The following is a 57,671-nucleotide window of genomic DNA, read 5'->3' on the forward strand; positions in this document are numbered from 1 at the left end:
CGGCTACTCCGGCCACCCGAGGAACCCGAAAACAGCAGTCCGGCAGCCGAACCCGGTGGCCCCGCACCACCCGAAGACCACGCGGCCTGACCGCCGGCTGCTCGCCGGACCCAGAAACCACAAAACCCGCCCCGACCGATGGTCGACGCGGGTTCTGGATGGTGGAGCTAAGGGGAATCGAACCCCTGACCTACTCGATGCGAACGAGTCGCGCTACCAACTGCGCCATAGCCCCTGGTGCCGGTACAGGTTATCAGTCCCCGGCCACCGGCAGAAATCGGTGTCTGGCTACTGGCCCGCCGCCCGCGGCAGGTCGTAATGACGCGAGAACGGCACGTAGTCGAGGTGCTCGAACGCCGGATCCTCGTCGTCGATCTCCAGCACCGCGGCACCGGGCCTACGCAGGCGTGACGGCGCTACGTCCGACTCCCGGTCGAAGGTGTTCTCGACCCCGAGGCGCGACCGGGCCATCCGCTGCGCGCGACGACGGCGCACCTGCTCCTCGATCCGGGTCTGCCTGCGCAGGTAGGCGAGATACAGCAGCGTGACAGCGGCGACGGCCACGGTCGCGTACCACATCGTCGACGACCAGGTGAACGCCGCGACGGCGCTGGTGAGCATCAGGACCGACATCACCGTGATCGTGCGGGCGCGGAACCGGTACTTGCGCGCCTGCACCGCAGCCGCGGTTGTCGACTCCCGGCGACGGCGCCGCGACTCGCTCAGCGAGCCGGCGATCCGCGGATCGGTCTCAGACGCCTCGTCGTCCTGCGATGACTCGTCGGCGTCGTCGACGTGCTCGGCGGCAGGCTCCTCGCCCGTCTCGTCGTCCTCGCCGCCATCTTCGTACTCGTCGTCGATCACCGAGTAGACGCCGGTGTCCTCGCCGGTGTCCTGCGGAACGTCCTCGGCGACCACCTGCGACTGATCGACCTCGTCGTGATCGGCCTCGTCATCGAAATCCAAAGTCAGTTCGTCGTTCTCGACGGGCGCGGGGGGCTCTTCGGCACGGACTTCCGCGACCGGCAACGCTCCGGAATCCTCGACCACGTCGACATCGAGGTAGTCGGGTTCGTCGTCGGCATTGCTCGCTTCAGCGGCGACCATCACCACCGAGCGGCTCGGCGCCTCGGCGTAGTCGTCGGCGTCCTCCTCCGACGGCTGCCAGTCCGGGTCACTGCGATGACCGGCGGCCGGCCCTCGGCGGCGCAGCCGGGTGCGCGCACCACTGTTGAGCACGCGGGTGGCCAGCGCGACATCGCTGGTGCGGCGAACCGCGTCCCGCTTGCTGATCAACATCGGAACAAGCACGAAGAGCCAAAGCACGACGAGCGAGATCCAGAGAAGAGATTGGGGGATGCTTGGCATGGCGCCTGCTCCTTTCCCCATCAGGCTAGGTCTGTGACCAGCGCATCCGTGAGCGGCGCGCCGAGACAATTACACACCTGTAATTCGCAGGAGACAAGCACCAAACGTCACACGTGTCACATTAGTAACAGCGGAGGACGCGTGTCAGGTCCAGGAGGCCCGCCCGGCACGCACCAGCGTGGACGCGACCGAGCCGTTGATCTCCTCGACCGTGATCGCCACCAGCAGGTGATCGCGCCACGCCCCATCGACGTCGAGATAGCGCTTCAGCAGTCCTTCCTCCCGCAGCCCCGCCTTTGCCAGCACCGCTCGGCTCGCCGCGTTCTCGGGACGGACGGTGGCCTCGACGCGGTGCAGCATCACCGGCCCGAAGCTGTGGTCGAGGCCCAGTGCGAGCGCCGCGGTCGCGACCCCACCGCCGGTCGATCCACTCGCCACCCAGTACCCGATCCACGCCGACCGCAGCGCCCCGTGGGTGACGTTCCCGATCGTCAGCTGACCGGCGAACTCGCCGTTGAGCTCGATCGCATACGGCAGCATGCGCCCCTTGCGGGCTTCGGCCCGCAAGCCCGAGCACACCGAAGGCCATGCCGAAACCGAGTGCCGCAGTTCCCAGTTCATGTCCGTCGACGGTTCCCAGGGTTCCAGATGGTTACGGTCGGCCAGGCGGATCCTGCTCCATTGCGCCGCATCCCGAAGTCGCACCGGGCGCAGCCGCACCAGCCCCGCGGGTACCCGCAGCGGGCCCACCGGCAGCGGCCACCCGGGGTGCTGCGACCGGGAACTGAAGAAGTTCATCACCGCTGGGCCGTGCGCTCAGCCGCGCTGCGCCAGGAAGGCGACGTCGACGATCTCGCCGGTTCTGATCTGCTCGGCCTCGCTGGGAACGATCACCAGACAGTTTGCTTCGGCGAGCGTGGCCAGCAGATGCGACGAGGCGCCGGGCGCGCCGCCGAGCGCCTGCACGAGGTACTCCCCCGTGTCCTGGTCGCGCATCAGCTGCCCCCGCAGATAGCCCTTGCGGCCGGCGACGGAACTGATCGGGGACAACGCGCGCGCCGACACGATCCGCCGCATCGCCTGGCGCTTGCCGAGCGACAGCCGGATCAGCGGCCGCACCATTACCTCGAATACGACCAACGCGCTGACCGGATTGGCGGGCAACAGGAACACCGGCACACCGTCGGGACCGAGCTGGCCGAACCCCTGGACCGATCCGGGATGCATCGCGATCCGGGTGACCTCCATGTCCCCGAGTTGCGACAGCACCGTCCGCACCCCTTCCGCGGCGGCGCCTCCGACCGCACCGGCGATCACGACGATCTCGGCACGGCTGAGCTGTCCCTCGACGACCTCGCGCAACTGATGAGGATCGGTGGGCACGATGCCGACCCGGTTCACCTCGGCGCCGGCGTCGCGTCCCGCGGCCGCCAGCGCATAGGAGTTGACGTCGTAGACCTGCCCGTTGCCCGGAGTACGCGAGATGTCGACGAGCTCGCCACCGACGCACATCACCGTCAGCCGCGGTCGCGGATGCACCAACACCCGCTCGCGGCCGACCGCGGCGAGCAGACCGACCTGGGCCGGGCCGATGATCGCGCCTGCGCGCACCGCGACGTCGCCGGGCTGCACGTCGTCGCCGGTGCGCCGCACGTAGGCACCGGACCGAACGCCGCGCAGGACCCGGACACGTGATTCGCCGCCGTCGGTCCAGCGCAACGGAAGCACGGCGTCGGCGAGGGTCGGCATCGGGGCGCCGGTCTGCACTCGGGCCGCCTGCCGGGGCTGAAGCCTGCTGGGCGTCCGGGCACCGGCCTCGATCAGCCCCATCACCGGCAGGCTGATCTCACGCGGCCGTCCGCCGTCGCCGGCCTCATCGTCGTCGTCCTCGCCGTTGGCGGCGCCGCCGAGCCCGAGCACGTCGACGCTGCGCACCGCATAACCGTCGATCGCGGCCTGGTCGAATCCCGGCAGCGGACGCTCGGTGACCACTTCCTCCGCGCACATCAACCCCTGGGCCTCGGCAATCGCGACCCGAACCGGTCGCGGCGCAACCGCGGCAGCTGCCACCCGAGCCTGCTGCTCCTCCACCGAACGCACAGTGCGCCTTTCTTCCGTCGAACCGGCGGGCGTCGACCGGCTCGCTCGGCGGTGCAGTTGCTCGCTAGTCCTCGGTCGTGCCCGGAGCGAGGCCGAGTCGCTCGACCAACCACCGGCGCAGTTCCGGCCCGTAGTCGTCCCGCTCCAACGCAAAGTCAACCGCAGCCTTGAGGTAGCCCCCGGGATTTCCAAGATCGTGTCGAGATCCGCGGTGGACGACGACGTGGACGGGATGGCCCTCGTCGATCAGCAGCGCGATCGCATCGGTGAGCTGTAGCTCGCCGCCCGCGCCGCGCGGAATCCGCCGCAGCGCGTCGAAGACCGCCCGGTCCAGGATGTAGCGGCCCGCCGCGGCGAACAGCGACGGCGCATCCTCGGCCTTGGGCTTTTCCACCATGCCCTTGACCTTGAGCACATTCGGGTTGGCGGCATCGGGCACGACCTCGACGTCGAAGACGCCGTAGGCGCTGATGTCCTCGCGGTCGACCTCGATCGCGCACAACACGGTGCCACCGCGCTTGGCGCGAACCTTCGCCATGGTCTCCAGCACTCCGGTCGGGAGCACCAGATCGTCGGGCAGCAGCACCGCGACGGCGTCCTCACCGGGCGCGAGGCTGGCCTCGACGCAGCCGACGGCGTGGCCGAGACCCAGCGGCTCGGCCTGAACCACGGATTCCACCTTGATCAGGGCGGGCGCGCGCCGCACCTTCTCGAGCATGGTCTTCTTCCCGCGGGCTTCGAGCGTGCCCTCCAGGACGAGGTCTTCGACGAAGTGCGCGACGACGCCGTCTTTCCCTTCGGAGGTGATGATGATCAGGCGCTGGGCGCCCGCCTCGGCGGCCTCCGCGGCGACGAGCTCGATCCCTGGGGTGTCGACGACGGGAAGCAGCTCCTTGGGCACCGTTTTGGTGGCAGGCAGGAAGCGCGTTCCGAGGCCGGCCGCAGGTACCACCGCGGTGTACGGCACAGGAACATCAGGCCGATTCATCGTTCACACACTAACCTCTCTGCGTCGGTTGTTCTCCCCATACCCGAGCTTGGAAGGACTACCCGGTGGCACTGGCCAAATCACAAGCACGGGCGGCCATTTTGGCTGCTCGGCGCTCATTGAGTCGGCAAGTACGCGACCGCGAGGCCGCGCAGCTGGCGGCCCACCTGGTAGCCCTGCTCTCGCCGGGCACAATAGCCTGCGCCTATATCCCGGTCGGTTCGGAGCCTGGGTCTGTCGCCCTCGTCGAGGACGCCGCCGCTCGCGACGTCACGGTGCTGCTGCCCGTCGCCCGCAACGACGACCAGGGCACTCCGCTCCCGCTGCGGTGGGGCCGCTACGAACCCGGCCGGCTGGTGCGCGCGCCGTTCGGTCTACGCGAACCCTCGCCGCCGTGGCTACCGCCCGAGGCGATCGCGGACGCCGCCGTCGTGCTGGTCCCCGCGCTGGCGGTCGACCGCGACGGCGCGCGACTGGGCCGCGGCGCCGGATTCTACGACCGGACGTTGCCGCTGGCCGATCCGGCCGCGTTGCTGGTGGCGGTGGTTCGCGACGAGGAACTGGTCGAGCGGTTGCCCGCGGAGCCGCACGATGTCGCGATGACGCACGCACTGACCCCGCAGCGGGGTCTCGTCGCGCTGCGACGGCGCACGCAGTCGGCGACACCGTGGGAATGACCACAGCCAGCTGGCGGTTCTAGCACTTGAGCCGGTAGAGTGCTAACAAGTTTGACCACCTCGGAGGTTTGTGTGCCCACCTATTCCTATGCGTGCACCGAGTGCAACAACAAGTTCGACGTGGTGCAGGCGTTCACCGACGACTCTCTGACCGAATGCCCGAAGTGCGCGGGACGACTGCGCAAGATTTTCGGCAAGGTCGGCGTGGTGTTCAAAGGCAGCGGTTTCTACCGCACCGACAGCCGCGAAGCCGGGAAGAACACCGGCTCGACCACCTCGAGCGGCAGCGAGTCGTCGTCATCCTCGTCCTCGGACAGCTCGTCGAGCTCCAGCAGCTCGTCCTCGAGCAGCTCGAGCTCGAGCAGCTCGTCGTCAACCAGCTCGCCCGCGCCCGCCGCCGCCTCCAGCTGACCGTCGAGTTATCCACAGCCGCCTGATCGGCGGCAGACGGACGCTGCGCCGACGACCTAACGTGACCCCATGGGGGATTCGCTGGACCCGACCGCGATCGACCGGCTGGCGCGCATGCTGCGTCCAGACTGGTCCCGCACTCCCGCCGCACGTCGAATCCTCGCCGGTTTCCTGGTCATCCTGGCCGCGGTCGCCGCGTGGCGCGGTGATCCGGACGCCGATCGCGCCGAGGTCGTCGTCGCGGTGCGCGACCTCTCCCCCGGTGTCGAACTCACCGCCGACGACGTCCGGGTGGAGTCACGTACGGCGCCCGCGATTCCCGATGGCGCGCAGTCCGACGTCGGTACCGTCGTCGGCGCCACACTCGCCGGTCCGACTCGTCGCGGCGAGGTGCTGACCGACGTGCGCCTGCTCGGCCCGCGGCTGGCCGAATCCACGGCGGGCCCCGATGCGCGGATCGTCCCGATACCGCTGGCCGACGCCGCGCTGACGGATCTGGTCCGGCCCGGCGACGTCGTCGACATCGTCGCCGCACCCGCGGACGAGACCGCGGAGGCACGCCTGGTGGCCGGCGATGCAGTCGTTGTGCTGGTGTCCGCCAAGGAAAGTGGCGTCGGAGCCCGGGGCGCCGGGCGGGTGGTGCTGGTCGCGCTGCCCTCAGCTGCGGCCAAGACGGTGGCCGGAGCGGCTCTCGTGCAGGCGATCACGCTCACGCTGCATTGACCCGCATCGAGCGGCAGCGAAAAGCAAAGTGCCCCCGGGATTCCCGGGGGCACTTTGGAAGTTCAGATCACCAATCGCCGATCGCCGGACCGACCGGGTAGGCACCCGCGAACGCGGAGGCCTTCGTGCCGACGACTGCCTTGATGTTGTCGCGCACCTCGGTCGAACCCGTGCCGACGGCGTGGATCTCGCCGGCGTCCGCAAGGCGGGCTTCCGAGATTCCGCGGGCGACGCCGAGATCGTTGATCCGGATCACGGAGTTCTCCGAGGCCTGGCGGCTGGTCACCACGGGAGTGGGAGCGACCTCGTCCGCGTTGGCCGTACCAGCGCTCAGACCGGAGAAAGCTGCGGCGATAAAGAACGAGCCCAGGCCGACGGCGCCGAGCTTCTTCGCACTCCGAGCGGGCGCCTTGGCATGTCGTGCCATGAGCATTCCCCTTTGAATAGAAGGACACAGGTGTCCTTGTTTACGTTTTCAGGCCTTCACAGACTAGCAGTCGCGGCGGCATTGCGCGTGCCCAGTGACAAATTCTTATTCGGGCCTCCGGGTCCATTCCCAGCTTTTTCCCAGGATTCCGAAATGACTTGCGCCACTTGCTGTTACGCAGACGAAATGACCCCGGTCACACATTATCGCCGGACGTAAATAAAGCCCGCATATTTGCCTTGCCGGACCCGCGGTGGACACTGAGTTCGGTGCGCCGACTCGCGCCCCTGAAACGAAAGGGTCATCGCCATGCTGAAAGGCTTCAAAGAGTTCATCTCGCGGGGCAACGTCATCGATCTGGCGGTCGCGGTCGTCGTCGGTGCCGCGTTCACCGGACTGGTCACCGCGTTCACCGAAAACGTGGTCCAGCCGTTGGTCGACCGGATCGGCGCGGGCCCGGACACCGAGTACGGAATCCTGAAGATCCCGCTGGGCGCGGACCAGTTCGTCGACCTGAACGCCGTGCTGTCGGCGGCGATCAACTTCCTGATCGTCGCCGCGGTCATCTACTTCGTGATCGTGGCTCCGTTCAAGAAGCTCAAGGAACGGGACGCCAAGGTGGAGTCGAGCGAAACCGAACTGACACTGCTGACCGAGATCCGCGATCTGCTGCAGGCCCAGTCCGACGGAACCGTCACCACGAAGAACCACACCGAGCAGGACGCGCCACCCACCGACAGGTGACGCTGCATCGCTCCCCGAAGACGGAAACAGCCCCCGGCCGAAGCCGGGGGCTGTTTCGTAGAGCGAGGCTCTGTGTCAGTTCATGTTCCACGGCTCGCCGTAGGTGCTGACGCTGTCGCCGGTCGAGGAGATCAACCGGGCGAACGGACGCAGCAGCACACCACCGGCGGCGCCGGTCACGGTGCCGTGAGCGTTCGAGACGACAACCGAACCACCGGGGCCGGCGACGTCGACCGAGAAGGTCGCGACTTCCTGGATACCGGGGCCGTTACCGAGGTCGGCCGAGATCGAGACACCGGGGAACAGCGGCGGGGTCACGATGGAGTCCAGCGTGCCGAAGTCGGGGTCACCGGTCGGCGCGAAGGCCCAGCCGTCGTACGCGATGTTCGGGGTGGTGTAGCTGAAGTTGATGCCGACGCCCAGCGACCAGGGGAAGCCGACCTGGTAGCCCAGCTCCAGCGTGCCCTCGAAGTCGTCGGCGCCTTCACCGGCCACGATGTAGCTGGCCTTGCCGGAGTGGAACCACTCGCGGGTCAGGCGGTTGCGGTCGAGGGGGAAAACACCGTTGAGGAACGTGTCCCACTGCTGAACTGTCAGCGTGCGGCCCTGGCCGTCGACGACACTCAGCTCATTGTCCAGACCGGCGTTGGAGGTGCCAGTGCTCACGAACAATGCCGCGATGGACGCCACCATCGCGATCAGCACCCGAGTGATTGCCTTCATGATCTCCCTAGCTATGCGTAACGAAGCCCCGGTCGGGGCTCCGAGATGTCCGTGCCTGGCTGTACTTCTTCACCACACACCTCGCAAGAGCTTGATGTGAGGAGAATTAAAAACCTCACATGTCGTTCTTACGATTAGCTCATCGTTGACACGAGGAACATAACGGGGAGGCATCTGACCGGCAACGCGTGGCCCCGGTGGTGATGTTCGGGACGCAAAGCCGCGCGTCGTTTGCTGGAGTTCCCCTGGTGTTCCCTAACCCCCTCCGTGCGGCGGCGGGGGTTGGTCGAGAAAAGCGCCGCGGATCGTGACCCCGCATCGACGTATTCGTCAATGAGAGTGAATGTGTTACGCCAGGGGCAGCTGGGAGCCCGGCGAGTAATCACAGGTCACTCGTGGTGCGGCGGGATGTTGTCCCGCAACCATCGCTCGCGCGCATCGATGTCTTCGGGGGCCACCGGTTCCCGCTCGGTATCCGGTACCTCGGGGAACGCCTTCTTCAGCAGCTCGTTAACTGAATCGCGGCGGTTCTTCGGTGTCTGTGTCACGACAATTTCTCCGTGTGATCAAGATCACAAACTTACGGGGGCGTCTGTTCACCTGTACTTAACATTGCAGATGAGACGGGTGTCAAAAAAGACGAAATCCGCACGAGGTGGAGGTGCCCACCCCGGCGGATTCCGGACTAACCGCTGACAGCGCAACGCGCTTAGATCTCCAAACTGGATAGCTGCGCGATGATCTGGCCGGCCAGGGGCCCAAGTGTCGCCATCCCGTCCCGGACCGCGGCCCGGGATCCGGCGAGATTGACGACGAGTGTGCTGCCCGAGATCCCGGCGAGGCCGCGCGACACTCCGGCGTCGATGATGCCCGCGCTCAGGCCCGAGGAACGCAACGCTTCGGAGATTCCCAGCAACTCCCGGTCGAGGAGGTCCAGCGTGGCTTCCGGGGTCACGTCACGCGGTGTGACACCCGTGCCGCCCACCGACACCACCAGATCCACGCCGCCGATCACCGCGGTGTTCAATGCGTTGCGAATCTCGACCTCGTCGGAGGAGACCACCACCACCCCGTCGACGACGAATCCGGCCTCACCGAGCAGCTCGGTGACCAACGGACCGCTGTGGTCCTCTTCGTCGCCGTGAGCTGTGCGGTCGTCGACGACGACGACGAGGGCACGACCGACCAACGCGTGTGGCTGCTCCATGAGCTCAACCGTATATCTCGGGGCGGACAACGGTGCAGCCACACGGAGGTCGGGCCGCGACTCCGCCCGATTCCGGCCGAGGGTCGCACTCACTGCTTGGCCTTGCCGAGCGTGACGTCGACGGTCTGCGGCTTGCCCGACGAATCCAGGAACGTCAGCTTCACCTTGTCTCCCGGCGCCTTGGAGCGCACCGCGGCGACGAGCGCGTCGGCGCTGCTGATCACCCGGTCGTCGAGTTTGGTGATGAGCACTCCGCTGGGCAGGCCCGCCGCGGCCGCGGCACCGCCGTCGGTCACCTCGACGATCTTGGCGCCGTCCACCCCGGCGTCGTTGCCGACCTGCACGCCGAGCGAGGCCCGCGACGCGCTACCGGTCTGGACGATCTCGTCGGCGATGCGCTTGGCCTGGTCCACCGGGATCGCGAAGCCCAGCCCGATCGAGCCGCCGCGGGGGCCACCGGCGTCGGCGCCCATGGTCGCGATGGCGGAGTTGATGCCGACCAGTTCACCGTTCATGTTCACCAGCGCGCCGCCGGAGTTGCCCGGGTTGATCGCCGCGTCGGTCTGGATCGCGTCGAGCACCGTGTTCTGGTTCTTGGCGTCACCGCTGGCGGCCACCGGCCGGTTCAGCGCGCTGATGATGCCGGTGGTGACCGTGCCTTCCAGGCCGAGGGGCGAACCGATCGCGACCACGTCCTGACCCACCCGCAGGTCCGCCGACGAGCCGACCTCGATCGGGGTCAGGTCCGACACGTTCTTGGCGCGCACCACCGCGATGTCGCTGCTGGGGTCGGCGCCGACGACGGAGAACGTGGTGGCGCTGCCGTCGGCGAACGTGACCTTGGTCTGCGCGGGCGGGCCGGCGTCACCGGCCGCGGCGGCCACGACGTGATTGTTGGTCAGAATCAGACCGTCCGAGGACAGGATCACGCCGGAGCCCTCTTCGGTCGCCCTGCCCTGGTTCACCTCGAGCTTGACCACGCTGGGCACGACCTTGGCGGCCACCGCCTCCACCGAGCCACCCGGCACGCTGGCCGCGGGCATCGACGGCGCGGCCCCGCTGGCGCTGATCCCGCCGACGCTGTGGTCCGGGTGCACCAGCATCGCGACGCCACCGCCGACACCTGCCGACAGCAGCGACAGGGCCAGCGCGCCTGCGATCAAACCCGATGCGCGCGAACGCTTCCGGGGTCCGGGCGGTGGGGTCGGCGCACCGGGACGCGGGTACTGGCCCGGGCCCGTCGGCATCTGCGCGCCGGGATAGGGGTCGTAGGGGCCCCGAAAGGCTTGCCGCTGTTGCTCTGTCGCGTAGCGCCAGTCCCAGTTGCCGGTGCCCTGCGGCTCATAGGAGCCCGACCGCGGCGACCCTGCGGGGCCTTGGGGCGCCTGTCCGGGGTAGCCGGTCGGACGACCCGGTTGCGGAGTCGGCGAGTACCTCGGGTGGTTGGTCATATCGCTGCAGTGCTCTCCCTCGAATTGATCGTGTCCGGTACGACAACGACCGTTGCTAGCTCAGCGTGCCCAAACGTACTGAGAAACGGCTTAGAGTTCGATTGCCTTTCCGACAACTTTTGAGCCCATGCCCCGAGTACGCCCGTCTCAACCATTCTGGTCGGTGAGCCAGGTCACCCGCACGACCGGATTCCGCGTGTCGCGGGGCTACTCGTCGTCGGCGGTCCCGATCGAGGGACGGCCGGGCAGGACCACGCGCATCGACGTTCCGGGGGGCTGCCCACCCGGCACGGTGTCCTCGATCCGCAGTGTTCCACCGTGTTTGAGCACCACCTGCTTCACGATCGCCAGGCCGAGACCCGAGCCCGGCATCGCCCGCGCGGTGGTCGAACGGTAGAACCGCTCGAAGACGAGATCGCGCTCCTGGGGCGGGATTCCGGGCCCGTGATCGGCCACCACCAGTTCGGCGGCCAGCGGGTCGACCTGGGTCAGACTCACCGCGACGACACCGCCGGGCGGGCTCCACTTCGCGGCATTGTCGAGCAGGTTGAGCACTGCCCGTCCCAGTCCCGCCGCGTCGCCGAACACCTGCCACGGGGTCACCGACACGGTGAACTCGATGTCGTTGCGGCGCCTGCGGACCCGCTCCAGCGACCGCTCGATCACCTCGGACAGCTCGACCGTCTCGTGCACCGCGTTGCCGGCTTCCTCGCGGGTGAGGTCCACCAGGTCGCCGACCAACGTCGACAGTTCCTCGATCTGCCCGATCACGTCGCTGCGCAGCTCCGCCATGTCCTCCTCGGGGATCTGCGGCGCACCCGGTTTCATCGAGCTCATCAACAACTCGACGTTGGTGCGCAGCGACGTCAGCGGGGTCCGCAGTTCGTGCCCGGCGTCGGCGACCAGTCGGGCCTGCCGTTCCCTGGACTCGGCCAGCGCGCGCAGCATCATGTTGAAAGCCTCGGTGAGGCGGGCGAGTTCGTCGTTACCCACCACCGGGATCGGATGGAGGTCGTCGGTGCGCGCGACCCGTTCGGCGGCCTGCGTCAGCCGGCCCACCGGTCTGAGTCCTGCGCTGGCGACGATCCCGCCGGCGATCGCGGCCACCGCGACCCCGATGCCGCCGACGATGAGCAGGACGGTGCCGAGCCGTTTGAGCACCTGGCCCGTCGGGGCCAGGCTCTTGGACAACAGCAGCGAGTTGCCGCTGGCCAGGTGCACGGCGAGCACCCGCTGATGTTCGACGGTGCGCAGCGACATCCACAGCGTGCCGTCCATGACGTCCTGCTCGGGACGGCCGACCGGCAGCGTCTGGCCCTGCTGGTTGGCGGTGTACTTGCTGCGGCCGGGGATGTAGAACATCGCGTTCATGTCCGAGTACGCGGTGCCCTCGATGGCCTTGGCCGGGTTGGCGTCCAGCGAACCGCTCTCGATGAGCATCTGGGCGCGGGTGCGCAGTTGGTTGTCGATGTCGTCGTAGAGGGCCCGCGTCACCACCGCGTAGCCCGCGACACCCATCATCACGACCGGGATCACCGCCATCGCCATCGCCAGCAGCATCACCCGCCAGCGCAGCGAGATCGAACTCGCCGGCGGGGGCGGTGGAGCAGGCGGGGCGTGTCCCGTCCACGATCCGGCTCGGTCGTCCACCACGATCAAGGCGGCGTCTCGCGGAGTACGTAACCCACTCCGCGCACGGTGTGGATCAGCCGCGGTTCACCTTCGGCCTCGGTCTTGCGGCGCAGATATCCGACGTAGACCTCGAGGGCGTTGCCGGAGGTCGGGAAGTCGAAGCCCCAGACCTCCTCGAGGATGCGGCTTCGGGTCAGCACCCGGCGCGGGTTGGCGATCAGCATCTCCAGCAGGGAGAACTCGGTGCGGGTCAGGCTGATCGGACGGTCGCCCCGGGTCACCTCGCGGGTCACCGGGTCCAGGGTCAGATCCGAGAACGTCATCGCCGCCGAGTCGGCGTCGCCGTCCACCGGGCTGGTGCGGCGCAGCAGCGCCCGCATACGCGCGAGCAACTCCTCGAGCGCGAATGGCTTCGGCAGATAGTCGTCGGCGCCCGCGTCGAGCCCGGCCACCCGCTCGGAGACCGAGTCGCGGGCGGTGAGGACCAGGATGGGGAGGTCGTCGCCGGTGCTTCGCAGCTGCCGGCACACCTCAAGGCCGTCCAGTCGCGGCATCATCACATCCAGCACCACCGCATCAGGGCGATCACTGGCGATCAGATCGAGGGCTTCCCGGCCATCCTGGGCGAGTTCGACGGAGTATCCGTTGAACGACAGAGACCGGCGCAGGGATTCGCGCACGGCGCGATCGTCATCAACGACAAGTATGCGCACTGCCACAGTTTCAACCCAGTGTCTGAGAGTGACCTGAGAGGCGCGCCGTCAATCCGAAGGTTTGCCTGAGAGTTAGCGGCGGTCGAGGTCGACCAGGCCCAGACGGGCGGCCTTGAGCAGGCGACGGGGCACCTTGCGCGGCTGACCTGCGACAGTCACGGTCACCAGGTTGGCGGCCTCCGCTTTCCACTGCGCGCGCCGGCTACGGGTGTTCGCGCGCGACATCCTGCGCTTCGGCACAGCCATGATCGAGCTCCATCTGTTCGGGGTGAGGATGCCTGCGCGAGTCTTGGACACAACTCTGGCACTGGCAATTGCCGTTCAGGATAACCGGTGGGCTCGGTGCGCTCCAAACTCCGCGGCCCGCTCCGACGCCGTAAGGGTCAAAACCTTGACTTGATACCGGCGGTACCTATTAACCTACCGGTTGGTTGGTTGCTGTGACCGGATTCACGGGCGAGGAGCGGGTGTGACGACTGCGGTGGACTCCGGGCATTCCGGTGTCGCGGGCCGCACCCCCGCGCGCATCGGGAACTGCTCGGGCTTCTACGGGGACCGGTTGGCCGCCATGCGGGAGATGCTCACCGACGGCGGACTCGACTACCTGACCGGCGACTACCTCGCCGAGCTCACCATGCTCATCCTCGGCCGCGACCGGATGAAGAATGCGGACCGCGGCTACGCCAGGACGTTCCTGCGCCAGCTCGAGGACTGCCTCGGCCCGGCCAAGGACCGCGGGGTCCGCATCGTCACCAACGCCGGCGGGCTGAACCCGGCCGGCTTGGCCGACGCCGTCCGCGCGCTGGCCGACCGGCTGGGCATCGCGGTGGCGGTCGCCCACGTCGAGGGCGACGATCTGTTGCCGAGGGCTGACGCACTCGGCCTGGGGGCACCTCTGACCGCGAACGCCTACCTCGGCGCGTGGGGCATCGTCGAATGCCTCGCCGCCGGCGCCGACGTCGTCGTCACCGGTCGGGTCACCGACGCGTCCGTGACCGTCGGCGCGGCGGCCGCGCACTTCGGCTGGTGCAGAACCGATTACGACCGCATCGCCGGTGCGGTGGCGGCCGGTCACGTGATCGAGTGCGGTACGCAGGCCACCGGCGGCAACTACTCCTTCTTCGCGCGCGACTTCCCCGACCTCGCCGCGCTGGCCCACCCCGGCTTCCCGATCGCCGAGATCCACCGCGACGGGTCCTCGGTGATCACCAAGCACGACGGCACCGGCGGGGCGGTCACCCGCGACACCGTCACCGCCCAGCTGCTCTACGAGATCGCGGGCGCCCGCTACGCGAACCCGGACGCGACACTTCGCGTCGACAGCATCACCCTGTCGGCCGACGGTGCCGACCGCGTCCGGATCAGCGGGGCCAAGGGCGAGCCGCCGCCCCCGGCGCTGAAGGTGTCGCTGAACAGCCTCGGCGGCTTCCGCAACGAGATGACGTTCGTGCTGACCGGGCTCGACATCGACGCGAAGGCCGATCTGGTGCGTCACCAGCTGGAATCCAGTCTGACGGTGCGGCCGGCCGAGCTCGACTGGGCCTTGGCGCGCACCGACCACCCCGACGCCGACACCGAACAGACCGCGAGCGCGCTGCTGCGCTGCGTGGTGCGCGATCCCGACCCGAACACCGTGGGACGACAGTTCTCGTCCGCCGCCGTCGAACTCGCGCTGGCCAGCTATCCCGGGTTCACGACGACCGCTCCCCCGGGCGACGGACAGGTCTACGGCGTGTTCACCGCCGCGTACGTACCGGCCCACGAGGTCCCGCACCTCGCGGTCCTGCCGGACGGCACCCGCGTCACCGTCGACGCCGCGTCGGAGACCTTGGAGCTCGCGCCGGTACCGGAGCCGGACGTCGCGCTCCGCAGCGACTCGGGGCCGACGCGCCGGGTCCCGCTCGGCACCATCGCCGGAGCCCGCAGCGGCGACAAGGGCGGCAGCGCGAACGTCGGGGTCTGGGTGCGTGAACCCGCGCAGTGGTCATGGCTGGCCCACACGCTGACCGTGGACAAGCTGCGGGAGCTGTTACCCGAAGCCGCGGACCTGCCGGTCACCCGCCACGTGCTGCCGAACCTGCGGGCGGTGAACTTCGTGATCGACGGGATCCTCGGTCAGGGCGTGGCCTACCAGGCACGGTTCGACCCGCAGGCCAAGGGGCTCGGCGAATGGCTGCGGAGCCGGTATGTCGACATTCCCGAGGAGCTGCTCGAATGAGCATCTGGACCACCCCCGAGCGGGACGCACTGCGAGAAACGGTGCGGGCCTTCGCAGAACGCGAAGTGCTACCGCACGTCGACGAATGGGAACGCTCCGGTGAACTGCCCCGTGCCCTGCACCGCGCCGCGGCGCGGGCCGGACTGCTCGGGGCCGGCTTCCCGGAAGCCGTCGGGGGTGAGGGCGGTGACGGCGCCGACGCGGTGGTCATCTGCGAGGAGATGCACCAGTCCGGCGCTCCGGGCGGGGTTTTCGCATCACTGTTCACCTCAGGGATCGCGGTGCCGCACATGATCGCCTCCGGTGACCAACACCTCATCGACACCTATGTCCGCCCGACGCTGCGCGGCGAGAAGATCGGTTCGCTGGCCATCACCGAACCCGGCGGCGGCTCCGACGTCGGCCATCTGATCACCCGAGCCCAGCGGGACGGGCCGGACTTCATCCTCAACGGCGCGAAGACCTACATCACCTCCGGTGTGCGCGCCGACTACGTCGTCACCGCCGTACGCACGGGCGGACCTGGGGCCGCGGGTATCTCGCTGATCGTCGTGGACAAGGGCACACCCGGCTTCGAGGTGACGCGCAAGCTCGACAAGATGGGCTGGCGGTCCTCGGATACCGCCGAACTGTCCTACACGGACGTGCGGGTTCCGGCCCATAACCTGGTGGGCGCCGAGAACACCGGCTTCCTGCAGATCGCGGCCGCGTTCGTCTCCGAGCGTGTCGGCCTCGCCGCCCAGGCGTATTCGAGCGCTCAACGGTGCCTGGACCTGACCGTCGACTGGTGCCGCAACCGTGAGACCTTCGGCAGGCCGCTGCTCAGCAGGCAGTCGGTGCAGAACACGCTCGCCGAGATGGCGCGCCGCATCGACGTGGCCCGGGTCTACACCAGGCACGTCGTCGAACGGGAGCTCGCCGGAGCCGCCCCGGCGGCGACATCAGGCCCCGGTGAGACAAACCTGATCGCCGAGGTCTGCTTCGCCAAGAACACCGCCGTCGAGGCCGGTGAGTGGGTCGCCCACCAGGCGGTGCAGCTGTTCGGCGGTATGGGCTACATGGCCGAGTCCGAGGTCGAGCGCCAGTACCGCGATATGCGCATCCTGGGAATCGGCGGCGGAACCACCGAAATCCTCACCTCGCTGGCCGCCAAGACGTTGGGATATCAGGCATGAGGCTCACGTCGGCTGTCGACCTCCGCTCCCCCGCCTATATCGAGGCGGCCGATGCGATGGCGGTCAAACTCGCCGAACTGGACTCCGAGCACGCGAAGGCGTTGGCCGGCGGCGGTGAGAAGTACGTCGCCCGACACCATGCCCGCGGCAAGATGACCGCCAGGGAGCGGATCGAGGCGCTGCTCGACCCCGATTCGCCGTTCCTGGAGCTCAGCCCGCTCGCGGCGTGGGGCACCGACTTCACCGTCGGCGCCAGCGTGGTGACCGGCATCGGCGTCGTCGAAGGCGTCGAATGCCTGCTCGTCGCCAACGACCCGACCGTCAAGGGCGGTACCAGCAACCCGTGGACACTGCGGAAGATCCTGCGCGCGAACCAGATCGCGTTCCAGAACCGGCTGCCGGTGATCTCTCTGGTGGAATCGGGCGGGGCCGACCTGCCGACACAGAAGGAGATCTTCATCCCGGGCGGGCAGATGTTCCGCGATCTGACCCGACTCTCGGCGGCGGGCATCCCGACCATCGCGCTGGTGTTCGGCAACTCGACCGCGGGCGGCGCCTACATCCCGGGCATGTCCGATCACGTCGTGATGATCAGGGAACGCTCGAAGGTGTTCCTCGCCGGCCCGCCGCTGGTGAAGATGGCCACCGGCGAGGAATCCGACGACGAGTCACTCGGTGGCGCCGAGATGCACTCCCGCACCTCCGGTCTCGGCGATTATCTCGCCGTCGACGAGCTCGACGCGCTGCGTATCGGACGCCGCATCGTGGCCCGGCTCAACTGGCGCAAACAAGGCCCGGCTCCCCGGCCGTTCGCCCCGCCGGTGTTCGACGAAGACGAGTTGATCGGCATCGTGCCACCGGATCTGAGGATTCCCTTCGACCCACGCGAGGTGATCGCGCGGATCGTCGACGGATCGGACTTCGACGAGTTCAAGCCGCTCTACGGCGGCTCGCTGGTGACCGGGTGGGCCAACCTGCACGGCTATCCGCTGGGAATCCTGGCCAACGCGCGCGGGGTGCTGTTCAGCGAGGAGTCGCAGAAGGCCACCCAGTTCATCCAGCTCGCCAACCGCTCCGACACCCCATTGTTGTTCCTGCACAACACCACCGGCTACATGGTGGGCAGGGCCTACGAGGAACGCGGCATGGTCAAGCACGGCTCGATGATGATCAACGCGGTGTCCAACTCGACCGTGCCGCACATCTCGCTACTCATCGGGGCCTCCTACGGCGCCGGGCATTACGGCATGTGCGGGCGCGCCTACGATCCGCGGTTCCTGTTCGCCTGGCCCAGCGCGAAATCCGCGGTGATGGGCGGCACCCAGCTCGCCGGGGTGCTGTCCATCGTGAACCGCGCGGCCACCGAGGCCCGCGGTGGACAGGTCGACGAGGCCGCCGACACCGCCCTGCGGGCCGCGGTCGAGGCGCAGATCGAGGCCGAGTCGCTACCGATGTTCCTGTCCGGGCGGCTCTACGACGACGGCGTGATCGACCCCCGCGACACCCGCACCGTGCTGGGGATGTGCCTGTCCGCCATCGCCAACGGCCCGATCGAGGGGACGTCGAACTTCGGCGTCTTCCGGATGTGAGCGCGATGTCCGCGGAGGAGACGCACATGATCACCCGGGTTCTGGTGGCCAACCGCGGTGAGATCGCCCGCCGGGTGTTCGCGACCTGCCGACGTCTGGGCATCGGCACCGTCGCCGTCTACACAGATCCGGACGCCGGGGCGCTGCACGTCGCCGAGGCCGACGCGCGGGTGCGGCTGGACGGCACGCGCGGCTATCTCGATTCGGCACAGCTCATCGACGCCGCGCTCGCCGCCGGTGCCGACGCGATTCATCCGGGCTACGGGTTCCTCTCGGAGAACCCGGATTTCGCCGCCGCGGTACAGCAGGCGGGCTTGACGTGGATCGGACCACCGGTGGCCGCGGTGGCCGCGATGGGGTCGAAGATCGAGGCCAAGAAGATCATGTCGGCCGCCGGGGTGCCGGTGCTCGACGAGCTCGACCCGGCCGCAGTGACGGCCGAGCTGCTGCCTGTGCTGGTCAAGGCGTCGGCAGGGGGCGGCGGCCGCGGCATGCGGGTGGTCCGTGATCTCACCGAGCTGGACGCTCAGGTCGCCGCGGCCAGCCGGGAGGCGCAGTCGGCGTTCGGCGATCCGACGGTGTTCTGCGAGCGCTATCTCGAGGCGGGCCATCACGTCGAGGTCCAGGTGATGGCCGACGCGCACGGCACGGTGTGGTCGGTCGGCGAGCGGGAATGCTCGATCCAGCGCAGACACCAGAAGATCATCGAGGAGGCGCCGTCCCCGCTCGTCGAGCGTCATCCGGGCATGCGGGACAAGCTGTTCGCCGCGGCGCGGCTGGCCGCGACCGCGATCGGATACACCGGGGCCGGGACGGTCGAGTTCATGGCCTCCGGGACGGGCGACTTCTACTTCCTGGAGATGAACACCCGCCTCCAGGTCGAACATCCGGTCACCGAGCTGACGACCGGACTCGATCTCGTCGAGCTGCAGCTCGCGGTCGCCGAGGGCACCCCGCTTGCCCCGACACCGCCGCCGGCGCGGGGCGCCTCCATCGAGGCACGGCTCTACGCGGAGGATCCGGCCAACAACTGGCAGCCGCAGGCGGGCACGGTGTCGCACTTCGCGGTGCCGGCCGCGGGTACCGAGTTCGGCCTGATCGAGCGGGCCGGGGTGCGGCTGGACTCCGGCGTCACGGACGGCTCGGCCATCTCGGTGTTCTACGACCCGATGATCGCCAAGGTGGTGTCCTACGCCCCGACCCGTCGCCAGGCCGCGGCGCTGCTCGCCGATGCGCTGACCCGCTCCCAGATCCACGGGGTGCGCACCAACCGCGATCTGCTCGTCAACGTGCTGCGCCACCCAGCGTTTCTCGACGGGGCTACCGACACCGCCTTTTTCGACGCACACGGGCTCGATCTGCTGGCGCGTCCGGTTGCCGACGAGCGGACGGCCGCGTTGTCGGCGATCGCTGCCGCGCTGGCCGACGCGGCGCACAACCGCGCCACCGCCGCGGCGCTCGCCTCGGCGCCGAGCGGGTGGCGCAACATCATATCGGGCTTCCAGCGCAAGGACTTTCAGCAACCCGGCGGCGAACTGCACGAGGTCCGGTACCGATTCACCCGCACCGGGGTGGTGATCGACGGTCACGACGACATCGATCTGGTGTCGGCAGCTCCCGGACACGTCGTGCTGACCGTCGCCGGGGTGGACCGGCCGTTCGGCGTGTGCCGGCACGGATCGGACGTCTATGTCGATTCCCCAGGTGGCTCAGTGCATTTCACCGCGGTTCCGCGGTTCCCCGATCCTGACGACGCACTCGCCCACGGGTCGCTGCTGGCGCCGATGCCGGGCTCGGTGCTGCGCGTCGGCGCCGCGCAGGGCGACACGGTGCGGGCGGGACAGCCGCTGGTCTGGTTGGAGGCGATGAAGATGGAGCACACCATCGCCGCGCCGGCCGACGGTGTGCTGGTCGAGTTGAACGTGTCGACGGGACAACAGGTCGAGGTCGGCGCCGTACTGGCGCGGGTGGATTCAGGAGAGGTAAGCCGATGACGGGTTTCGTCGAGACCGAGGAACAGCAGGCGCTGCGCAGCGCGGTGGCCGCCATGGTCGCGGGCTACGGGCAGGAGTACTACCTGGACAAGGCCCGCAGCGGCAGGCACACCGACGAACTCTGGGCCGAGGCAGGAAAACTGGGCTTCATCGGGGTCAACCTGCCGGAGGAGTACGGCGGTGGCGGCGCGGGCATGTACGAGCTGAGCCTGGTGATGGAGGAGTTGGCGGCGGGCGGTTCGTCACTGCTGATGATGGTCGTCTCCCCGGCGATCAACGGCACGATCATCGCGAAGTTCGGCACCGAGGAACAGAAGAAGCGCTGGCTGCCCGGGATCGCCGACGGCACGCTGACGATGGCGTTCGCGATCACCGAACCCGATGCGGGCTCGAACTCACACCGCATCACCACCACGGCGCGCCGCGACGGCAACGACTGGATCCTGTCCGGGCAGAAGGTGTACATATCCGGGGTGGACCAGGCCCAGGCGGTGCTGGTCGTCGGCCGTACCGAAGACCACAAGACCGGCAATCTGAAGCCCGCGTTGTTCGTCGTCCCCACGGATACACCAGGTTTCACGTACACGAAGATCCCGATGGAGATCATCAGCCCGGAGTTCCAGTTCCAGGTGTTCCTCGACGACGTGCGGCTGCCCGCCGACGCGCTGGTCGGCTCCGAGGACGCGGCGATCGCCCAGCTGTTCGCCGGCCTGAACCCCGAGCGCATCATGGGCGCGGCCAGCGCGGTCGGGATGGGCCGGTTCGCGCTGGGCAGGGCCGTCGAATACGTCAAGGTCCGCCAGGTGTGGAAGACACCGATCGGCGCGCATCAGGGGTTGTCACACCCGTTGGCGCAGAACCACATCGAGATCGAGCTCGCGAAACTGATGATGCAGAAGGCCGCGGCACTGTACGACACGGGTGATGACGCGGCCGCCGCCGAGGCGGCGAACATGGCCAAGTACGCCGCGGGTGAGGCGTCGGCGCGGGCGGTCGACCAGGCCGTCCAGTCCCTCGGCGGCAACGGGTTGACGCAGGAGTACGGCGTCGCGGCGATGCTGACGGCGTCGCGGCTGGCCCGCATCGCACCGGTGAGCCGCGAGATGGTGCTGAACTTCGTGGCGCAGACGGCGCTGGGCCTGCCCCGGTCGTACTGATGACGAGCACCCTGGTCCGCTACGAACGCGACGGCGCGGTGGCACGGCTGACACTGGATTCGCCGCACAACCGCAATGCGCTGTCGTCGGCACTTGTCGGGCAACTCCACGACGGCCTGACCCGCGCCGCCGCCGACGACGGAGTACGCGTCGTGGTGCTCGGCCACACCGGCGGCACCTTCTGCGCGGGAGCCGACCTGGGCGAGGCGGCCGGCCGGGACCCGTCGGAGTTGGCGCTCGACCGGGCCCGGGAGATGACCACGCTGCTCCGCCGGATCCTGGAGCTGCCCCTGCCCGTGCTCGGCGCGATCGACGGGCATGTCCGGGCCGGCGGGCTCGGTCTGATCGGCGCGTGCGACATCGTCGTCGCCGGGGCCGCGAGCACGTTCGCGTTGACCGAGGCGCGGATCGGGCTGGCGCCGTCGATCATCTCGCTGACGTTGCTGCCGAAGCTGACCGCCCGGGCGGCGGGGCGTTATTTCGTCACCGGCGAGAAGTTCGGGGCCGCCGAGGCCGCCGCCATCGGGTTGGTCACGATGGCCTGCGACGACGTCCCCGCGGCGGTCGCGGACCTGACGGGCGCAATCGTGCAGGGTTCGCCGCAGGGGCTGGCCGCGTCCAAAGCGTTGACGACGGCGGCGGTAATCGGCGACTTCGAGCGCCGCGCAGAGAAATTGACACAGGAGTCGGCAGCGCTGTTCTGCTCTGCGGAGGCCCGCGAGGGGATGCAGGCGTTCCTGGAGAAGCGGCCGCCGCGCTGGGTGGGCTGACCAGCTCACAGTTTGATCAAGGCACTTGCATGTGCCGACGTTCGTCGTAGGCTCGTGGGCGATGTGCGCAGCGACGAGCTTGAGGTCACGGTGAGCACCCCCGCCTCCCGCAGTGGGTCGATGCGCGCTGCCGACACCGACCGCATCGAGGTTGCCCAGTTACTGACTGACGCCGCCGCCTCCGGAAAGCTCGGTCTGACCGAGTACGAGAGCCGCCTGAACAGGGCTTACGCGGCACAAACCTATGACGAGCTGGACCGGCTGGCGGCCGATCTGCCCGGTGCGGTGACCCGCGGCCGCAGCGGTCCTTGCCGGCCCGCGCCGTCGAGCGTGCTGCTGGCGCTGCTGAGCGGATTCGAACGCCGCGGCCGCTGGAACGTGCCGCGGCGGCTGACCACCATCGCGTTGTGGGGCGGCGGTGTGGTGGATCTGCGCTACGCCGATTTCACCGCCCCCGAGGTGGAGATCCGCTCGTACTCGATCATGGGCGGGCAGACGATCCTGGTGCCGCCGGAGGTCAACGTGGATCTTCGCGGGATCGGCGTGATGGGCAGCTTCGACGACAGTGTCGACGGCGACGGCTCCCCCGGCGCCCCAGTGGTGCGCATCCGGGGACTGTCGGTATGCGGCAGCGTCACCGTCAAGCGCAAGAAGCGCAAGCCCGCGAAGGCCTGACCCGCGCCCGCCCAAACCCTCCCGGCGAACTCCTCAACGCGACTCGTCCCTCGCCGCTTGATCGTCGTCCGCGCAAACCCTCCCGGCGAACTCCTCAACGCGACTCGTCCCTCGCCGCTTGATCGTCGTCCGCGCAAACCCTCCCGGCGAACTCCTCAACGCGACTCGTCCCTCGCCGCTTGATCGTCGTCCGCGCAAACCCTCCCGGCGAACTCCTCAACGCGACTCGTCCCTCGCCGCTTGATCGTCGTCCGCGCAAACCCTCCCGGCGAACTCCTCAACGCGACTCGTCCCTCGCCGCTTGATCGTCGTCCGCCCTGTCACCGCCGGCGCTTCGCGCTCAGGTAGTCGCCGACCACCGCCGCGCCCAGGCCGTCCAGATCCGGCACCACCACCCGGCCGCCGACCCGGCGGGCCACCTGGTCGATGAAACGGGCCAGGCCCGGGTCACTGCCGAGCCGGAAGATCGTCACCTGCGCCCCCAGCCGGGCCACCTCGTCGAAGCCGCGCACGGTGTGCGCGATGGTGCGCGGGTGCGGCGGGTAGTCGAAGAACACTGAAGGACTCCCGTTGCCGTCGAAGTCCTCCAGATGCGCGGTGGGCTCCCCGTCGGTAACGACGAGGATCACCGGCTGCGCATTGGGGTGCCTGCGCAGGTGCCGAGTGGCCAGCGCCAGCGCGTGGTGCAGGTTGGTGCCCTGCTCGTAGACACCCTCAAGCCCGGTCAGTTCGGCGGCGGTGACGGTGCGGGCGTACCGCCCGAACGCGACGATCTGCAGCGCATCCGACCGGAACCGGGTACTGACGAGATGGTTGAGCGCCAACGCCGTCTGCTTCATCGGCAGCCACCGGTTCTCCATCACCATCGAGAACGACGTGTCGACCAGCAGCGCGACCGCGGCTTGGGTGCGGGTCTCGGTCTCGGAGATCTCGACGTCCTCGACGGTGACCCGGATGCGCGGTGCCGGCCGCGCCGCCTCGCCCGTCCCTGCCTCCCGCAGCACGGCATTGGTCAGCGTCCGGGTCACGTTCCACGGTTCGGTGTCGCCGAACTGCCACGGCCGGGTGGCGCCGGTCAGCTCCCCGGCGGCACCGGCGCGGCGGGTGTCGCGTTCGCCGTGCCGGCCCGACAGTTGTTGCGCCACATCCCGTAACGCGGCTTGGCCGAGTTGGCGCATCGCCTTCGGCGACAACCGCCACTGCCCGTCCGAACCGCGGTCGAGGAAGCCCTGGTTCATCAGCGCCCGCTCCAGCTCGGCCAGCGTGCGCGCGTTCACCGCGGCCTCGTCGCCGAGCTGACGGGCCAGCATGTCCAGGTCGACGTCGTCCATCGACGCCCCCGAATAGCTCTGCGACAGTTGCTCGGCGAGCTGCTCGAGCTCGGCGATGTCGGCCAGCGCCTGGGCCCCCTCGCCCATGCCGAGCGGGTCGTCACCGGAGAACCGCTGCGACCCCGACCAGTCCTCACCGGGCCGGGCGGCCTGTAGGTGCGAATCGAGACGGTTCAGCGCGTTCATCAGCGACGGCGAGCCGAAAGCCTGCTGCGCCAACGCATCCAGTTCGGCACGCTGTTGCTCGGACAGGCTGTTGCGGAAGCGCTGGGCCGCCGCGGCGCGCTGGGCCAGCGAATCGAGCAACTGGTCGATGTTCTGCGGGTTCTCCGGGAAGAACTCGCCGTGCTTGGCCATGAACTCGTCGAAATCCTGTTGCGAGTCCTCGCCGCGGGCGTGCTTGTCGAGCAGATCGTTGAGGTCGTCGAGCATCTCGTTGACCCGCTGGCGGTCCTCGTCGGTGGCGTTCTCCAGCGCCTGCTTCATCCCGGCGAAGCGCTGGTCGAGCATCTCCCGACCCATCAGATCCTTGATCTGGTCGTACTTCTCGCGCGCCTCCGCCGACCGCCAGTCGTACTCGGCGAGCTCCTGCACGGCCTTGGCGGGTGACGGCGACAACGATTCCAGTTGCAGCTCACCGAATCTGGCGTCGTCATCGAGGGCCCGGGCCAGTTCCTTGCGCTCGGCGAGCACCGCCTCGTCGAGCAGCTTCTTGATCTCGGCGAGCGTGCCGTCGAGGTTGTTGCGCTGCAACAGTTCCCGTCGTCGGCGGTTGGCCTCGGCGGCGAGTTTGTCGGCACCGGGCATGTTCCGGGTGCCGCGTCGCAGCATCTCCGCGAGCGCACGCCGCGGCGAGGTGCCCTCCATGACGTCCTGACCGATCGCCTCCAGCGCCTCCCGAAGGTCGACGGGAGGCGCCAGCGGGTCCGGGCCGCCGGTGTAGCGCGAGTACCGCGACGTCCTGCTCATGCTCAGCCGTAGACCGTCTCGCCCTGGTCGGACACCTTGTCGATCCGTTTCGCCAAATACAGCGCCTCCAGGGCCAGCTCGATCGCGGCGGCCCGCTGACCCTCGGACTGCGCGCCGAGCCGCTGCTGGATCTCGGCGACGGCGGACACCTCCGGCAGCGCGGCCAGCACCTGGCGGGCCGACACCCGGTCGCCGGTGGTGACCGGCGAACCGCCCTCGACCGCGGTGACGATCGGGCCGACGTCGATCCCGCCGAGCAGACGCTGCGCGGTCTCGGCGGTCGCACGCCGCAACAGATGCTCGAGGATGGCCTGTTCGCGGCCCTCCTCGCCGGACTCGAACTCCAGCTTGCCGCGCAGCACGTCGACGATCGAGCCGAGGTCCACGACGCGCGCGACGGGCTCGTCCTCACCGAGCACCGCGGCGCGGTGGCGTGCGGAGGCGGCGACGGTCTCCGCGGCCGCGATCGCGAAGCGCGCGGACACCCCGGAGCGCTGGTCGATCGAACTGGACTCACGCAGCGCGCGGGCGAACCGGGCCAGGATCTGCAGCAGGTACTCGGGCACCTCGGCGGCCAGGTGCGCCTCCTGGACGATGACGCCGACCTCGGCGTCGAGCTCCTGCGGGTAGTGGGTGCGGATCTCGGCGCCGAACCGGTCCTTCAGCGGGGTGATGATGCGGCCGCGGTTGGTGTAGTCCTCGGGATTGGCGCTGGCGACGACGAGCACGTCGAGCGGCAGCCGCAGCGTGTAGCCGCGCACCTGGATGTCGCGCTCCTCCATCACGTTGAGCATCGAGACCTGGATCCGCTCGGCGAGATCGGGCAGTTCGTTGACCGCGACGATGCCGCGATGCGCGCGCGGGATCAGGCCGTAGGCGATGGTCTCGGGATCGCCGAGGCTGCGGCCCTCGGCCACCTTGATCGGATCGATGTCGCCGACCAGGTCCGCGACGCTGGTGTCGGGGGTGGCCAGCTTCTCGGTGTAGCGCTCGCTGCGGTGCTTCCACGCGACCGGCAGGTCGTCGCCCGAGTCGGCGGCCCGGCGGATCGACTCCGGGGTGATCGGGCTGTACGGGTGCTCGCCGAGCTCGGATCCGGAGATCACCGGCGTCCACTCGTCGAGCATCCCGGTCAGGGCGCGCAGCAGGCGGGTCTTGCCCTGGCCGCGCTCGCCGAGTAGCACGATGTCGTGCCCGGCGATCAGTGCCCGCTCCAGCTGCGGGATGACGGTGTCCTCGAAGCCCAGGATGCCGGGCCACACCTCGTCGACGGGCGCTCCCGAAGCCAGCGCGGCCAGCAGGTTCTCCCTGATCTCGGCCTTGACGCTGCGCTCGCGATGCCCGGACGCCCGCAGTTCACCGACGGTGCGGGGGAGGTCGTTAGGTGAAGTCACCTCTCCAAGCTACGACGGTCGGCGACATCAAGCACGAACTGTCTGCTTTCAGCGCAACGAACCGGCTGCCGGGCACCGTTGGGCCAGAAGGGGGATTCGGCCCAACGGTGCGGTCCGGCGGCCTACTCCGCGGCGGGCGCGGCACCCACCTTCTCGTACTTGCGGACGTCGTTGACGACGTCCAGGCGCTGCTCGGTGGTCCAGTCGAGCTGCGTCTTCGGGGTTTCGGCACCCTCGAAGGCACGCTCGTAGGACAGCAGGTCCCAGCCGTACTCGTGGGGCAGGTAGTCGTTGCGGATGAACCGGGTGCGGATGTCGTCCGGGAAGGTCTGCACCTGGCCGTTGAGGATCACGGTCTCGACCTTGCCGGGCTGGTACAGCACCTTGATGTCGGCCACCGGGTCCCCGTCGACGACGATGATGTCGGCGAGTTTGCCCTCGGCGAGGACGCCGAGATCGCCGGGCAGCCCCATCGCGTTGGCGCCGTGTTTGGTGCCGGCCTGGATGGCCTCCAGCGAGCTCATGCCCGTGTAGAGCATCAGCATCTCCAGCTCGCGGGCGTGCCACTGGCCGTACGGAACCAGCGAGAAACCGCTGTCGGTGCCCATCGCGAACTTCACCCCGGCCGCATACGCGCGGTGCAGGCTGTCCATGGTGGCGTCGTTCATCCGCTTCGTCGCCTCCGAGATCGACGGGCGCACCCGCAGCGTCTCGGCGAACTCCACGATGTGATGCATCAGCAGTTGTGTCGGCGCCAACGGGATCTGGCTCTTGGCCAGCTTCTCGATCGTGGCGTCCGACATGTGGTTGCCGTGCATGATGTGGTCGAAGCCGGCTTCCACCGCCGCGTTCATCTCACCGTCGCCGCGGGCGTGGATGGTGATCTGCATGCCCAACTGGTGGGCCAGATCGGCGCACAGCTTCAGCTCGTCGTTGGTGAACGCCTGGTAGTCACCGAACGGGCTGTCGGCGAGCTTGATCAGGTCGACGCCGGCCTTCTTCTGGCGCCTGATCTCGGCGATCATCTCGTCGGGGGTGTTGGTCAGCTTGCCGGTGCTGGACTCCGGATTGCCGGTGGCATCCGGGAACCAGTCGGTCAGGCCGTTGCTGGTGGTGAGATACCTTCCCGCCGAGGTCATCCGGGGACCGTGCACGATCCCGCGTTTGATGCCCTCCCGCAGCCCGACGCCGATGTAGTACGAACCGCCCGGCTGCGAGATGCTGGTGACGCCTGCGGCGAGCACCTTCTCGATGTTGGCCGCCGCGATCAGCGTCCGGACCTCCGGCGGCGTGTACATCGAGATCTCTTCCTCGGTGCGCGCCAGCCCATAGGTCATGTGGCAGTGGATGTCGATCAGGCCCGGCATCACGGTCTTGCCGCGGGCGTCGATCACCTCAAGGTCGGCACCCCGGGGAATGTCGGTCTCCCGGTCGACGGTGCCCATCTTGACGATCCGCGCATCGCGCACCAGCACCGCGCAATCCGGGATCGGCGGATTGGCGTCGCCGTCGACGACGGTGCCGTTCTCGATCAGCAACCAGCGATCGGTCATCTCAGTCCTCCCACACCGTGTTTGCGGACCAGTTCGACGAACAGGTCCGGGTTCTCGAAGTACGGGGCGTGCCCGCAGCCGGGCATCAGCTCCAGGACCGCCCCGGGCAGGTTCCGGCTCGCCTCCTCCCCCATCGACGGCGGGGTCCACTTGTCGTCGGCACCCCACACCAGCAGCACGGGGAGCTCCGGCAGCAGCTTGGCCAGCTCGGCGTCCTGCCGAAAAGCGTTGCAGTCCTTGTCCAGCCACTCCGACACCTTCAACAGCGCCTGCTTGGCCCCGGTGGAGGAGTTGATCATCGACTCTTCCCGCACCCACGCCTCGGTCACCATGTCCGGATCCGAGACCAGGAACGTCAGCTTGCGCCGCACACCCTCGACGCTGCCGTCGGAGAGCACCTCCGGCGGCGTGTGGAACTCCTGCGGGAAGTCACCGACGCCGACCGATCCGATCAGCACCAGCCCTGCCACGAGATCGGGCCGTTGCACCGCGATCGCCGCGGCGACATGCCCGCCCAGCGACGTCCCGAGGAACGTCACCTTGGTCAGCCCGAGGGAATCCAGCACGCCGGCGATCACGTCGGCGAAACCCTGACCGGTGTAGTCGATGTCCTCGCGCTTCTCGGCCAGGCCGTGGCCCGGGAAGTCGATGGCCAGCACACGGAAGCCCTCGGCGACCAGACCGGGCATCACGGGCACGAACCGGTCGGCACGCGACCCGGCGCCGTGCAGGCACACCAGCACGTGGTCGCCGGAACCCGACTCGACGACCCGGGTGGTGACGCCCGCACCGGTGACGGGGTAGGAGATCACCGTCTCGCGCCCGTGGTGGAACGGGTAGCGGCGGTACTGCTCGGTCACGATGCGGCCGGGCGCACCGCGAGCGCCTCGATCTCGACGCGCGCCGCTTCCTCAACCAGGCCACCAATGATCAGCAGCGTGTTCGGGGGGTACACGCCGGAGGGGTAGATCTCGGGGAACTTCTCCATCCGGCCCTTCATGAAGTCCGGGACCATCTCGCGCCCCACCAGGTAGGTGCGGAAGCCGATGACGTGCTCGAAGCCCAGCCCGGCGGCGGCCAGGGCGACACCGAGGTTGTCGAAGGTGGCCTTCACCTGCTCGACGCCGTCGGAGGTCGGGAAGTTCCCGTCGGCGTCGGCGCCCAGTTGCCCGGACAGCACGACGATCTCGCCGGGCTTTCCGATCCCCAGCGTGGAGTAGTTGCCGAACTTGGGGAGGGGGGCGTCCTGGTAGGTAATCACTGATCTATCTCTTTTCTTCGCTGTGTTTTTCGGTGTTGCTGTGATTTCGGTGTTTCAGGCGGGGTAGCGGACCGCGCCGGTGCCGCAGATCCACGCCGGGGTGGGTTGGTAGGTCAGGACCTCGCACGCGGTCCCGCCCATGGCTCCGGCGACGGCCATCCAGTTGAGGATCTCGTGGCCGCCGTGGCCGCCCTGCTTCTCGATGTCGTCGTAGGTCCAGGTGAACAGCGACTGCATGTCACCGCGGGACAGCAGATCCAGGAATTCCCGGTCCCACTCGGGGTTCACGCACGCGTCCCCCATCTCCTCGGCCATCTTGATCTCGTAGGGACCGATGTCGGTCCACAGATCGGGGTCGCGCTCGAGGTAGCCGCGGCCTTCGTTCTGGAACGTCTTCATCCGGGTCAGGAAGTCGTCCGATCCGCGGCTGGGCTCCCAGATCGGCGGCCAGTGCGACAGACCGCCGGTGCCCCAGAACATGATTCGCTTGTCGCTGTCCTCGACGGCCGCGCGCACCGCGGCACCGACCTCGAAGGCGCGCTGCATCGTGATCAGCGGCGGCGTGAACACGTTGATGTACACCGGGATGATCGGGATGTCGCCTTCGGGCCGCAGCAGTCGCATCGGCACCATCAGGTTGTTGCCGAACTCCGCTGAGCCCATCCGTGCCGCGTCGATACCGGAGGCCACCAGGGTGCGCAGGATCTGCTCGGCGAGATCCTTCTCACCGCCGAAGGTCTGCACCGCGTCGAACTTGAGCAGCTCGAGCAGGTGTTCCCCGGGACCGGTGTGCTCCTCGGCCACCGCGACGCTGACCGACGGCATCAGGTTGCGGAAGTGGTTCTCGAAGTGATCGTCGAGGAACGCGATGATCACGTCGGGGCCCGCCTCGGCGACCGTCTGCCTCAGCGTGTCGTAGGCAGCGAACACCGCCTCGTTCTCAGCCGCGGTGACGTCGTCCGGCCAGCCCAGGATTCCGGGCGCGTGCGAGGCCGAGATCGCTCCGACGACCGGCATATCAGCACTCCGTCCGGACCGTGTTGGAAATCTTTCCGACACCGGCGATCTCGACCTCGACGACGTCGCCCTCGCGGAGGAACTCCGGCGGGTTGCGCTTGAAGCCGACACCCGCCGCGGTGCCGCTGACGATGATGTCGCCGGGCAGAAGCGGTGTCACCTGGGAGATCTCGGAGATCAGCCGCGGGATGTCGAAGATCAGGTCGCGGGTGAACGCGTTCTGTTTGACGACGCCGTTGACCCGGCAGGTGACTTCGATGTCGGGTTTGATGCCGACGGTGTCGCGGTCGACGATCCCCGGCCCGATCGGGGTGGACGCGGGGGCGTTCTTGCCGAGTGTCCACTGCACGTGCCGGACCTGACGGTCCCGGACCGACACGTCGTTGACCACCGTGTAGCCGGCCACCACATCCCAGGAGTCCTCTTCGGAGATGTTGCGGGCCGGTGCGCCGATCACCACGCCGAGCTCTGCCTCCCAGTCGAATTCGACCGACAGCGAGCTGGGCAGGTCGAGCTGGTCGAACGGTCCGGCGATCGAGGACAGATCCTTCATGAAGACCACCGGAGCCTTGGGCACGGTGGCCAGGAAGACATCCATGGACTCCTGCTGGTGATCCAGGTAGTTGATCCCGATGCAGAAGATGCGGCTCGACGGGGTCACCGGAGGCAGCAGGACCACATCGCTGAGCTTCACCCGGCCGTTCCGGGCCTCGGTGATGCGTTCACCCTGTCCCGCGGTCAGCAGAACCAGCGCATCGCGCAGCGACCAGTCCAGTTCGACGACGGTGGCATCGTCGCCGTCCCCCTCGACGAAACCGCACCGTGTCGCACCGTGGTGGACGAATTGAACTAACTGCAACGAACCTCTCCTTCGGTATCCGTGGTTTCGGCGGCAGCCACGAGGGCTTCTTCGGTGCCGCCGAGGAAGATGTGCGAGAAGCTGGGGTCGGCCCGCAGTTGCGCCGCCGAGCCCGACCGGCGCACCCGGCCGGTCGCCAGTACATAGGCCCAATCCGCTGATGCCATCGCGAGATTGGCGCGTTGTTCGACCAGCAGCACCGCGACGCCGTCGGCCTTGAGCTCAGTGAGCTGTTCGTCGAGCAGCCTCGACGCCATCTCCTCGGTCAGCCCGGCGGTGGGCTCGTCGAGCAGGAGCACCGTGGGCTCCAGCATCAGCACCCGCGCCATCGCCAGCATCTTGCGCTCGCCGCCCGAGAGCACTCCGGCGTGCCGCTTGAGCATCGATTTGAGCCGCGGAAACAGCTCCAGGACACGCTCTTTGTTGGCCGCGACCTTGCTCCGCGACAGCGTGTAACCGCCGATGACGATGTTCTCCTCCACCGTCAACGGTTTGAACACGTCGTCGATCTGCGGGACGTACCCCATGCCGTTGACCGCCCGCTCGGCGGTGGACATGCCGGTGATATCACCTCGGCCGACGAGGTCGACGACACCGCCCATCGGCTTGACCAGCCCGGCCAGTCCCTTGAGCAGCGTGCTCTTGCCGCACCCGTTGGGCCCGACCACACAGGCGGTGGTCCCGGCGACCAGTTCCAGGCTGACGTTGTGCACGATCGGTACGCCGTTGTAACCGACCGTGAGATCTCGGACTCCGAGCACCGGTGTGCCGGAGTTCATTCGGGAGCCAACCGGCGATTCATCCGGCGACATATGCGTCCACCACTTCCTTCTCCCGGCGCGCGGCCGCCATCGACCCTTCGAACAGCACCTGACCGCGAGCCATCACCACCACGGCGTCGGTCAGCCGTTCGACCGCGTCGAGTTCGTGGGCGACCATCAGGATGCTGATCCCCCGGTCCCTGAGCTGGACGAGGAAGTCGGAGATGCGCTCGATGATGCTGGCGTGCACTCCGGCGAACGGCTCGTCGAGCAGCAGCATCCGCGGTTCGGTGGTGACCGCGCGCAGCAGCTCCAGGATCCGCCGCTGACCTCCGGAGAGATCGCCCATGTAGTCGTTCTCCTTGGCTTCGAGCCCGAACTCGGCCAACAACTTCCGGGCCCGCGCCACCGCCTCCCGCTGCCCGGGCAACCAGCTGCGCCGCGGCCGGGTGAAGACCTGAGCGAACCCGGTGCCACCCACCGAGCGGTCGGCCAGCAGCAGGTTCTCCAGCACGGTGAGCCTGCCGAAGTCGGCCGGCATCTGGAAGGTCCGCATGATGCCGCGGCGCGACCGCTGGTACGGCGCGAGTCCGACGATGTCCTGTCCGCCGAACAGCACCCGGCCGGCCTGCACCGGGGCGGTTCCGGCCAGCGCGTGCAGTAGTGTCGACTTGCCCGCGCCGTTGGGCCCGACCACTGCGGTGATACGGCCCTCGGGGATGTTCAGCGAGACGTCCTCCAGCACCCGGATACTGCCGTATCCGACCGTGAGTCCTTCGATGGTCAGGATGTGAGCGTCGGTCATCACAAGGCTCCCTGCTTGGCTTGCGTGCGGTCCCAGAACGGCACCGGGTTTCCATCCACGCCGAATGTCCGCTTCCGTTCCGGGAACACGCCCTGCGGACGCCACCAGAGGAAGGCGATGATCACCAGTCCGACCACCACGTACTGCAGCGCGTCCACGGTGCCTGGCGCGCCGAACTGCGGCAGGTAGCGGGTCGCCTCCGTCAGCCCCACCGGAATCAGCAACGCGCCCATCAGGACTCCGAACCGGTTGCCCGCCCCGCCGACGATCACGGCGCCCATCAGGATCAGCGTTTCCTGATAGGACCAGTCCGCCGGGGCGTAGGTCCCGATGAACGCGGCCAGGATCGCGCCGCTGAGCGCGCCCAGCCCGTTGCCGACCGCGAACGCCGTCAACCGCACCGGGGTGACGTTGATGCCGAGTGCATCTGCGGCTTCGGGGTTTTCCCGCACCGCCCGCAGCACCCGCCACACCGGGGCCCGGGAGATCCGCAGCACCACCCATGCCGCCAGTGCCGTCAGCAGCAGCGCGAATCCGGCGTAGAACCAGGAGTATTCGTCGGAGCGCAACCCGAGTTCGGATTTGAGCGGCGCCGGGATCAGGTACAACCCGTGTCCGCCGCCGAGCATCCCGGGCATCGCCACCACCAGGGCCGCGGCGATCAGCGCGATCGACAGCATCGCGACGGCCTGGTAGTCCGACCGCAGGCGCCGCAGGGCGACGAGGCCGATCGGCAGCGAGATCAGCATGCCCGCCAACACCGCGCCGACGAACGGCAGCGGGAAGGGCAGCGCAGTTCCCCAGAAGTACTCCTGAACCACGGTGCCGCTCTTGTCCTCCGGCGGCCCCAGCGACAGGAGCGCGACCGTGTACCCGCCCACGGCGACCGACACGATGTAGCTCAGGTTCAGCAGTCCGGTGTCGGAGTACTGGAGCTCAAGGCCCCAGCAGCCGATGACGGCGACGGTGGCGTACACCACCAGCGTGACGATGTAGAAGCTCAGATCCGCACTCATCGATGACCCGCTCCCGTGCTCATACCTGCAACGCCCTGCCTGTCGAGAACTCCGCCCGGATGCCCTGAGGCCGCACCATCAGCACGCCGATGAGCACCAGCAACGCGATCGCGATCTTGAAGCTGGGATCCAGCCACACCGCGGTCAGTTCGGTCGCCAGACCCAGCACCAATGCGCCGAGCATCGCCCCGTAGGCGTCCCCGATGCCGCCCAGAACCGCCGCTGCGATCACCAGCACGATGAAGGTCCGCCCCGAGGTCGCCGAGAACGACGAGCTGATGGTGAACAGCGCGACCCCGGCCAGTCCGCACAGCGCACCGGAGATCGCCCATGCCGTGGCGACCACGCGTTGGGTGCGGATGCCGCACGACTGGGCCAGCCCGCCGTCCACCGACGCCGCGCGCATCGCCATACCCAACCGGGATCGCTTGAGCAGCAAGTGCATCCCGATCATGGTCACCACCGCCAGCAGGATCACCGTCAACTGCAGGTCGGTGACCGCGGCGCTGGCGACGGTGAACAGCACGGTCGGACTCGCGTCGTAGTGGAACGACAGTGGACCCACCACCGCGAGCAGCGTGTTGGCCAGGACCAGGCTCACCGCCAGGCTGATCACCAGCATCTGGAACACCGACACGCCGCGCCGGGCGAACGGTTGGTAGACGAACTGGTTCAGCAGCAGTGAGACGACGGCACCGGCCGCGACACCCACCAGCGCCGCGCCGGCCAGCGGAATCCCGGCCCGGTTGGCGGCCAGTGCCGCGAAGCCGGATACCACCATCGTCTCGCTGAAGGCGAGGTTGAAAACGTTGGAGACGCTGTACTGCAGGGTGAAACCGACCGCGGCCAAGGCCAGCACCGCGGCGATCACCACCCCGAATACAGTCGCGGAGACGACGAGATTCACTGCTGTCAGCGCTGCCCGCTGGCCAATGCCTCGAGCTCTGCGGCCGGCAGCTGGTTCACCAGGCGCAGCGACTTGGTCGACGGATCCCAGTCGTAGAAGGCGAACGCGCCGATCACGTTGTGGAACTCGTTGAGCCGGTACTCGCCGTTGGCGCCGACGTACTGGACGTCCTTGCCTTCCTTGATCGCATCGACGCCGTCGGCGTAGTTGCTCACCACGGTCTTGCCGTCTCCGGCTGCCAGCAGCTCGGGAATGGCGGCGTTGTAGTCCTCGGGCTCAACGGAATCCGTCTTGGTCGCGGCGAGGCCGGCCAGGATCACCCCGTCGTATGCGGCGCGCGAGTAGGCGCTGTCCTTGAACGACGGGACATCGATGCCGTCCTGCCCGTCGAGCGACTCGAGCGTTTCGACGTAGGTCTCGGTGCCCGCACCGCCCTCCTGGGCGTAGCGCACGACCACCTGCAGCGACTTGGCCAGCGCATCGTCGCCGCCGTAGGCGGTCACCGCCGCCTTCTGCCAGTCGCCGGTGGTGGCCAGCGTGTTGGTGACGACCGGAATGTCCCCGCCGCCGGCCTGATTCAGCTCCGTCAGGAATGTCCCCGCCGAGACGGCGTCCGCCTCGAAGACGATCGCGGCAGGCCGGTTCTGCAGGATGCGGGCCACCTCGGTGCGGTACGAGGGCTGCTCGGGCTGGATGGTGAGCGCCTCGGTGACGGGGATGCCCAACCCGCCGAGCGCCTCTTCGAGCGGCGGAATGTTGGCCTGCGCGGACGCGCCGCCGACGAACACCAGCGCGACGTTGCCGAAGCCCTGCTGCTTGGCATGCAACGCCATAGCTTGGGCCCCAACGGAATCCGAGGTGATCAGGCGGTAGTAGTAGTCGAGCTCGGTGCGGTCGAAGCGTCCGTCGCCCGCCGGGGAGAACATCACCTGGGTGGCCTCTTCGAGGACCGGTGCGGCCGCGACCGCCTCGGCGGTGCTGGGACCGAGCACTGCGAAGAGATTCGAGGTGGTGCTCAGCATCTGCCGTGCGGCGGGCACGGAATCGCTGGCGGTGCCCTTGGTGTCGAAGGCCTCACACTCGATGGTGCGTCCGAGCACACCACCCGCGTCGTTGATCTCGGTCGCCGCGGGGAGGCACCCGTTGACGACCTCGGCCCCCTCGACCGCGGTGGGCCCGCTGAAGGCCATCAGCATCCCCACCACCAGTGGGTCGTCCTCGCCGCCCTGCGAGCAGGCGGGGACTGCGAGCAACACCGCAGCAGCCGCAGCGCTGGACCAGACCTTCGTCGCTTTGTTCATGTCTCTCCCACAGAGTGTGTTCGCAACCAATGTGTAACCATTCCGCGCCCAATCAGCGTAAGTGGTTGGGGTCGTGCCGTGAACACAATCACGCAAAGTCAGCGCGCGCCACCGATAGTTGCAATTGATTTAAGGCGGTGTCAGGGTCGCGGAACCTGAGCCGTATCGCGCAGCGCCACCTCCGCCGCCAGTTCGACGCACGCCCGCGCCAGCACGTCCTGCCGCCACACCTCCGGGGTGCGCGCCCGCACCCGCGAAAAGAGCGCGCCGCCGGATTCCGCCCCACCGCCGGCGGACTCCACGGTGACAACCGCGGGGGCGACGGCGCGGGCCAGTGCCGCGGCATCGACGTCCGCCGCGGACACCACGACGTGGGCGGCCCCGCTCGCACGCACGAGGTCGACCGCGGCCCCGAAAGCGTCACCACCGACGTCGCACCCACGCAGCTGCCCCGTCTCACGATCGGTGATCCACCAGCACTCCGGCAGCCCTCTCGTCATATATCGGTGCAGCTCAACGGCCCGTATGGAGGAATCACCCAGGGTCGCGCGCGCGGTCCTGCGCGCGAGCGCCGCCAATGGCTCGGCGCCTAGTCGCGCTCTCGCCCGGGTGACGGCCCCACTGGTCGGCTTCGGATGCGCCAGCCCGCGCCCGGTCGCCGCGGGCAGGGTCGTCCACAACAGATCGGTGACGTCGTCGTAGGTCATCGCCGGGCGCATCGCCGACGCCAGCACGTGATAGGTCGTGACCCACGGCGGCAGGGCCCGCACCCGACGCGCCGCCAGTCCGCAGTCCCGCAGGACATCCTCGACGGCGACGACTGGCAGTGCCCGCACCAGCGCGGCGAGCGCCAGCCTGTCTGCCGCGTCCGGACCGGACGAACCGGACATACACCTCCTTAAATCAATTTGATTACGCACATCCCGCGGCAAAGTTTACGCACGCGTTACTCGTCCAGATTGGTCACGATTGGTTGCACTGCGTAGGGTCTTCCATGACACACCCCAGATTCGGTCGCATTGGTTACAGTTGTTCACGCACGTTCGGAAGGGGGCCTCGGATGGTGTTCGACACCAGACCGCTCAGCGATCGCGACATCCGTCGCATGATCGACGAGCAGGTGCTGACCGGCCCGTTGCCGCCCGACGGACGGATCCCGGCCGAGCGCAACATCGCCGAGCAGCTCGGATGTTCCAGGGCCCAAGTCCGCCGGGTGATGGCCGACCTCGAGCGTGAGGGTCGCGTCGTCCGCGAAGTCGGTCGCGGCACCTTTCTCGCTCCCGAGGGCGGCGCCGCATCGTCCGGGCCGGGCGCGTCGTTCGCGCCGGCGGCGATCATGACGGCCTCGCTGCTGTTCGAGCCCGAGGTGGTCTCGCTCGCGGCGCTGGCGGCGACCGAGGAGGACTTCGCCGAGTTGCATCGTTGCCTCGAACGGGGTTCTGCCGCCACCGATTACGAATCCTTCGAGCAGTGGGACATCTCGCTGCACCACGCGTTCGCCGTGGCCACCCACAACACGCAGATCGTGGCGATGGTCGACGTACTGAACTCGACACGCAACAACCCTGTGTGGGGGCGACTCAAGCGCGACAGTTTCACCCCGCAGAATCGCGAGGCGATCGAGCGTGAGCACCGCGAGATCGTCGAGGCGCTGCTGCAGCGCGACCGGCGCCGCGCCGCCAGCGCGATGACCGAGCACCTCCGGTTCGTCAGTTCGGTGGTCACCGGACAATGACACTCGCTCCCGGGGATCGCGAGGCCGATCCGAACGCGGTCGCCCGATATCTCGACGACCAGTTGCTCTCCGGTGAACTCAAACCCGGCGGCCGCGTGCCCACCGAGCGTGCGCTGGCCGGCCTTCTCGGCTGCAGTCGCCATGACGTACGCCGACAACTGGATGTACTGGAACGCCAGGGCCGGATCACCCGGGAGGTGGGCCGCGGTACCTTTCTCACCGAGGACGGCACCGCCTCCCCCGACGCCGTCAAGACCCCGGTGCAGCTCAGCCCGCTGGATCTGATCGACGCCCGCGCGGCGTGGGAACCCAACCTGATGACACTGGTGGCGGTGGCCGCGACCGCGGAGGACTTCGCGGAGATCCGGCGGTGCCTGGAACGTGGCGAAGCGGCGCAGAGCCCAGCGGAATTCATGATGTGGGACATGGCTTTTCACCGAGCGCTGGCCTTGGCCACCCACAACACCGTGGTGGTCGCACTGCACGAGATGGTCGAGGCCGGGCGCCGCCACCTGGCCGGCAGCGCACTGGACAACCGCCCGTACACCGAAGAGAACAGCACCGTGTGCCAGCGCGAACACCGCGAGATCGCCGACGCCATCTTCGACCGCGACGCCCACCGCAGCCAGGCGGCGATGCGCAACCACCTCAGGACGGTGCGCCGGCAGCTGCTGTCCGGACTGCCCTGACGGATCAGCCCGCGCCCGGCGGCAACATCTGGAAGCCGTCCAGGATCTGCGCGGCGTCGCGCTGATACTCCGGATCGTTCTCGTCGGCGCTCTGCACCGTGACCGCGACACCGAAGGTGCGGCCCTTGGCGTACATCACCGCGCTGAGCAGTTCCGCGCGGCGCGAACCCGCGGCGCCGATCGTCGGCGACATGTAGTGGCCGCGCACCGCGGGCAAGCCGCAGAGCGTGGTGTCGTTCAGCACCAGATCGGTCACCCCGAGCCGGGTCACCTGGCGGCGCTGCTCGTCGAAGAACGACCGTGCCGAGAGCTCACCGCGGTGCGATTCGAGCGTGACGACCGCCGTCGGCGCGAGCCCGCGTGAGGCGAGCTTCTCCGCGCGGATCACGAACCGGATCATCGGCGAGTCCAGCGCCGAGATCCGCTTCCACCCGTCGGGCACCGGGATCCGCAGCACCGGGTCCCTGCCCGCCGCGACACCCGCCGGGGTGGGCACATCGACGAGGTCGGCGTCCACCGGTGTGCAGTCCTGCTCGGATGCGTACGACCCGAACACCTGACCCGGCTGGGCGGCCACGCCCCGCGCGTCGTCGACGACGCGCGTGCAGGACGGCACCAGAAACGTGCACAGGACGGTCAGCACCGCGATCGCGGTGCGGCGCGACGTCGTCAGCCGGGTCATCGGTTCAGTGCGCGAAATGTCGTGCGCCGGTGAGGTACAGCGTGATCCCGGCGGCCTCGGCGGCCGCCGTCACCTCGTCGTCGCGAACCGAGCCGCCCGGGTGCGCGACAGCCTTGACGCCGGCATCGATGAGGGTCTGCAGACCGTCCGGGAACGGGAAGAACGCATCCGACGCGCCGACCGCGCCGCGGGTGCGGTCCCCGGCGCGCTCGACCGCCAGCCGTGCCGCGTCGACGCGGTTGACCTGGCCCATGCCGACACCGACGGTCGCGCCGTCCTTGGCCAGCACGATCGCGTTCGACTTCACCGCACGGCAGGTGCGCCACGCGAACACCAGATCGGCGAGCGTGGCCGGGTCGGCGGGGGTTCCGGTCGCCAGCGTCCAGTTGTTCGGGTCGTCGCCGGCCGCATCGAGCGCGTCGCGCTGCTGCAGCAGCAGACCGCCGCTGACCTGACGGAACTCGGTCCCGCCGGGCTGCGGTTCCGACGCGACGAGCACCCGGATGTTCTTCTTGCGCGCCAGCACCTCGACCGCGCCGGGTTCGTAGGCCGGCGCGATGATCACCTCGGTGAAGATGCCGGCGACAGTCTCGGCCATCTCGACGGTGACCTCGGTGTTGGCGGCGATCACGCCCCCGAACGCCGACAGCGGATCGCATTCGTGGGCCTTGCGGTGGGCGTCGGCCACCGACACCGAGGACACCGCGATGCCACACGGGTTGGCGTGCTTGATGATCGCAACGCAGATGTCCTCATGGTCGAACGCGGCGCGCCACGCCGCGTCGGCATCGGTGTAGTTGTTGTAGGACATCTCCTTGCCGTGCAGCTGTTCGGCCTGGGCGAGCCCCGGCCAGCCGCTGTCGTCGCGGTACAGCGCGGCCTTCTGGTGCGGGTTCTCGCCGTAGCGCAGCACCGAAGTGCGCCGGAACGTCGAACCCAGCCACGGCGGCAGCTGCGGGTCGGCGCCCGCCGAGTCGGGGCCGCTCTCCTCCGGCGCGAGCACCGTCTCCATCCAGGACGCGACGGCCACGTCGTATTCGGCGGTGTGCCGGAACGCCAGCGATGCCAGCTTCTTGCGCTCGGCGTAGGTGAAGCCGCCGGAGCGCACGGCGGCGAGCACGCCCTCGTAGCCGATCGGTTCGACGACGACCGCGACGCTCGGGTGGTTCTTCGCCGCCGCACGCACCATGGACGGTCCGCCGATGTCGATCTGCTCCACGCACTCGTCGACGCCCGCGCCGGAGTTCACGGTCTGGGTGAACGGATACAGGTTGACCACGACCAGCTCGAACGCCGCGACACCGAGTTTCTCCAGCGCCGACACGTGCTCGGGCTTGCGCTGGTCGGCCAGCAGGCCGGCGTGCACGTGCGGATGCAGCGTCTTGACCCGGCCGTCGAGGACCTCGGGGAAACCGGTGACGTCCTCCACCGGGGTGACCGGAATCCCGGCGGCGGCAATGGTTTTCGCGGTCGATCCGGTCGAGACGATGTCGACGCCCGCCGCGTGCAGCCCCTCCGCCAGCGGCACCAGGCCGGTCTTGTCGTAGACGCTGATCAGGGCGCGCCGGATCGGCCGCCGAAAGTCGTTGTCGCTCATCCTAATATCGCCTTTCGTCCTGACCACGTCACGCCACGGGTCGCCACTTCGGCCACCACGTCCACGAGAAGTCGTCGTTCGATCACTTTGATCCGCTCATGCAGGGTTGTTTCGTCGTCGCCGTCGAGCACCGGCACGGCCTGCTGCGCGACGATGGGGCCGGTGTCGGTGCCGGCGTCGACCAGGTGCACCGTGCATCCGGTGACCCGCACCCCGTAGGCCAGGGCGTCGCGGACCGGGTGGGCACCGGGAAACGCGGGCAGCAGCGCCGGGTGGGTGTTGAGCACGCGGCCCGGGAACCGTGAAAGAAATTCGGTGCCAAGGATCTTCATGAAGCCGGCCGAGACGACGAGGTCCGGCCGGTGGGATCCGGTGGCCTCCGTCAGCGCGGCGTCCCACGCGGCCCGGTCGGGGTGGTCGGCGATCTTGACGGTGAACACCGGTATCGACGCCCGCGCCGCGATGTCGAGGGCGGCGCACGCCCGGTCCGTGCCGACCGCGACGACGCGGGCGGGGAAGTCGGCGACCGCGGCGTCGAGCAGCGCGGACAGCAGCGAGCCGGCGCCGGAGGCCAGCACCACGACGCGGGCCGGCGCGCTGGGAGGCACGCTGATGGTGGACTGCTCGTCGCGTCCATCGGCCTCTGGCTGCACGATGGAATCCTAGTGGTCGCGGTATCCCGGTCCGCCGTGGCCACCGCCCGAAGGCGGGGTCTCGTCGCCGTCGACCACGAAGTGCTCTTCCGGATCGAGTTCGTCGGGCGGCGGGGCGACGTCGACGGGCGCACGGTCGAAGGGCTCGGGATCCTCGGGCTCGGGATCGTCGGGCGCGGGGACCGGATCCTCGGCGGCGATGACCTCGGTGACGGGTTCGTCCCCGATTTCGGGGGCGGCGTCGAGCTCGAGATCGTCCGCGAGACCATCGACGTCGTCGTCGGTGGTGTCGGTCGGCACGGGTTTGGGTTTGCGCACCCGTGGGGTGACACCGCCCGACATCACCGTGGTCAAACCGCCGATACCGGCGAACCACAGGAACACCGCGGGCGCGAAGGTGGACTGGTCGACGCCGACGTCGCCGAAGTTGCCGAGCGGTCCCCCGCCGGCGAATCCGAGCAGCGCCATCACCGTCGCCGCCACCGCCGCGGCTACTGCGACCTTGGCCAGCGCGGGCAGCAACGGCAGCGGCCGGCGCGCGCACTGCTGTCCCAGCGCCACGGCCGACACCGCGGCGATGATCATCAGCGCGACCCACACCGGCCCCAGCGGCGGTGTCGGGACGGCGGCCAGCACCGGTAGCGCGGGGATGTCGCCGCCGAAGACGGTGAACGAGCTGAACGTGGCCAGCCCGATGTGCGCACTGGACCCGACCGCGACCGCGGCCGCCCCGACCATCACGTTGGGCAGGTAGAGCACCGACAGCACGGTGAGGCTGAACTGGCCGAACATCGATTCGGTGATGGAGTACAGGTCGTGCATCGTCGACCAGTGCACGATCAGTGACCCGGCGACCACCGCACCGGAGAGCCCCATCAGGGCGATGACGCCCGCGGCCGCCGCGCGCAGCGCGTCGGGAATCCAGTTCGGTAGCGGCGAGACCGCCAGCAGCCGACCCCCGACGCGGGAACCGACACCGGCGACCGCGCCGATCGCGTGGACCACGAGCACCCCGCCGAAGGCGCGCAACGAGTCGGGGGTCTGCAGCTCGGTCAGCACCGACGCGGCGTCGTGGATCACGGCGAGGCAGATCGCGGCGATCAGCAGCGGACCGCCCAGTGCGGAGGCGACCACCCACCTGGTCACGAACCACGACGAGCTGATCGTCGCGGCCGCGGTGGTGCGGGCGGTGCCGTAGATCATCAGCAGCACCGGCAGCAGCGGCATCACACCCAGTGCGGAGCCGGCGATCGACACCGGCACCTGGTGCACACCGAGCCACATGCTGGCGATCGCGCCGAGCGCTCCGGTCATGTCGCTGTTGGCGATCAACAGCTGCAGCAGCACCACGGCCGCGATCACGACCAACGCGACGATCGACGGTCCGAATGCCACCCGAAGCAGGTCACGCGCCTGGCGTGTACCGACCGGCCGGGTGCTCACGGGTTTGGCCACTCCTCGCAGACGCTCGGGCGCGCGACGTTCGCGCACGCGCGGCTCAGACTACGACGAGGACTGATCCGACTGCGAGGATGACTGGCCCTGGTGCGTCGTCGGGGTCTGGGTGGTCGGCGTGTTGCTCGCGGGCGGCTGACCGTAGGTCGGGAAGCCGGTGGGCGGGGTCGGCGGGCCCGACGGCTGCTGCGCCTGGAAGCCGCCGGTCGTCTGACCGGAGCCGCCGTACGCGCCGTACGGCGTCGGGTAGCCGGGCCGCTGCTGCTGGGGAGCCTGCTGGTGCTGAGGGGCGTGCAGTTGCTGCCCGCCGTGCTGGCCGGGCTGACCGTAGTAGCCGGGGTACTGGCCGTACTGCTGCTGTTGGTCGTACTTGGGCCGCGGCACCGGCGGGGTGATGATCCCGGAGTCGAACAGCAGCACCACGACGGCGACGGCGGCCTGCAGCAGCGTGAACGCGACGACGAGGTAGACACCCCACCCGACGGTGGTGCCGTCGAATCCTTCGAACAGCGTCGAGATCGCGATCAGGAAACCGAGCACGGACAGCGCGGCCACCGGTGCGGGGCGCACGACCTGCTTGGGCAGCAGCCCGATTCCGGCGATCAGCGCGGCCAGCACCGCTGCCGCGACCGCGAGGTCGAACCGGACGGGTGAGATGGACACGTCGATCGGCGCGTCGGTGAGCGTGAGCTTCGGACCGAAGCTGGCCAGGTAGACCAGCAGGCCCAGCACCGCGGTCGCGGCGCTGAGGTAGGTGGGCAGCTTGGCGGGGCCGTCAGCGGCGGGTTCGGTCTCGCCGAAGGTGTTGAACTGTTGCGTCGGCGCGGAGAACTGGGTTGTCGGCTGCTGCGCCGGCGGGAATCCAGGTCCTCCGGGCGCGCCTTGTGGGTACGTCATGACCTCTCCTGTGCTGTGCGGGCATCGGAACCGACGGGGACGCCATAGGTGACGACGTTGTCGACGAGCGACGGCGATAGATCCGCCTGAGCGTTTCGATCAACCCACGCTAGCGCACGGCCGGGTGGCCCTGTCCATGCGCGAGACGCCGCCGCGACGGTCGCGGCGGTGCCCGCGGCCGGTCAGACCGGGGCGAGAACCGGCGCGTCGACGGAGTTCTGCTCGGCCTCCTCGATCTCGCGCACCAGCGGCAGCACGCGGGCGCCGAAGTACTCGATCTCCTCCTGGAAGTGCAGGAATCCGCCGAGGATCAGGTCGACGCCGCGCCGGCGGTACGCCGCGATCCGCTCCGCGATCTGTTCCGGTGTGCCGATCAACTGGGACCGGAAGCCGTCGTTGTATTGGACGAGATCCTCGAAGCTGGAATCGGCCCACATTCCGCGTTTGTCCGCGGTCGAGTTCCCGGCCTGCTGGACCGCATCGCGGAAGCCCTCGACGGCAGGCCGGTTCGCCTTCGCGACGATCTCGCGGAGGACGTCCCTCGCTTCTTTTTCCGTGTCGCGGGCGATGATGAACCCGTTCAGGCCGAACTTGACCTCGCGGCCGGCGTCGCGGGCGTGGTCACGGACCTCGACGAGCTGTTCGGTGACCCCGTCGAAATCCTTGCCGTTGGAGAAGTACCAGTCGGCGTGACGGCCACCGTTGCGACGCGCCGCGGCGGAGTTGCCGCCCTGGAACAGTTCGGGATTCGGGCGCTCGGGCGTGTTGAGGGGTTTCGGTTTCAGCGTGAAGTCGTGGATGCGGTAGAAGTCGCCGCGGAAATCCACGTCGTCCTCGGTCCAGATCCTGCGCAGCACCTGGAGGAACTCGGCGCTGCGCCGGTAGCGCTCGTCGTGTTCGAGCCACGGCTCGCCGAGGTGGGTGAACTCGTCCTTGAACCACCCCGACACGACGTTGACCGCGAACCGGCCGCCGGACAGCTGGTCGGCGGTGGCCCCGAGCTTGGCCAGCACCGCGGGCTGCCACAGGCCCGGGTGTACCGCGGCGATCACCTTGAGCCGCTCGGTGGCCAGCAGCAGTGCGAGGCTGAAGCTGGTCGATTCGTGCTGGTACTCCGCGCCGTAGCTGGCCTCGTACCGCACCTGGGACAGCGCGTATTCGAACCCGTTGTTCTCCGCGGTCCGGGCGAGTGTGCGGTTGTACTCGTAGTTCCAGTCGGTGCGCTGCTCGATGTCGCTGGTGACCAGGCCGCCGCTGACGTTGGGGACCCAGTACGCGAACTTGACGTGCTCGGCGATGCGTTCGGTCGTCATGGGGCCATGCAACCGCCAGCGGCCGGCCCGGTCATCGGTATGGATCGCGGTGAAGGAAATGCACCGCGCCGCCCGCGCCGCGACGGTGCGACGGAAGGACCCCCTTGCGGCCACAGATTGGAACACGTTCTAATTCTCGGTATGAACTATGGGCTGGTGCTGTTCACCTCCGACCGGGGCATCACGCCCGCGGCTGCCGCGAAGTTGGCCGACGAGCACGGCTTCGAGACGTTCTACGTCCCCGAACACACCCACATTCCGATCAAGCGGCAGGCTGCTCACCCCACCACCGGCGACGAGACGCTGCCCGACGACCGCTACATGCGCACGCTGGACCCGTGGGTGTCCCTCGGGACGGCCGCGGCGGTGACGTCGCGGGTGCGGCTGTCCACCGCGGTGGCGCTGCCCGTCGAGCACGACCCGATCACGCTGGCCAAGTCGATCGCGACGCTCGATCACCTCTCCGGCGGCCGGGTGTCCCTCGGCGTCGGCTTCGGCTGGAACACCGACGAGCTGGCCGACCACAAGGTCCCCCCGGGCCGCCGGCGCACGATGCTCCGCGAGTACCTCGAGGCCATGCGGGCGCTGTGGACGCAGGAAGAGGCCGAATACGACGGTGAGTTCGTCAACTTCGGGCCGTCGTGGGCGTGGCCGAAGCCGGTACAGGCACACATCCCGGTGCTGGTCGGCGCTGCGGGCACCGAGAAGAACTTCAAGTGGATCGCCCGCTCGGCCGACGGCTGGATCACCACGCCGCGGGACTTCGACATCGACGCACCGGTGAAGCTGCTGCAGGACACCTGGGCCGCTGCCGGACGCGACGGCGCGCCCCAGATCGTCGCGCTCGATTTCAAGCCCGACCCCGAGAAGCTCGCGCGCTGGCGTGAACTGGGGGTCACCGAGGTGCTGTTCGGCCTGCCCGACAAGCCCGAGGCCGAGGTCGCCGGTTATGTCGAGCGGCTGGCGGGCAAGCTCGGCGCGCTGACCTAACGCAGGACGGCGCGGTTCCCGTTGTCCGTGGGCGTGACAGTGACTTTCGCGCCGAGCGGGTCGCCGTCGCTCATCAGCGCCACCAGGTCGGCGTCCTCGGTCGTCGCCATGAACCGGGAGCCGTCGGCGTCGAGCCTGCCGACGATGATCCCGGTGCGCACGGGCCAGTCGTAGCGCACCGAGTACGTCTCGATGGTCCCGGCGCCGTCCGGCGTCTTGACCACCGGGACCGCGGGACGCTCGGCGATCTGCGCGTTCAGGTCCGCGCTGCGCGAGGTGCGCCAGTCGACCGGGGTGGTCGAGTAGATGCCGACCGAGTACTTGCTCATGATGCCGCCGTTGGCGCCGACGAGGCCGAATTCGCCTGGTGTGTCCCGCATCCGGGATACGGTCTCGGCGATACCGTGCAGCGAGTAGCTGTTTCCGGGGCCACCGAAGTACGGCAGGCCGCCGGTCAGGGTCAGACCCCGCGGATCGTCGGTGGCCAGTCCGAGCGCCTCGCAGATCACGAAGACCGGGAACGGGAAGCAGCTGTACAGGTCGAAGGTGGCGATGTCGTCGACGGCGATGCCGGCCACGCGCAGCGCCTCGCCGGCGGCGTGCACCGCGGCCGGGCTCGCCCCCAGGTCGGCGCGTGCCAGCAGCGGCTGCTCGACCAGGTCCGAATGGCCGTGCAGGTAGACCCATTTGTGTTCCGGCACAGCGAGTCCGCGCGCGGCCTCGACGGACATCAGGATCGCGGCGGCACCCTGGTTGACGGTGTCGCGGGCCACCAGCAACCGGGGATAGGGATCGCAGATCATCCGGTTCTCGTCGGTGACCGTCTCGACCTCTTCGACCGAGCGCTCCACCGGAGACGACGAGAACGGGTTCTTCGCAGCCACTTTGGACATCGGGGCGAACAGTTCGGCCATCTGATGGCGGTATTGCGCGACGCCGAGGCCGAGGCGGGCGCGCCTGGCGTTGTCGAGCAGACCGTACTGCACCGGGGCGCCGGTGAGCCCGTGCGCGACGGTGTATTCGTCGATGTAGTTGAAGATCTGGTGGCCACGGTCTTCGAGTTGACCGTCGACGTCCTCGGTGAAGTCGGGCTTGTCGTCACGGGAGGCGAAGTACTTGGCCGTCGACCCGGGTTCGGATCCCATGATCATCACGACGTCGGCGTCGCCACCGACGATCAGTGCGCCCGCCTCGGTGACGAGCTTCTGCGGCCCCTGTCCCCCGACGGGTTCCAGCACCACCCTGGCCGGGTCGCCGCCCACTCGCCGCATCACCGAGCGCGGGTAGTTGTTCGACTTGCCGAGGACAGCGGGCATCGGGCCCGAGATCTCGAACTGCCGGAGCCCGAAGACCGTGTCGATCGCGGCGGCGACGGCCGCCGAGTCGGCACCGGTGTCGGCCAGTGCGGCGGTGACGGCCGCGGCGGCCAGGTCGACCGCCGACATCCCGCGGTATCCGGGGTCGTCGATGCGCTCGGTGAACTGCCCGACGCCGACGATCACCGGGGTTCGTGGATCCACTGCCATGCTGCCGCCTTCCAGTTACTTCGAAAGGCTAATAGAACACGTTGCAGAGCGGCCAGCGGGCCAGATAGCAGTCAGAATTGACGTACATCAGCCTTGATGTACGTCTGGCCAGACGTACACTTGGTGGCGTGAGCTGGGAACCGCGCCCGATGTCGCTCGTGGTCGGTGGCGTCGTCCCGACCGAGGACGTCGTCGGCCGGGTCCGCGAATCCAACGAGGTGCTCGCCTCGCTGCCGCACTCGGGTGCGGTGCTCGTCGGCGACCGCAGACACGGCAAGACCTCCCTGGCACGGCTGGTCCAGCGGATGGCCGCCGATTCTGGCGCCGTCGTCGTCTCGGTCAGCGCCGAACGGGAGAGCTATGCCGAGTTCGTGTCCGCGCTACTCGCCGAACTCGGCCGGCTCGACCCGGCGTGGGCCCAGGAACTGGCCAAGATCCGGCTCACCCTGACCGCGGGCCCGGTACAGCTGCAGCGCGACAGCCGGGCCGCGGCCACTCTGGACGATCTGCTGCACCGCGCCATCCGGCGGGCCGACGGACGCATCCTGGCGCTGTTCATCGACGAGGTCAGCGTGCTGGCCCGCAACCTGGAACGCGCCGCTCCGGGATCCGGGGACACGTTCCTGCATCTGCTGCGCCGCGTCCGTCAGGAGAACCCCGGCCGCGTCGCGACCGTGCTGTCCGGATCGATCGGCTTTCACCACGTGTCGGCGGACGCCCCGAGCACCGTCAACGACATCCCGAAGATCGCGGTCGGGCCGATCCGCTCCGACCACGCGACCTATCTCGCCCAGTGCCTGCTGCTGGGCAGCGGCACCCCGACCACAGATCAGTACGCGGTGGCCGCCGCGATCGCCGCGGCGGCCGAGAACGTGCCGTACTACATCCAGCATCTGGTCGCCGCGGCACGCAAGTCCTGGCACGACACCGGGGTGGCGCCCTACCCCGAGCTGGTGGACCTGCTGGTCCTCGACGCGATCGGCAACCCGTACGACCCGTGGGATCTGCGGCACTACCGGGACCGGCTGCCGCACTACTACGGCGACGACGCCCCGGCGATCGCCGGGGTGCTCGACATCTACGCGCACGCCGGCGGACCACTGGACGTCGACACCGTGCTGATGCGGCTGCGCAGCGAGGGAAGTCCGATCGCCGACCGCGCTCAGCTGGTGTCCTTCCTCGAGCGGCTCACGCTCGACCACTACCTGACCCGCGCCGGGGATGCCGACCGGTTCTCGTCCCCGCTGTTGCAGCGCGCGTGGAAAGCCATGCGCCGGTGAGCCGTCCGCTGCTGTTCACGCCCGCCGCGGCGAACGCGGACGAGCTCGACGAGCTGACGGTCGGACGCACCGATCTCCTCGAGACGCTGACCGACCGCATCGTCTCGTCGGCGCGCGACGGCTCCCGCCCGCACACCCTGCTGGTGGCGCCGCGGGGCGCGGGAAAGACCCACGCGCTGCGCGTCGCGGTGCACCGGGCGCTGTCCGACCCGGCAACCGCGAAAGCCGTTCTGCCCGTGCCGATCGCCGAGGACTCACTGGCCATCGGCTCGTATGCCGATCTGCTGGCCGAGGCCGCCCGCGCGATCGGGCCGGCCCTCGCCGACGAGGTCGCACCGATGCGCGGCATCCGCGACACCGTCGGGATGGAGGCCGCGATCCTGGCCGCGGCGGCCGGAAGGATGGTGCTGCTGACGATCGAGAACCTGGACCGGGTGTTCGAGGCCATCGGCGATAAGGGGCAGGGCAGCCTGCGCGCATGGGTCGAAACATCGACGGCGGTAGTGGTTTTCGGGACCGCCCCGGCACTGTTCCCCGGCGTGGCGTCGCGCGAGTACCCGTGGTACGGGTCGTTCATCGTCGAATCGGTGCCCGCATTGACCCCCGGGGACGCCGCCGATCTGGTGCGGCGGATGGCCCTTCGGCGCGGCGACACCGCTCTCGAGGCGTTCGTCGCCTCGGCGGACGGGCGCGACTGCGTCGCAAGGATTCACGACATCATCGGCGGCACACCGCGGCTGTGGCATCTGCTGGCCGAGACCGCCGACGCGGGCGCGCTGGCCACGGTATCGCCGGCCGTCGACGCGCTACTCGACCGGCTCGCACCGCACTATCAGCATCTGCTGTGGGGGCTGCCCCCCGGCGAGCAACGCCTGGTCGTCGAACTCGCCCGCGGCACCGGTCCGCGGTCGGTGTCCGATCTCGCTGCCGCCGTGGGGGTTTCGAACCAGTCGGCATCGGCGGCGCTGGGTCGGTTGGCGGCCGGGCGGTGGGTGCACTCGTCGAAGGCCGACGGGGACCGCCGCACGTCGTGGTATGACCTCACCGACCCGCTGCTGCGGCGCTATCTGCAATTCCGGGACCGCTGAAACGCAGGACTTCTCACACGCAACGAGCGCGCGCATTTGCACGGTTGCGACGGGTTGTCGCGGTGCAAACACGCGCGCTCGCGGTGCGGCGAAAGTTACAGGCTCTCGAAGATCTCGCGGGCCAGCTTGGCGGTCTCCGAAGGCGTCTTGCCGACCTTCACGCCGGCGGCCTCGAGGGCCTCCTTCTTGGCGGCCGCGGTGCCCGACGAACCGGACACGATGGCGCCGGCGTGGCCCATCGTCTTGCCCTCCGGTGCGGTGAAGCCCGCGACGTAGCCGACGACCGGCTTGCTGACGTTGGCCTTGATGTAATCGGCCGCACGCTCCTCGGCGTCGCCGCCGATCTCGCCGATCATCACGATGACCTTGGTCTCCGGATCCTTCTCGAACGCCTCGATCGCGTCGATGTGGGTGGTGCCGATGACCGGGTCGCCGCCGATGCCGATGGCGGTGGAGAAGCCGAGATCGCGCAGCTCGTACATCATCTGGTAGGTCAGCGTGCCGGACTTCGACACCAGGCCGATCGGGCCCTTGCCGGTGATGTTGTTCGGCGTGATGCCGACCAGCGACTCACCGGGGGTGATGATGCCCGGGCAGTTGGGACCGATGATGCGGGTCTTCTGCCCCTTGTCGACGTTGTAGGCCCACGCGTAGGCGCTGTCCTGCACCGGGATGCCCTCGGTGATGACGACCAGCAGCGGGATCTCGGCGTCGATGGCCTCGATGATGGCGTCCTTGGAGAACGCCGGCGGCACGAACGCGATCGACACGTCGGCGCCGGTCTCCTTCATCGCCTCGGCGACCGAGCCGAACACCGGGAGCTCGATCTCGTTGCCGTCTTTGTCTTCGTGCTTGACGGTCGTGCCGGCCTTGCGGGCGTTGACGCCGCCGACGACCTGGGTGCCGGCCTTGAGCATCAGCTTGGTGTGCTTGGTGCCCTCGCCGCCGGTGATGCCCTGGACGATGACCTTGGAGTCCTTGTTCAGATAAATCGACATAGCTGTGTTTCCCCTAAGTCCGCTACTTGTTCGCCAGCTCGGCGGCCTTGTCGGCGCCGGAGTCCATGGTGTCGGCCTGGATCACCAGCGGGTGGTTGGCTTCGGCCAGGATGCGACGGCCTTCGTCGACGTTGTTGCCGTCGAGGCGGACCACGAGCGGCTTGTTGGCCTCGTCACCGAGGATCCGCAGCGCCTTGACGATGCCGTTGGCGACCGCGTCGCAGGCGGTGATGCCGCCGAAGACGTTCACGAACACGCTCTTGACCTGGCTGTCGTTCAGGATCACGTCCAGGCCGGCGGCCATCACCTCGGCCGAGGCGCCGCCGCCGATGTCGAGGAAGTTGGCCGGCTTCACGCCGCCGTGGGCCTCACCGGCGTACGCGACGACGTCCAGGGTCGACATGACGAGCCCGGCGCCGTTGCCGATGATGCCGACCTCGCCGTCGAGCTTGACGTAGTTGAGGTCGTTCTCCTTGGCCTTGAGCTCAAGGGGATCGGTGGCGTCCTTGTCCTCGAACTCGGCGTGGCCGGGCTGGCGGAAGTCGGCGTTGGCGTCCAGGGTGACCTTGCCGTCCAGGGCGAGGATCTGATCGTCGGGGGTGCGCACCAGCGGGTTCACCTCGACCAGGGTGGCGTCCTCCTTGGTGAACACCTCCCACAGCTTCTGGATGGTGACCGCGGCGGCGTCGAGCACCTCGGCGGGCAGGTGGCCCTTCTCGGCGATCTCGCGGGCGAACGCCAGGTCGACACCCTTGACGGCGTCGACGGGCACCTTGGCCAGCCGTTCGGGCTTGGTCGCGGCGACTTCTTCGATCTCCATACCGCCCTCGACCGAGCACATGGCCAGGTAGGTGCGGTTGGAGCGGTCCAGCAGGAAGGAGATGTAGTACTCCTCGGCGATGTCGCTGGCCTCGGCCACGAGCAGCTTCTTGACGACATGGCCCTTGATGTCGAGGCCGAGGATGTTCTGTGCGTGGGTGAACGCGTCCTCAGGGGTCGCGGCGTACTTCACGCCACCGGCCTTACCGCGGCCGCCGACCTTGACCTGCGCCTTGACCATCACGGGCTTGCCGATTTCGGTGGCGATGGCCTTCGCGTCCTCGGCGCTGTCGGTGACGCGGCCGGGCGTGGTGGGAACGTTGTGCTTGGCGAACAGCTCTTTCGCCTGATACTCGAAGAGGTCCATTGACTTCGGAACATCCCTGTCTGTGAGCGGCTAGAGGTAAGGCCCGACGGGCTCGGGCTGACTGTATCGAGCCGAGTGGGTGGCGTTGTCATCGCCTCCCGCTCATGTGGTCGATCTCACCGCAGGCCGAACCGTGATTCAAGTCACATTCTGGGTGGGAATATCGTCTCGGGTTGCCACTCGTATTGGAATTTGGTTAACGTCCACTGGTCTAAGTAACGGTCTGATCACGACGACTCCCCGAACGTTAAGGACTTTTCAGGTTGCCTCAGCATCGTCTGCCCCGCTCCCGCGAGGCCTCCACGACGCCCGGCTCAACTGAGGTCACCGAGATCATCCCGTTCGACGCCTTCGGCGAGTTCGCCGATCTTGACTGCGCAGATTCTTTGTCGCAGGGGCCTTTTGACCGCGACACCGAAGTGATCCACGCCCCCGAACTCGACGACCTGTTCGACGACGACGATCCGATACCGGTGCATCTCGTCGTTCCGAGCGAGTTCCGCGCCGATCCCGCCGCCGAGCGCCGCTCCGCCTCCCGCGCATACCGCGACAGCCACACCGATTTGAGTGACGGCGCAGCAAAGACCGACAAGATCGATATGCGGGCCCGTAAAGGCCAGCATCGCAAGCAGGAAGTGCCGGTGAAGGGCCGCCTGGTGGTCGCGGCGATGGCTGTCGGAGCAACCGCCGCCGGCGCGTACACGATGACCAAGAACGCTGCCGCCGAACCTGCCGAGACCGTGCTCGCGGCGGATCAGACCACGCTCGGCGACGGAACCGTCATCACCGGGTCCGAGGGTGGCATGCAGGTCATCTCCGTCGCCCCGGCCTCCAATTCGATCGTGCACGCCGAGGAGATCACCAAGGCCGCGGCGTTCGCCCAGGAACGCGCCGAGCGCGAAGCCCGCCTCACCAAGCCCCAGTTCGCGATGCCGACCACCGGCGTGTGGACGTCGGGCTTCGGCTACCGCTGGGGTGTCCTGCATGCGGGCATCGACATCGCCAACGCGATCGGGACACCGATTCAGGCCGCCGCCGACGGCGTCGTGATCGCCGCGGGCCCGGAGGGCGGCTACGGCAACCTGGTGAAGCTGCGCCACGCGGACGGAACCGTCACGCTCTACGGCCACAACAGCTCGGTCCTGGTCAACGTCGGCGAGCGGGTGATGGCCGGCGACCAGATCGCCAAGATGGGCAACACCGGCAATTCCACCGGTCCGCACTGCCACTTCGAGGTGCACCTCAACGGCACCGACCGGGTCGACCCGGTCGGCTGGCTGGCCAAGCGGGGGCTCTCCCCCGGCGGCTACGTTGGCTGAGTGGCCGACGAGTCTTCTGATTCCACCGAAGAGACGCGGATACTCCGCCGCGCGCCGCTGAACACCGGTTCGCAGCCCGTCAGCGCCTCCGCTGATCCACCGACGGGCATCCTGCGGCGTCACCCCACGGGCGCCCTCCCCATCCTCGCCGGGCCTGTTTCTGAGCCCGCCACCCAGGCCGTCCCGCACATCGGGCCCACCGCGCCCGACCCGAGGTTCGCGATCGCGACGACGGTCTTGAGCATCGTGTCGGGGTGGGGCACCGCCGTGATCGCGACCGACCTGATCACCGGCTGGTGGGCGACGGATCCACTGTTCTGCATCGCGATGGGCTTCCTGGCGGCGGTGTCGGCCGCCGCGTCGATCAGCGGGGTGATCGCGCTGCTGCTGCGCAGGCGCACCGCGCGCCTGCTGATCGTGGTCGGCGCGGTGATCGCGTTGCTGATCTTCGCCGGCCTTTTCGTCGCCGGGGCGGCGCTGCCGGCACCGGTCTACGCACTGCCGCTGTTGCCCGCGGCGTCGATCGTTTCCGCCGCGCTGCCCGGCACGGCGCGGTGGAGCCGCACCGACTGACTAGAGCTTCGAGATCGGCGCGTGGTTGTGCATCAGCTTCACCCGGCCCGCGCTGCCGAAGTCGATCAGCGACATCGCCGATTCGCCGACGCCGGAGACCTCTTCGACCCGGCCCAGCCCGTACTTGTCGTGGGTGACGCGATCGCCCGGCTCGAGCACGATCAGCGGCCTCTTCCCCGCCGCCGGACGGTTCGGTGACGGCCGCGGCGTGCCGTAGCGGCCGGCGTTGCCGACCGGCGCGGAGAACGACGACGCCGGCGCCTCGGTGCGGCGCCAGTCGATGAGCTCCGGGGGGATCTCCCGCAGGAAGCGCGACTCGGGGTTGAGCATCGGCTGTCCCCACGACGAACGCACCTTCGCGCGGCTGAGGTAGAGACGCTGACGGGCGCGGGTGATCCCGACATAGGCCAGCCGCCGTTCCTCGGAGAGTTCGGCGGGATCGCCGAGGGCCCGCATGTGCGGGAACATGCCGTCCTCCCAGCCGGTCACGAACACCACCGGGAACTCCAGCCCCTTGGCGGTGTGCAGCGTCATCATCGTCACCACCCCCGAGCCGTGTTCGGGGATGTCGTCGGCGTCGGCGACCAGCGACACCCGCTCCAGGAACGCCGCGAGCACACCGGTGTCGGGGACGTCCTCGTCCGCGGCGTCGGCACCCTGCGCGTCGTCGGCTTCGGCCAGTGCGCGCGCGTTGGCCAGATCGGTACTGAATTCGTGTGCGACGCTGACCAATTCGTTGAGGTTGTCCAACCGGGCCAGGTCCTGCGGATCGCTGGAGGACTCAAGCTCGGCGCGGTAGCCGGTGCGGTCGAGGACCGTCTCGACGAGGTCGCCGAGCTCGCCGTCGAGACCGCCGCGCAGTTCGTCGAGCAGTGCGACGAAACCGGCGATGGCCTTCTCCGAGCGCGTGTTCAGCATCGGCACCTTGCCCGCGGCGGCGTCGGCGAGCGCGTCGTTGAAGTTCAGGCCGGTGTTCTCGGCGTGTACCGCCACGCAGGCCTCGGCGCGGTCACCGATGCCGCGGCGCGGGGTGTTGAGGATGCGGCGCATGCTGACCGCGTCCCCGGGGTTGTCGAGCACCCGCAGGTAGGCGACGATGTCGCGAATCTCCTTGCGCTCGTAAAAGCGCACTCCCCCGACGACTTTGTACGGGATGCCGGCGCGGATGAAGACTTCCTCGATCGCCCGCGAGGAGTTGTTGGTGCGGTAGAAGACGGCGACGTCGTTGTAGGAGAAGCCCGGGATGGAGTCCGACAGCGAGTCGATCTCCTGGGCGACGAAGCGTGCCTCGTCGTGTTCGTTGTCGGCGACGTACCCGACGATCAGCTCGCCCTCACCGGCGTCGGTCCACAGCCGCTTCTCGCGCCTGCCGGTGTTGCGGGAGATCACCGAGTTCGCCGCGTTCAGGATGGTCTGTGTGGAGCGGTAGTTCTGCTCCAGCAGAATCGTTGTGGCGTTGGGGAAGTCGCGCTCGAAGTCCTCGATGTTGCGGATCGTCGCCCCGCGGAACGCGTAGATCGACTGGTCGGCGTCGCCGACGACACACAGCTCGGCGGGCGGCACCCCGTCGGGATTGTCGTCCGAGGCGGCCGTTCCCACGAGCTCGCGTACCAGCACGTACTGCGCGTGGTTGGTGTCCTGGTACTCGTCGACCAGGATGTGCCGGAACCGGCGCCGGTAGTACTGCGCGATCTGCGGGAAGGCCTGCAGCACGGCGACCGTCTCCCCGATCAGGTCGTCGAAGTCCAACGCGTTGGCGGCGCGCAGCCTGCGCTGGTATTCGCCGTAGACGTCGGCGACGATGCGGGCCAGGTCGTCGGCGGCCTCGGAGGCCTCGGCGGCCGCCTGTGCGGGGCCGATCAGCTCGTTCTTCAGGTTCGAGATCGCGTTGGCCAGCAGCCGCGGCGAATGCCGCTTGGTGTCCAGGCCCATGTCCTTGCCGATCATCAGCAGCAGCCGCCGCGAGTCGTCGGCGTCATAGATCGAGAAGTTGGAGTTCAGCCCGGGCAGCAGCGAGGCCTGGTTGCGCAGGATCCGCACACACGTCGAGTGAAACGTCGACACCCACATGTTGCGGGCCCGCGGCCCGACGAGCCCGACGATGCGCTCGCGCATCTCGGCGGCCGCCTTGTTGGTGAAGGTGATCGCCAGCACCTGCCCGACGCCGACGTCGCGCGCGGCGAGCAGATACGCGATGCGCCGCGTCAACACCGCCGTCTTGCCCGAGCCGGCGCCCGCGACGATCAGCAGCGGGGTGCCCTCGTGCAGCACCGCTTGGCGTTGCTGCGGGTTCAGGCCTTCGAGCAGGTCGTCGCCGGTCATCGGCGTGGCGTCGTTCAGCGTCAGGTGCACACTCATGTCGCACCCAACTTACCGCTGCGGGCGGACATCGCCGCCATGGCGCGAGGCCCCGGGTGGCGCGGGTGTCCGCGTCACCCGGGGCCTGCGCACACCAGTTAGTCGTCGTCGCCCGAGTCCCCGATGCGGCCCGCGGTGCCGTCGGCTCCGTCGGCACCCGAGCTGCCGCCGAGCCCCCCGGAACCACCGGTTCCGCCGACGCCGCCGGTGGCCTCGCCGGTCCCACCCGGCTCGGCCGGGATGGTGGCGTCACCGCCATCACCGCCGTCACCGCCCTTGCCGAAGAAGATGCCGCCGCGACCGCCGTCGCCCCCGTCGCCGCCGTACGCATCCTCGTCGGAGACATCCTCGTCGTCGCCCAGGACGATGGCGAGGCCGCCGTCGCCGCCGCGGCCACCCTTGCCGATGATCCCCGCGTACGCGCCGTCACCGCCGTGTCCGCCTTCAGCCTGGCCGTTGTCGGCATCGCCGACACCGCCGTTGCCGCCCCAGCCGCCGTCGCCGACGTAGGTGGCACCGCCGCCACCACCGTCCCCGCCGACCGCGTCGGCGTCGTCGTAGGCCCAGCCGTCGCCGCCGGTGCCACCGTCGCCGCCGTCGCCGACGTAGGTCAATCCGCCCTGGCCGGCGTTCCCGCCCCACGCGATGGTGCCGTCCTCATAGGCGATGCCCCGGCCGCCGTCGCCGCCCTGGCCGCCGGCGCCCACGACCGCGTTCCCCCCGGTGCCGCCTTCACCTGCGTAGGCATTGCCGTAGTAGGACTCCGCATCTCCGCCGTAGCCGGCATCGCCACCGTTGCCGCCGAAGAGGCCGCCTCGGCCGCCGTTGCCGCCCCAACCGCCTTCGGCGTCGTTGTCCTCCGGATCCTCGTACTCCAGCTCGTTGACGTCGTCGCCGCCGTAACCGCCCCAGCCGCCGTTACCGAACAGGATTCCGCCGCGGCCGCCGTTGCCGCCGTCGGTGGCGGCCCACTTCTCGCCGGTCTCTTCGTCGTAGGAGGCGTCGAGTCCGTTGCCGCCGTCACCGCCGTTGCCGAACAGGAACCCGGCGTTACCGCCGTCCCAGCCGTAGCGGCCGTCGCCGCCGTTGCCCCAGAGCAGGCCGGCGTTGCCGCCACGGCACGCGCTGCCCTCGCAGTCCTCGGCGGCGTCGAACCCGTTACCGATCAGCCATCCGCCGGGGCCGATGACGGGCCGCAACGCGGGGTTGGCCGACGCGAGCGCCGGCGGGGTGGGATTCCCGCCGGAGCCGAGCAGCGTCACACAGTTCTGCGCCACCCCGGTCAGGCATTCCGGCGCGAGCGCCGACTCGGTCGAGACCAGCTGCACGTCCATCGCGACGCGGGGCGCGCGGTCGGTGTCCGCCCCCGTCGTCAGCCCGATTCCGGCACCGACCATCGCGGTGCCGAACATCCCC

General features: G+C 68.8%; 54 protein-coding genes and 1 tRNA gene (1 of these 55 running past the window's edge). 18 read left to right on the plus strand and 37 right to left on the minus strand.

The genetic code is table 11. The annotated features are described in order from the left end of the window. Positions 1-159: 159 nt before the first annotated feature. The 5 genes from BST38_RS24420 to BST38_RS24440 form a co-directional block, all read right to left on the minus strand. A tRNA-Ala gene (locus tag BST38_RS24420) sits at positions 160-235 on the minus strand. 53 nt (positions 236-288) lie between these two features. Next, the gene (gene sepX, locus BST38_RS24425; RefSeq protein ID WP_083146080.1) at positions 289-1,368 is read right to left on the minus strand and encodes a divisome protein SepX/GlpR; all 1,080 of its coding nucleotides are present in this window, start codon (positions 1,366-1,368) and stop codon (positions 289-291) included. 144 nt (positions 1,369-1,512) lie between these two features. Beyond that, on the minus strand, positions 1,513-2,166 hold the full coding sequence (locus BST38_RS24430; protein ID WP_083146081.1) for a GNAT family N-acetyltransferase: 654 nt from the start codon (positions 2,164-2,166) through the stop codon (positions 1,513-1,515). Positions 2,167-2,184: 18 nt separating this feature from the next. Then, positions 2,185-3,468, minus strand: a complete 1,284-nt coding sequence (glp, locus tag BST38_RS24435) for a molybdotransferase-like divisome protein Glp (RefSeq protein ID WP_083146082.1) — start codon at positions 3,466-3,468, stop codon at positions 2,185-2,187. A 64-nt stretch (positions 3,469-3,532) separates the two neighbouring features. Then, positions 3,533-4,456 carry a UTP--glucose-1-phosphate uridylyltransferase gene (locus BST38_RS24440; protein ID WP_083146083.1) on the minus strand — a complete coding sequence of 308 codons (924 nt, stop codon included), beginning with the start codon at positions 4,454-4,456 and terminating at the stop codon, positions 3,533-3,535. A gap of 65 nt (positions 4,457-4,521) precedes the next feature. Here BST38_RS24440 and BST38_RS24445 point away from each other — a divergent pair, with 65 nt between their 5' ends. The 3 genes from BST38_RS24445 to BST38_RS24455 all read left to right on the plus strand — a co-directional run bounded on the left by BST38_RS24445 (position 4,522) and on the right by BST38_RS24455 (position 6,267). After that, entirely contained in the window at positions 4,522-5,133 is a 612-nt protein-coding gene (locus BST38_RS24445; RefSeq protein WP_083146084.1) for a 5-formyltetrahydrofolate cyclo-ligase, read from the plus strand. Between the two features lie 72 nt (positions 5,134-5,205). Continuing rightward, positions 5,206-5,544: an FmdB family zinc ribbon protein gene (locus BST38_RS24450; RefSeq protein WP_083146085.1), complete on the plus strand. Its 339-nt coding sequence runs from the start codon at positions 5,206-5,208 to the stop codon at positions 5,542-5,544. Positions 5,545-5,613: 69 nt separating this feature from the next. Next, the gene (locus BST38_RS24455; protein ID WP_083146086.1) at positions 5,614-6,267 is read left to right on the plus strand and encodes an SAF domain-containing protein; all 654 of its coding nucleotides are present in this window, start codon (positions 5,614-5,616) and stop codon (positions 6,265-6,267) included. A 67-nt stretch (positions 6,268-6,334) separates the two neighbouring features. Here BST38_RS24455 and BST38_RS24460 read toward each other — a convergent pair whose 3' ends face one another. Then, positions 6,335-6,694, minus strand: a complete 360-nt coding sequence (locus BST38_RS24460; RefSeq protein WP_083146147.1) for a hypothetical protein — start codon at positions 6,692-6,694, stop codon at positions 6,335-6,337. A gap of 309 nt (positions 6,695-7,003) precedes the next feature. Here BST38_RS24460 and mscL point away from each other — a divergent pair, with 309 nt between their 5' ends. Next, positions 7,004-7,438, plus strand: a complete 435-nt coding sequence (gene mscL / locus BST38_RS24465; protein WP_083146087.1) for a large-conductance mechanosensitive channel protein MscL — start codon at positions 7,004-7,006, stop codon at positions 7,436-7,438. 75 nt (positions 7,439-7,513) lie between these two features. Here the strand turns inward: mscL and mspA are convergent, their stop codons facing one another. The 7 genes from mspA to rpmF all read right to left on the minus strand — a co-directional run bounded on the left by mspA (position 7,514) and on the right by rpmF (position 13,410). Further along, entirely contained in the window at positions 7,514-8,161 is a 648-nt protein-coding gene (gene mspA / locus BST38_RS24470) for a porin MspA (RefSeq protein WP_083146088.1), read from the minus strand. Positions 8,162-8,550: 389 nt separating this feature from the next. Then, complete coding sequence (locus tag BST38_RS29460; RefSeq protein WP_165761641.1) at positions 8,551-8,709, minus strand: hypothetical protein; 159 nt, start codon at positions 8,707-8,709, stop codon at positions 8,551-8,553. A gap of 161 nt (positions 8,710-8,870) precedes the next feature. Further along, positions 8,871-9,368 carry a MogA/MoaB family molybdenum cofactor biosynthesis protein gene (locus tag BST38_RS24475; protein WP_083146089.1) on the minus strand — a complete coding sequence of 166 codons (498 nt, stop codon included), beginning with the start codon at positions 9,366-9,368 and terminating at the stop codon, positions 8,871-8,873. Positions 9,369-9,457: 89 nt separating this feature from the next. After that, a complete protein-coding gene (locus BST38_RS24480; protein WP_083146090.1) occupies positions 9,458-10,819 on the minus strand; it encodes a S1C family serine protease in 1,362 nt (453 codons plus the stop codon). 207 nt (positions 10,820-11,026) lie between these two features. Beyond that, the gene (locus tag BST38_RS24485; RefSeq protein ID WP_083146148.1) at positions 11,027-12,469 is read right to left on the minus strand and encodes a HAMP domain-containing sensor histidine kinase; all 1,443 of its coding nucleotides are present in this window, start codon (positions 12,467-12,469) and stop codon (positions 11,027-11,029) included. A 5-nt stretch (positions 12,470-12,474) separates the two neighbouring features. Next, positions 12,475-13,164, minus strand: a complete 690-nt coding sequence (locus tag BST38_RS24490; protein WP_083146091.1) for a response regulator transcription factor — start codon at positions 13,162-13,164, stop codon at positions 12,475-12,477. A gap of 72 nt (positions 13,165-13,236) precedes the next feature. Further along, on the minus strand, positions 13,237-13,410 hold the full coding sequence (gene rpmF, locus BST38_RS24495; protein ID WP_083146092.1) for a 50S ribosomal protein L32: 174 nt from the start codon (positions 13,408-13,410) through the stop codon (positions 13,237-13,239). A 223-nt stretch (positions 13,411-13,633) separates the two neighbouring features. On the opposite strand from rpmF, the gene BST38_RS24500 reads away from it, so the two are divergent. The 7 genes from BST38_RS24500 (at position 13,634) to BST38_RS24530 (ending at position 22,742) form a co-directional block, all read left to right on the plus strand. Next, a complete protein-coding gene (locus tag BST38_RS24500) occupies positions 13,634-15,382 on the plus strand; it encodes an acyclic terpene utilization AtuA family protein (protein ID WP_272818860.1) in 1,749 nt (582 codons plus the stop codon). Next, positions 15,379-16,557 carry an acyl-CoA dehydrogenase family protein gene (locus BST38_RS24505; protein ID WP_083146094.1) on the plus strand — a complete coding sequence of 393 codons (1,179 nt, stop codon included), beginning with the start codon at positions 15,379-15,381 and terminating at the stop codon, positions 16,555-16,557. The genes BST38_RS24500 and BST38_RS24505 overlap by 4 nt, the downstream gene beginning before the upstream one ends. Then, on the plus strand, positions 16,554-18,146 hold the full coding sequence (locus BST38_RS24510) for an acyl-CoA carboxylase subunit beta (protein WP_083146095.1): 1,593 nt from the start codon (positions 16,554-16,556) through the stop codon (positions 18,144-18,146). Before BST38_RS24505 ends, BST38_RS24510 begins: the two co-directional genes overlap by 4 nt. A gap of 26 nt (positions 18,147-18,172) precedes the next feature. Beyond that, a complete protein-coding gene (locus tag BST38_RS24515) occupies positions 18,173-20,140 on the plus strand; it encodes an acetyl/propionyl/methylcrotonyl-CoA carboxylase subunit alpha (RefSeq protein WP_083146149.1) in 1,968 nt (655 codons plus the stop codon). Next, positions 20,137-21,297 (plus strand): acyl-CoA dehydrogenase family protein, encoded by a 1,161-nt coding sequence (locus BST38_RS24520; RefSeq protein WP_083146096.1) that lies wholly within the window; start codon positions 20,137-20,139, stop codon positions 21,295-21,297. The genes BST38_RS24515 and BST38_RS24520 overlap by 4 nt, the downstream gene beginning before the upstream one ends. Next, positions 21,297-22,067 carry an enoyl-CoA hydratase family protein gene (locus BST38_RS24525; protein WP_083146097.1) on the plus strand — a complete coding sequence of 257 codons (771 nt, stop codon included), beginning with the start codon at positions 21,297-21,299 and terminating at the stop codon, positions 22,065-22,067. Before BST38_RS24520 ends, BST38_RS24525 begins: the two co-directional genes overlap by 1 nt. 90 nt (positions 22,068-22,157) lie before the next feature. Next, a complete protein-coding gene (locus BST38_RS24530) occupies positions 22,158-22,742 on the plus strand; it encodes a DUF1707 SHOCT-like domain-containing protein (protein WP_083146150.1) in 585 nt (194 codons plus the stop codon). A 320-nt stretch (positions 22,743-23,062) separates the two neighbouring features. On the opposite strand, the gene BST38_RS24535 is transcribed toward BST38_RS24530, so the two are convergent. The 13 genes from BST38_RS24535 to BST38_RS24595 form a co-directional block, all read right to left on the minus strand. After that, positions 23,063-25,042 carry a vWA domain-containing protein gene (locus BST38_RS24535; protein WP_083146098.1) on the minus strand — a complete coding sequence of 660 codons (1,980 nt, stop codon included), beginning with the start codon at positions 25,040-25,042 and terminating at the stop codon, positions 23,063-23,065. Positions 25,043-25,044: 2 nt separating this feature from the next. Beyond that, entirely contained in the window at positions 25,045-26,436 is a 1,392-nt protein-coding gene (locus tag BST38_RS24540; RefSeq protein WP_083146099.1) for a sigma 54-interacting transcriptional regulator, read from the minus strand. A gap of 122 nt (positions 26,437-26,558) precedes the next feature. After that, complete coding sequence (locus BST38_RS24545; protein WP_083146100.1) at positions 26,559-27,989, minus strand: amidohydrolase family protein; 1,431 nt, start codon at positions 27,987-27,989, stop codon at positions 26,559-26,561. Further along, positions 27,986-28,849: an alpha/beta fold hydrolase gene (locus tag BST38_RS24550; protein WP_165761642.1), complete on the minus strand. Its 864-nt coding sequence runs from the start codon at positions 28,847-28,849 to the stop codon at positions 27,986-27,988. The genes BST38_RS24545 and BST38_RS24550 overlap by 4 nt, the downstream gene beginning before the upstream one ends. After that, positions 28,846-29,250 (minus strand): RidA family protein, encoded by a 405-nt coding sequence (locus BST38_RS24555; protein ID WP_165761643.1) that lies wholly within the window; start codon positions 29,248-29,250, stop codon positions 28,846-28,848. Before BST38_RS24555 ends, BST38_RS24550 begins: the two co-directional genes overlap by 4 nt. Before the next feature lie 54 nt (positions 29,251-29,304). After that, entirely contained in the window at positions 29,305-30,267 is a 963-nt protein-coding gene (locus tag BST38_RS24560) for a DODA-type extradiol aromatic ring-opening family dioxygenase (protein ID WP_083146103.1), read from the minus strand. A gap of 1 nt (position 30,268) precedes the next feature. After that, positions 30,269-31,126 (minus strand): fumarylacetoacetate hydrolase family protein, encoded by an 858-nt coding sequence (locus BST38_RS24565; RefSeq protein WP_165761644.1) that lies wholly within the window; start codon positions 31,124-31,126, stop codon positions 30,269-30,271. After that, entirely contained in the window at positions 31,117-31,905 is a 789-nt protein-coding gene (locus BST38_RS24570) for an ABC transporter ATP-binding protein (protein WP_165761645.1), read from the minus strand. Before BST38_RS24570 ends, BST38_RS24565 begins: the two co-directional genes overlap by 10 nt. 19 nt (positions 31,906-31,924) lie before the next feature. Then, a complete protein-coding gene (locus BST38_RS24575; RefSeq protein ID WP_133057262.1) occupies positions 31,925-32,692 on the minus strand; it encodes an ABC transporter ATP-binding protein in 768 nt (255 codons plus the stop codon). Next, entirely contained in the window at positions 32,692-33,708 is a 1,017-nt protein-coding gene (locus BST38_RS24580; RefSeq protein ID WP_083146107.1) for a branched-chain amino acid ABC transporter permease, read from the minus strand. Before BST38_RS24580 ends, BST38_RS24575 begins: the two co-directional genes overlap by 1 nt. Before the next feature lie 19 nt (positions 33,709-33,727). Then, positions 33,728-34,615 (minus strand): branched-chain amino acid ABC transporter permease, encoded by an 888-nt coding sequence (locus tag BST38_RS24585; protein ID WP_165761646.1) that lies wholly within the window; start codon positions 34,613-34,615, stop codon positions 33,728-33,730. 5 nt (positions 34,616-34,620) lie between these two features. After that, on the minus strand, positions 34,621-35,916 hold the full coding sequence (locus tag BST38_RS24590) for an ABC transporter substrate-binding protein (RefSeq protein WP_083146109.1): 1,296 nt from the start codon (positions 35,914-35,916) through the stop codon (positions 34,621-34,623). 140 nt (positions 35,917-36,056) lie between these two features. Then, entirely contained in the window at positions 36,057-36,806 is a 750-nt protein-coding gene (locus BST38_RS24595; RefSeq protein ID WP_083146110.1) for a transposase domain-containing protein, read from the minus strand. A 170-nt stretch (positions 36,807-36,976) separates the two neighbouring features. On the opposite strand from BST38_RS24595, the gene BST38_RS24600 reads away from it, so the two are divergent. Together BST38_RS24600 and BST38_RS24605 are read left to right on the plus strand one after the other, a co-directional pair. Then, complete coding sequence (locus BST38_RS24600) at positions 36,977-37,651, plus strand: FadR/GntR family transcriptional regulator (RefSeq protein ID WP_165761647.1); 675 nt, start codon at positions 36,977-36,979, stop codon at positions 37,649-37,651. Continuing rightward, on the plus strand, positions 37,648-38,340 hold the full coding sequence (locus BST38_RS24605) for a FadR/GntR family transcriptional regulator (RefSeq protein ID WP_083146112.1): 693 nt from the start codon (positions 37,648-37,650) through the stop codon (positions 38,338-38,340). The genes BST38_RS24600 and BST38_RS24605 overlap by 4 nt, the downstream gene beginning before the upstream one ends. Before the next feature lie 4 nt (positions 38,341-38,344). Here the strand turns inward: BST38_RS24605 and BST38_RS24610 are convergent, their stop codons facing one another. From BST38_RS24610 to sfnG, 6 genes are all read right to left on the minus strand, one after another. Next, positions 38,345-39,022 carry a hypothetical protein gene (locus BST38_RS24610; protein ID WP_237160905.1) on the minus strand — a complete coding sequence of 226 codons (678 nt, stop codon included), beginning with the start codon at positions 39,020-39,022 and terminating at the stop codon, positions 38,345-38,347. Positions 39,023-39,026: 4 nt separating this feature from the next. Further along, on the minus strand, positions 39,027-40,619 hold the full coding sequence (purH, locus tag BST38_RS24615; RefSeq protein WP_083146113.1) for a bifunctional phosphoribosylaminoimidazolecarboxamide formyltransferase/IMP cyclohydrolase: 1,593 nt from the start codon (positions 40,617-40,619) through the stop codon (positions 39,027-39,029). Then, on the minus strand, positions 40,616-41,272 hold the full coding sequence (purN, locus tag BST38_RS24620) for a phosphoribosylglycinamide formyltransferase (RefSeq protein ID WP_083146114.1): 657 nt from the start codon (positions 41,270-41,272) through the stop codon (positions 40,616-40,618). Before purN ends, purH begins: the two co-directional genes overlap by 4 nt. Positions 41,273-41,281: 9 nt before the next feature. Next, positions 41,282-42,715 carry a cell division protein PerM gene (locus BST38_RS24625; protein ID WP_083146152.1) on the minus strand — a complete coding sequence of 478 codons (1,434 nt, stop codon included), beginning with the start codon at positions 42,713-42,715 and terminating at the stop codon, positions 41,282-41,284. Between the two features lie 60 nt (positions 42,716-42,775). After that, positions 42,776-43,624: a DUF5336 domain-containing protein gene (locus tag BST38_RS24630; RefSeq protein WP_083146115.1), complete on the minus strand. Its 849-nt coding sequence runs from the start codon at positions 43,622-43,624 to the stop codon at positions 42,776-42,778. A 182-nt stretch (positions 43,625-43,806) separates the two neighbouring features. Next, the gene (gene sfnG, locus BST38_RS24635; RefSeq protein ID WP_083146116.1) at positions 43,807-44,937 is read right to left on the minus strand and encodes a dimethylsulfone monooxygenase SfnG; all 1,131 of its coding nucleotides are present in this window, start codon (positions 44,935-44,937) and stop codon (positions 43,807-43,809) included. Positions 44,938-45,078: 141 nt separating this feature from the next. On the opposite strand from sfnG, the gene BST38_RS24640 reads away from it, so the two are divergent. Beyond that, on the plus strand, positions 45,079-45,927 hold the full coding sequence (locus BST38_RS24640; RefSeq protein WP_083146117.1) for an LLM class F420-dependent oxidoreductase: 849 nt from the start codon (positions 45,079-45,081) through the stop codon (positions 45,925-45,927). Here the strand turns inward: BST38_RS24640 and BST38_RS24645 are convergent. Next, positions 45,924-47,453: an acetyl-CoA acetyltransferase gene (locus tag BST38_RS24645; RefSeq protein WP_083146118.1), complete on the minus strand. Its 1,530-nt coding sequence runs from the start codon at positions 47,451-47,453 to the stop codon at positions 45,924-45,926. The two genes, BST38_RS24640 and BST38_RS24645, sit on opposite strands and share 4 nt — an antisense overlap. Before the next feature lie 149 nt (positions 47,454-47,602). On the opposite strand from BST38_RS24645, the gene BST38_RS24650 reads away from it, so the two are divergent. Then, positions 47,603-48,733 (plus strand): ATP-binding protein, encoded by a 1,131-nt coding sequence (locus tag BST38_RS24650; protein ID WP_083146154.1) that lies wholly within the window; start codon positions 47,603-47,605, stop codon positions 48,731-48,733. Beyond that, positions 48,730-49,821 (plus strand): MarR family transcriptional regulator, encoded by a 1,092-nt coding sequence (locus BST38_RS24655; RefSeq protein WP_083146153.1) that lies wholly within the window; start codon positions 48,730-48,732, stop codon positions 49,819-49,821. Before BST38_RS24650 ends, BST38_RS24655 begins: the two co-directional genes overlap by 4 nt. A gap of 95 nt (positions 49,822-49,916) precedes the next feature. Here BST38_RS24655 and sucD read toward each other — a convergent pair whose 3' ends face one another. Beyond that, a complete protein-coding gene (sucD, locus tag BST38_RS24660; protein WP_083146119.1) occupies positions 49,917-50,819 on the minus strand; it encodes a succinate--CoA ligase subunit alpha in 903 nt (300 codons plus the stop codon). A gap of 22 nt (positions 50,820-50,841) precedes the next feature. Then, on the minus strand, positions 50,842-52,005 hold the full coding sequence (gene sucC, locus BST38_RS24665; RefSeq protein WP_083146120.1) for an ADP-forming succinate--CoA ligase subunit beta: 1,164 nt from the start codon (positions 52,003-52,005) through the stop codon (positions 50,842-50,844). Positions 52,006-52,268: 263 nt separating this feature from the next. Between sucC and BST38_RS24670 the strand changes: the two genes are divergently transcribed. Both BST38_RS24670 and BST38_RS24675 read left to right on the plus strand, forming a co-directional pair. Continuing rightward, positions 52,269-53,324 carry a M23 family metallopeptidase gene (locus tag BST38_RS24670; protein WP_083146121.1) on the plus strand — a complete coding sequence of 352 codons (1,056 nt, stop codon included), beginning with the start codon at positions 52,269-52,271 and terminating at the stop codon, positions 53,322-53,324. After that, positions 53,325-53,897: a hypothetical protein gene (locus BST38_RS24675; RefSeq protein WP_083146122.1), complete on the plus strand. Its 573-nt coding sequence runs from the start codon at positions 53,325-53,327 to the stop codon at positions 53,895-53,897. It begins immediately after the preceding gene. Here BST38_RS24675 and BST38_RS24680 read toward each other — a convergent pair whose 3' ends face one another. Together BST38_RS24680 and BST38_RS24685 are read right to left on the minus strand one after the other, a co-directional pair. Beyond that, on the minus strand, positions 53,898-56,255 hold the full coding sequence (locus BST38_RS24680) for a UvrD-helicase domain-containing protein (protein ID WP_083146123.1): 2,358 nt from the start codon (positions 56,253-56,255) through the stop codon (positions 53,898-53,900). A 98-nt stretch (positions 56,256-56,353) separates the two neighbouring features. After that, a protein-coding gene (locus BST38_RS24685) for a hypothetical protein (protein WP_083146124.1) crosses the window boundary here: on the minus strand, positions 56,354-57,671 show its 3' portion. 56 nt of this gene lie beyond the right edge of the window; only the last 1,318 of its 1,374 coding nucleotides appear in the window; the start codon falls outside the window, past its right edge — the gene reads right to left on this strand; it ends in the stop codon at positions 56,354-56,356.

The sequence above is a fragment of the Mycolicibacterium parafortuitum genome (genome assembly GCF_002086815.1).
Lineage (GTDB): Bacteria > Actinomycetota > Actinomycetes > Mycobacteriales > Mycobacteriaceae > Mycobacterium > Mycobacterium parafortuitum.

Coding starts and splice junctions, on each gene's coding strand:
- BST38_RS24480 (WP_083146090.1), bottom strand. CDS start 10,819: ATGACCAACCACCCGAGGTACTCGCCGACTCCGCAACCGGGTCGTCCG.
- BST38_RS24640 (WP_083146117.1), top strand. CDS start 45,079: ATGAACTATGGGCTGGTGCTGTTCACCTCCGACCGGGGCATCACGCCC.
- rpmF (WP_083146092.1), bottom strand. CDS start 13,410: ATGGCTGTGCCGAAGCGCAGGATGTCGCGCGCGAACACCCGTAGCCGG.
- BST38_RS24600 (WP_165761647.1), top strand. CDS start 36,977: ATGGTGTTCGACACCAGACCGCTCAGCGATCGCGACATCCGTCGCATG.
- BST38_RS24570 (WP_165761645.1), bottom strand. CDS start 31,905: ATGAACTCCGGCACACCGGTGCTCGGAGTCCGAGATCTCACGGTCGGT.
- BST38_RS24430 (WP_083146081.1), bottom strand. CDS start 2,166: ATGAACTTCTTCAGTTCCCGGTCGCAGCACCCCGGGTGGCCGCTGCCG.
- BST38_RS24575 (WP_133057262.1), bottom strand. CDS start 32,692: ATGACCGACGCTCACATCCTGACCATCGAAGGACTCACGGTCGGATAC.
- BST38_RS24515 (WP_083146149.1), top strand. CDS start 18,173: ATGATCACCCGGGTTCTGGTGGCCAACCGCGGTGAGATCGCCCGCCGG.
- BST38_RS24545 (WP_083146100.1), bottom strand. CDS start 27,989: ATGACCGATCGCTGGTTGCTGATCGAGAACGGCACCGTCGTCGACGGC.
- BST38_RS24650 (WP_083146154.1), top strand. CDS start 47,603: ATGTCGCTCGTGGTCGGTGGCGTCGTCCCGACCGAGGACGTCGTCGGC.
- BST38_RS24630 (WP_083146115.1), bottom strand. CDS start 43,624: ATGACGTACCCACAAGGCGCGCCCGGAGGACCTGGATTCCCGCCGGCG.
- BST38_RS24560 (WP_083146103.1), bottom strand. CDS start 30,267: ATGCCGGTCGTCGGAGCGATCTCGGCCTCGCACGCGCCCGGAATCCTG.
- BST38_RS24610 (WP_237160905.1), bottom strand. CDS start 39,022: ATGACCCGGCTGACGACGTCGCGCCGCACCGCGATCGCGGTGCTGACC.
- BST38_RS24455 (WP_083146086.1), top strand. CDS start 5,614: ATGGGGGATTCGCTGGACCCGACCGCGATCGACCGGCTGGCGCGCATG.
- BST38_RS24535 (WP_083146098.1), bottom strand. CDS start 25,042: ATGAGCAGGACGTCGCGGTACTCGCGCTACACCGGCGGCCCGGACCCG.
- BST38_RS24460 (WP_083146147.1), bottom strand. CDS start 6,694: ATGGCACGACATGCCAAGGCGCCCGCTCGGAGTGCGAAGAAGCTCGGC.
- BST38_RS24510 (WP_083146095.1), top strand. CDS start 16,554: ATGAGGCTCACGTCGGCTGTCGACCTCCGCTCCCCCGCCTATATCGAG.
- sucC (WP_083146120.1), bottom strand. CDS start 52,005: ATGGACCTCTTCGAGTATCAGGCGAAAGAGCTGTTCGCCAAGCACAAC.
- sepX (WP_083146080.1), bottom strand. CDS start 1,368: ATGCCAAGCATCCCCCAATCTCTTCTCTGGATCTCGCTCGTCGTGCTT.
- mspA (WP_083146088.1), bottom strand. CDS start 8,161: ATGAAGGCAATCACTCGGGTGCTGATCGCGATGGTGGCGTCCATCGCG.
- BST38_RS24595 (WP_083146110.1), bottom strand. CDS start 36,806: ATGTCCGGTTCGTCCGGTCCGGACGCGGCAGACAGGCTGGCGCTCGCC.
- BST38_RS24645 (WP_083146118.1), bottom strand. CDS start 47,453: ATGGCAGTGGATCCACGAACCCCGGTGATCGTCGGCGTCGGGCAGTTC.
- BST38_RS24440 (WP_083146083.1), bottom strand. CDS start 4,456: ATGAATCGGCCTGATGTTCCTGTGCCGTACACCGCGGTGGTACCTGCG.
- purH (WP_083146113.1), bottom strand. CDS start 40,619: ATGAGCGACAACGACTTTCGGCGGCCGATCCGGCGCGCCCTGATCAGC.
- sfnG (WP_083146116.1), bottom strand. CDS start 44,937: ATGACGACCGAACGCATCGCCGAGCACGTCAAGTTCGCGTACTGGGTC.
- BST38_RS24580 (WP_083146107.1), bottom strand. CDS start 33,708: ATGAGTGCGGATCTGAGCTTCTACATCGTCACGCTGGTGGTGTACGCC.
- BST38_RS24505 (WP_083146094.1), top strand. CDS start 15,379: ATGAGCATCTGGACCACCCCCGAGCGGGACGCACTGCGAGAAACGGTG.
- BST38_RS24605 (WP_083146112.1), top strand. CDS start 37,648: ATGACACTCGCTCCCGGGGATCGCGAGGCCGATCCGAACGCGGTCGCC.
- BST38_RS24475 (WP_083146089.1), bottom strand. CDS start 9,368: ATGGAGCAGCCACACGCGTTGGTCGGTCGTGCCCTCGTCGTCGTCGTC.
- BST38_RS24525 (WP_083146097.1), top strand. CDS start 21,297: ATGACGAGCACCCTGGTCCGCTACGAACGCGACGGCGCGGTGGCACGG.
- mscL (WP_083146087.1), top strand. CDS start 7,004: ATGCTGAAAGGCTTCAAAGAGTTCATCTCGCGGGGCAACGTCATCGAT.
- BST38_RS24680 (WP_083146123.1), bottom strand. CDS start 56,255: ATGAGTGTGCACCTGACGCTGAACGACGCCACGCCGATGACCGGCGAC.
- BST38_RS24590 (WP_083146109.1), bottom strand. CDS start 35,916: ATGAACAAAGCGACGAAGGTCTGGTCCAGCGCTGCGGCTGCTGCGGTG.
- BST38_RS24520 (WP_083146096.1), top strand. CDS start 20,137: ATGACGGGTTTCGTCGAGACCGAGGAACAGCAGGCGCTGCGCAGCGCG.
- sucD (WP_083146119.1), bottom strand. CDS start 50,819: ATGTCGATTTATCTGAACAAGGACTCCAAGGTCATCGTCCAGGGCATC.